Origin of the sequence: Flavobacterium sp. C3NV (assembly GCF_046825355.2) — a bacterium.
Classification (GTDB): Bacteria; Bacteroidota; Bacteroidia; order Flavobacteriales; family Flavobacteriaceae; genus Flavobacterium.
On the sequence record NZ_JBKQBJ020000017.1, the window covers coordinates 1 to 57,671 of the forward strand.

General features: G+C 31.2%; 59 protein-coding genes (1 of these 59 running past the window's edge). 1 reads left to right on the forward strand and 58 read right to left on the reverse strand.

The window, feature by feature from the left end:
• From ACIDC4_RS20315 to ACIDC4_RS20525, 43 genes are all read right to left on the reverse strand, one after another.
• Positions 1 to 324: acyltransferase family protein (locus tag ACIDC4_RS20315; protein WP_488381162.1), on the reverse strand; the 324-nt coding region annotated here is incomplete at its 3' end.
• Positions 321 to 1,268, reverse strand: coding sequence for a GDP-L-fucose synthase family protein (locus ACIDC4_RS20320; protein ID WP_412043743.1), 948 nt, complete (start codon positions 1,266 to 1,268; stop codon positions 321 to 323). The genes ACIDC4_RS20315 and ACIDC4_RS20320, both read right to left, overlap by 4 nt.
• Entirely contained in the window at positions 1,244 to 1,927 is a 684-nt protein-coding gene (locus ACIDC4_RS20325) for an FkbM family methyltransferase (protein ID WP_412043742.1), read from the reverse strand. The genes ACIDC4_RS20320 and ACIDC4_RS20325 overlap by 25 nt, the downstream gene beginning before the upstream one ends.
• Positions 1,911 to 2,909: a glycosyltransferase family 10 domain-containing protein gene (locus ACIDC4_RS20330; protein ID WP_412043741.1), complete on the reverse strand. Its 999-nt coding sequence runs from the start codon at positions 2,907 to 2,909 to the stop codon at positions 1,911 to 1,913. Before ACIDC4_RS20330 ends, ACIDC4_RS20325 begins: the two co-directional genes overlap by 17 nt.
• Before the next feature lie 3 nt (positions 2,910 to 2,912).
• Entirely contained in the window at positions 2,913 to 4,196 is a 1,284-nt protein-coding gene (locus tag ACIDC4_RS20335) for an ABC transporter ATP-binding protein (protein ID WP_412043740.1), read from the reverse strand.
• Between the two features lie 49 nt (positions 4,197 to 4,245).
• The gene (locus ACIDC4_RS20340) at positions 4,246 to 5,112 is read right to left on the reverse strand and encodes an ABC transporter permease (RefSeq protein ID WP_412043739.1); all 867 of its coding nucleotides are present in this window, start codon (positions 5,110 to 5,112) and stop codon (positions 4,246 to 4,248) included.
• A 164-nt stretch (positions 5,113 to 5,276) separates the two neighbouring features.
• Positions 5,277 to 7,244 (reverse strand): polysaccharide biosynthesis protein, encoded by a 1,968-nt coding sequence (locus ACIDC4_RS20345; protein ID WP_412043738.1) that lies wholly within the window; start codon positions 7,242 to 7,244, stop codon positions 5,277 to 5,279.
• An 84-nt stretch (positions 7,245 to 7,328) separates the two neighbouring features.
• Positions 7,329 to 8,213 carry a glucose-1-phosphate thymidylyltransferase RfbA gene (gene rfbA, locus ACIDC4_RS20350; RefSeq protein ID WP_412043737.1) on the reverse strand — a complete coding sequence of 295 codons (885 nt, stop codon included), beginning with the start codon at positions 8,211 to 8,213 and terminating at the stop codon, positions 7,329 to 7,331.
• 84 nt (positions 8,214 to 8,297) lie between these two features.
• Positions 8,298 to 9,143 carry a dTDP-4-dehydrorhamnose reductase gene (gene rfbD / locus ACIDC4_RS20355; protein ID WP_412043736.1) on the reverse strand — a complete coding sequence of 282 codons (846 nt, stop codon included), beginning with the start codon at positions 9,141 to 9,143 and terminating at the stop codon, positions 8,298 to 8,300.
• On the reverse strand, positions 9,143 to 9,691 hold the full coding sequence (rfbC, locus tag ACIDC4_RS20360) for a dTDP-4-dehydrorhamnose 3,5-epimerase (protein WP_412043735.1): 549 nt from the start codon (positions 9,689 to 9,691) through the stop codon (positions 9,143 to 9,145). Before rfbC ends, rfbD begins: the two co-directional genes overlap by 1 nt.
• Positions 9,692 to 9,709: 18 nt before the next feature.
• On the reverse strand, positions 9,710 to 10,846 hold the full coding sequence (locus ACIDC4_RS20365) for a DegT/DnrJ/EryC1/StrS family aminotransferase (RefSeq protein WP_412043795.1): 1,137 nt from the start codon (positions 10,844 to 10,846) through the stop codon (positions 9,710 to 9,712).
• Entirely contained in the window at positions 10,839 to 11,264 is a 426-nt protein-coding gene (locus ACIDC4_RS20370; RefSeq protein ID WP_412043734.1) for a WxcM-like domain-containing protein, read from the reverse strand. Before ACIDC4_RS20370 ends, ACIDC4_RS20365 begins: the two co-directional genes overlap by 8 nt.
• On the reverse strand, positions 11,261 to 12,226 hold the full coding sequence (locus ACIDC4_RS20375) for an MraY family glycosyltransferase (protein ID WP_412043733.1): 966 nt from the start codon (positions 12,224 to 12,226) through the stop codon (positions 11,261 to 11,263). Before ACIDC4_RS20375 ends, ACIDC4_RS20370 begins: the two co-directional genes overlap by 4 nt.
• Positions 12,226 to 13,128, reverse strand: coding sequence for an NAD-dependent epimerase/dehydratase family protein (locus tag ACIDC4_RS20380; protein WP_412043732.1), 903 nt, complete (start codon positions 13,126 to 13,128; stop codon positions 12,226 to 12,228). The genes ACIDC4_RS20375 and ACIDC4_RS20380 overlap by 1 nt, the downstream gene beginning before the upstream one ends.
• Positions 13,128 to 13,961, reverse strand: coding sequence for a glycosyltransferase (locus ACIDC4_RS20385; RefSeq protein WP_412043731.1), 834 nt, complete (start codon positions 13,959 to 13,961; stop codon positions 13,128 to 13,130). Before ACIDC4_RS20385 ends, ACIDC4_RS20380 begins: the two co-directional genes overlap by 1 nt.
• A gap of 30 nt (positions 13,962 to 13,991) precedes the next feature.
• Positions 13,992 to 15,110 (reverse strand): glycosyltransferase family 4 protein, encoded by a 1,119-nt coding sequence (locus ACIDC4_RS20390; RefSeq protein ID WP_412043730.1) that lies wholly within the window; start codon positions 15,108 to 15,110, stop codon positions 13,992 to 13,994.
• 3 nt (positions 15,111 to 15,113) lie between these two features.
• On the reverse strand, positions 15,114 to 16,136 hold the full coding sequence (locus tag ACIDC4_RS20395; RefSeq protein ID WP_412043729.1) for a glycosyltransferase family protein: 1,023 nt from the start codon (positions 16,134 to 16,136) through the stop codon (positions 15,114 to 15,116).
• Positions 16,133 to 17,278, reverse strand: coding sequence for an EpsG family protein (locus ACIDC4_RS20400; protein ID WP_412043728.1), 1,146 nt, complete (start codon positions 17,276 to 17,278; stop codon positions 16,133 to 16,135). Before ACIDC4_RS20400 ends, ACIDC4_RS20395 begins: the two co-directional genes overlap by 4 nt.
• A gap of 15 nt (positions 17,279 to 17,293) precedes the next feature.
• Positions 17,294 to 18,589, reverse strand: a complete 1,296-nt coding sequence (locus tag ACIDC4_RS20405) for a hypothetical protein (RefSeq protein WP_412043727.1) — start codon at positions 18,587 to 18,589, stop codon at positions 17,294 to 17,296.
• Positions 18,586 to 19,215, reverse strand: a complete 630-nt coding sequence (locus ACIDC4_RS20410; RefSeq protein ID WP_412043726.1) for a DapH/DapD/GlmU-related protein — start codon at positions 19,213 to 19,215, stop codon at positions 18,586 to 18,588. The genes ACIDC4_RS20405 and ACIDC4_RS20410 overlap by 4 nt, the downstream gene beginning before the upstream one ends.
• 9 nt (positions 19,216 to 19,224) lie before the next feature.
• Entirely contained in the window at positions 19,225 to 20,403 is a 1,179-nt protein-coding gene (locus tag ACIDC4_RS20415) for a glycosyltransferase family 4 protein (RefSeq protein WP_412043725.1), read from the reverse strand.
• Between the two features lies 1 nt (position 20,404).
• Entirely contained in the window at positions 20,405 to 21,424 is a 1,020-nt protein-coding gene (locus ACIDC4_RS20420) for a glycosyltransferase family 2 protein (RefSeq protein ID WP_412043724.1), read from the reverse strand.
• Complete coding sequence (gene wzx, locus ACIDC4_RS20425) at positions 21,408 to 22,838, reverse strand: O-unit flippase-like protein (RefSeq protein ID WP_412043723.1); 1,431 nt, start codon at positions 22,836 to 22,838, stop codon at positions 21,408 to 21,410. Before wzx ends, ACIDC4_RS20420 begins: the two co-directional genes overlap by 17 nt.
• Positions 22,839 to 23,018: 180 nt before the next feature.
• The gene (rfbH, locus tag ACIDC4_RS20430; protein WP_412043722.1) at positions 23,019 to 24,323 is read right to left on the reverse strand and encodes a lipopolysaccharide biosynthesis protein RfbH; all 1,305 of its coding nucleotides are present in this window, start codon (positions 24,321 to 24,323) and stop codon (positions 23,019 to 23,021) included.
• A gap of 41 nt (positions 24,324 to 24,364) precedes the next feature.
• Positions 24,365 to 25,720: a protoporphyrinogen/coproporphyrinogen oxidase gene (locus ACIDC4_RS20435; RefSeq protein WP_412043721.1), complete on the reverse strand. Its 1,356-nt coding sequence runs from the start codon at positions 25,718 to 25,720 to the stop codon at positions 24,365 to 24,367.
• Complete coding sequence (locus ACIDC4_RS20440; RefSeq protein WP_412043720.1) at positions 25,717 to 26,592, reverse strand: NAD-dependent epimerase/dehydratase family protein; 876 nt, start codon at positions 26,590 to 26,592, stop codon at positions 25,717 to 25,719. The genes ACIDC4_RS20435 and ACIDC4_RS20440 overlap by 4 nt, the downstream gene beginning before the upstream one ends.
• Positions 26,592 to 27,128 (reverse strand): dTDP-4-dehydrorhamnose 3,5-epimerase family protein, encoded by a 537-nt coding sequence (locus ACIDC4_RS20445; protein WP_412043719.1) that lies wholly within the window; start codon positions 27,126 to 27,128, stop codon positions 26,592 to 26,594. The genes ACIDC4_RS20440 and ACIDC4_RS20445 overlap by 1 nt, the downstream gene beginning before the upstream one ends.
• 9 nt (positions 27,129 to 27,137) lie before the next feature.
• Entirely contained in the window at positions 27,138 to 28,223 is a 1,086-nt protein-coding gene (gene rfbG, locus ACIDC4_RS20450) for a CDP-glucose 4,6-dehydratase (protein WP_412043718.1), read from the reverse strand.
• The gene (gene rfbF / locus ACIDC4_RS20455; protein ID WP_412043717.1) at positions 28,217 to 28,993 is read right to left on the reverse strand and encodes a glucose-1-phosphate cytidylyltransferase; all 777 of its coding nucleotides are present in this window, start codon (positions 28,991 to 28,993) and stop codon (positions 28,217 to 28,219) included. The genes rfbG and rfbF overlap by 7 nt, the downstream gene beginning before the upstream one ends.
• 25 nt (positions 28,994 to 29,018) lie before the next feature.
• The gene (locus ACIDC4_RS20460) at positions 29,019 to 30,047 is read right to left on the reverse strand and encodes an FAD-binding oxidoreductase (protein ID WP_412043716.1); all 1,029 of its coding nucleotides are present in this window, start codon (positions 30,045 to 30,047) and stop codon (positions 29,019 to 29,021) included.
• A 20-nt stretch (positions 30,048 to 30,067) separates the two neighbouring features.
• A complete protein-coding gene (locus ACIDC4_RS20465) occupies positions 30,068 to 31,135 on the reverse strand; it encodes a Wzz/FepE/Etk N-terminal domain-containing protein (RefSeq protein ID WP_412043715.1) in 1,068 nt (355 codons plus the stop codon).
• A gap of 4 nt (positions 31,136 to 31,139) precedes the next feature.
• Positions 31,140 to 33,578, reverse strand: coding sequence for an SLBB domain-containing protein (locus ACIDC4_RS20470; RefSeq protein WP_412043714.1), 2,439 nt, complete (start codon positions 33,576 to 33,578; stop codon positions 31,140 to 31,142).
• 51 nt (positions 33,579 to 33,629) lie between these two features.
• A complete protein-coding gene (gene rfbB / locus ACIDC4_RS20475; RefSeq protein ID WP_412043713.1) occupies positions 33,630 to 34,676 on the reverse strand; it encodes a dTDP-glucose 4,6-dehydratase in 1,047 nt (348 codons plus the stop codon).
• A 12-nt stretch (positions 34,677 to 34,688) separates the two neighbouring features.
• A complete protein-coding gene (locus ACIDC4_RS20480) occupies positions 34,689 to 35,690 on the reverse strand; it encodes a mannose-1-phosphate guanylyltransferase (protein WP_412043712.1) in 1,002 nt (333 codons plus the stop codon).
• A 3-nt stretch (positions 35,691 to 35,693) separates the two neighbouring features.
• Entirely contained in the window at positions 35,694 to 36,116 is a 423-nt protein-coding gene (locus ACIDC4_RS20485; RefSeq protein ID WP_412043711.1) for an adenylyltransferase/cytidyltransferase family protein, read from the reverse strand.
• 15 nt (positions 36,117 to 36,131) lie between these two features.
• The gene (locus ACIDC4_RS20490) at positions 36,132 to 37,445 is read right to left on the reverse strand and encodes a nucleotide sugar dehydrogenase (protein ID WP_412043710.1); all 1,314 of its coding nucleotides are present in this window, start codon (positions 37,443 to 37,445) and stop codon (positions 36,132 to 36,134) included.
• Positions 37,446 to 37,715: 270 nt separating this feature from the next.
• Complete coding sequence (locus ACIDC4_RS20495; RefSeq protein ID WP_230033088.1) at positions 37,716 to 38,183, reverse strand: UpxY family transcription antiterminator; 468 nt, start codon at positions 38,181 to 38,183, stop codon at positions 37,716 to 37,718.
• A gap of 82 nt (positions 38,184 to 38,265) precedes the next feature.
• Entirely contained in the window at positions 38,266 to 39,657 is a 1,392-nt protein-coding gene (locus tag ACIDC4_RS20500) for a UDP-glucose 6-dehydrogenase (protein ID WP_412043709.1), read from the reverse strand.
• A gap of 28 nt (positions 39,658 to 39,685) precedes the next feature.
• Positions 39,686 to 40,669 (reverse strand): SDR family oxidoreductase, encoded by a 984-nt coding sequence (locus ACIDC4_RS20505; protein ID WP_412043708.1) that lies wholly within the window; start codon positions 40,667 to 40,669, stop codon positions 39,686 to 39,688.
• 8 nt (positions 40,670 to 40,677) lie between these two features.
• Positions 40,678 to 43,125 carry a polysaccharide biosynthesis tyrosine autokinase gene (locus ACIDC4_RS20510; RefSeq protein WP_412043707.1) on the reverse strand — a complete coding sequence of 816 codons (2,448 nt, stop codon included), beginning with the start codon at positions 43,123 to 43,125 and terminating at the stop codon, positions 40,678 to 40,680.
• Between the two features lie 15 nt (positions 43,126 to 43,140).
• A complete protein-coding gene (locus tag ACIDC4_RS20515; RefSeq protein ID WP_412043706.1) occupies positions 43,141 to 43,932 on the reverse strand; it encodes a polysaccharide biosynthesis/export family protein in 792 nt (263 codons plus the stop codon).
• A 70-nt stretch (positions 43,933 to 44,002) separates the two neighbouring features.
• Positions 44,003 to 44,623 (reverse strand): recombination mediator RecR, encoded by a 621-nt coding sequence (gene recR, locus ACIDC4_RS20520; protein WP_078005993.1) that lies wholly within the window; start codon positions 44,621 to 44,623, stop codon positions 44,003 to 44,005.
• A 181-nt stretch (positions 44,624 to 44,804) separates the two neighbouring features.
• Positions 44,805 to 45,170, reverse strand: a complete 366-nt coding sequence (locus tag ACIDC4_RS20525; RefSeq protein WP_230040847.1) for a CoA-binding protein — start codon at positions 45,168 to 45,170, stop codon at positions 44,805 to 44,807.
• A gap of 151 nt (positions 45,171 to 45,321) precedes the next feature.
• Here ACIDC4_RS20525 and ACIDC4_RS20530 point away from each other — a divergent pair, with 151 nt between their 5' ends.
• Positions 45,322 to 45,951: a MarC family NAAT transporter gene (locus tag ACIDC4_RS20530; protein WP_230033103.1), complete on the forward strand. Its 630-nt coding sequence runs from the start codon at positions 45,322 to 45,324 to the stop codon at positions 45,949 to 45,951.
• A 93-nt stretch (positions 45,952 to 46,044) separates the two neighbouring features.
• On the opposite strand, the gene ctlX is transcribed toward ACIDC4_RS20530, so the two are convergent.
• The 15 genes from ctlX to rplO form a co-directional block, all read right to left on the reverse strand.
• Positions 46,045 to 46,980 carry a citrulline utilization hydrolase CtlX gene (gene ctlX / locus ACIDC4_RS20535; protein ID WP_412043705.1) on the reverse strand — a complete coding sequence of 312 codons (936 nt, stop codon included), beginning with the start codon at positions 46,978 to 46,980 and terminating at the stop codon, positions 46,045 to 46,047.
• Positions 46,981 to 47,038: 58 nt separating this feature from the next.
• Positions 47,039 to 47,407 carry a four helix bundle protein gene (locus tag ACIDC4_RS20540; RefSeq protein WP_065450863.1) on the reverse strand — a complete coding sequence of 123 codons (369 nt, stop codon included), beginning with the start codon at positions 47,405 to 47,407 and terminating at the stop codon, positions 47,039 to 47,041.
• Between the two features lie 65 nt (positions 47,408 to 47,472).
• Complete coding sequence (locus tag ACIDC4_RS20545; protein ID WP_412043704.1) at positions 47,473 to 48,387, reverse strand: dimethylarginine dimethylaminohydrolase family protein; 915 nt, start codon at positions 48,385 to 48,387, stop codon at positions 47,473 to 47,475.
• 65 nt (positions 48,388 to 48,452) lie between these two features.
• Complete coding sequence (locus ACIDC4_RS20550) at positions 48,453 to 49,730, reverse strand: citrate synthase (protein ID WP_065450861.1); 1,278 nt, start codon at positions 49,728 to 49,730, stop codon at positions 48,453 to 48,455.
• Between the two features lie 155 nt (positions 49,731 to 49,885).
• Positions 49,886 to 51,178, reverse strand: a complete 1,293-nt coding sequence (eno, locus tag ACIDC4_RS20555; RefSeq protein ID WP_412043703.1) for a phosphopyruvate hydratase — start codon at positions 51,176 to 51,178, stop codon at positions 49,886 to 49,888.
• A 102-nt stretch (positions 51,179 to 51,280) separates the two neighbouring features.
• The gene (carA, locus tag ACIDC4_RS20560; RefSeq protein WP_412043702.1) at positions 51,281 to 52,399 is read right to left on the reverse strand and encodes a glutamine-hydrolyzing carbamoyl-phosphate synthase small subunit; all 1,119 of its coding nucleotides are present in this window, start codon (positions 52,397 to 52,399) and stop codon (positions 51,281 to 51,283) included.
• Between the two features lie 248 nt (positions 52,400 to 52,647).
• Positions 52,648 to 53,139 carry a 50S ribosomal protein L17 gene (gene rplQ, locus ACIDC4_RS20565; protein WP_029272056.1) on the reverse strand — a complete coding sequence of 164 codons (492 nt, stop codon included), beginning with the start codon at positions 53,137 to 53,139 and terminating at the stop codon, positions 52,648 to 52,650.
• A 36-nt stretch (positions 53,140 to 53,175) separates the two neighbouring features.
• Positions 53,176 to 54,168 carry a DNA-directed RNA polymerase subunit alpha gene (locus ACIDC4_RS20570; protein ID WP_026109818.1) on the reverse strand — a complete coding sequence of 331 codons (993 nt, stop codon included), beginning with the start codon at positions 54,166 to 54,168 and terminating at the stop codon, positions 53,176 to 53,178.
• Positions 54,169 to 54,189: 21 nt separating this feature from the next.
• The gene (gene rpsD / locus ACIDC4_RS20575) at positions 54,190 to 54,795 is read right to left on the reverse strand and encodes a 30S ribosomal protein S4 (protein ID WP_026982953.1); all 606 of its coding nucleotides are present in this window, start codon (positions 54,793 to 54,795) and stop codon (positions 54,190 to 54,192) included.
• A gap of 95 nt (positions 54,796 to 54,890) precedes the next feature.
• Positions 54,891 to 55,274 (reverse strand): 30S ribosomal protein S11, encoded by a 384-nt coding sequence (gene rpsK / locus ACIDC4_RS20580; RefSeq protein ID WP_007803677.1) that lies wholly within the window; start codon positions 55,272 to 55,274, stop codon positions 54,891 to 54,893.
• Between the two features lie 8 nt (positions 55,275 to 55,282).
• The gene (gene rpsM / locus ACIDC4_RS20585) at positions 55,283 to 55,657 is read right to left on the reverse strand and encodes a 30S ribosomal protein S13 (protein ID WP_007803675.1); all 375 of its coding nucleotides are present in this window, start codon (positions 55,655 to 55,657) and stop codon (positions 55,283 to 55,285) included.
• Between the two features lie 2 nt (positions 55,658 to 55,659).
• A complete protein-coding gene (gene ykgO, locus ACIDC4_RS20590; protein ID WP_072945378.1) occupies positions 55,660 to 55,776 on the reverse strand; it encodes a type B 50S ribosomal protein L36 in 117 nt (38 codons plus the stop codon).
• A 12-nt stretch (positions 55,777 to 55,788) separates the two neighbouring features.
• On the reverse strand, positions 55,789 to 56,004 hold the full coding sequence (gene infA / locus ACIDC4_RS20595; RefSeq protein WP_007136545.1) for a translation initiation factor IF-1: 216 nt from the start codon (positions 56,002 to 56,004) through the stop codon (positions 55,789 to 55,791).
• Positions 56,005 to 56,011: 7 nt separating this feature from the next.
• Positions 56,012 to 57,358, reverse strand: coding sequence for a preprotein translocase subunit SecY (gene secY, locus ACIDC4_RS20600; protein WP_065450858.1), 1,347 nt, complete (start codon positions 57,356 to 57,358; stop codon positions 56,012 to 56,014).
• 13 nt (positions 57,359 to 57,371) lie between these two features.
• A protein-coding gene (rplO, locus tag ACIDC4_RS20605) for a 50S ribosomal protein L15 (RefSeq protein ID WP_017495009.1) crosses the window boundary here: on the reverse strand, positions 57,372 to 57,671 show its 3' portion. Its footprint extends 153 nt past the window's final position; the window shows 300 of its 453 coding nt (coding positions 154-453); its start codon lies off the right edge, out of view — the gene reads right to left on this strand; the stop codon is at positions 57,372 to 57,374.

Here is a 57,671-nt window from a genome sequence, read left to right on the forward strand (position 1 = left end):
TAAAATAAAAATAATCACAGGTAATAATCGGGAGTATCTTTTGTACATAAATTGTATAAAAGACATTTTATTATTCTGATTAGTTAAAGATTTGTAGATTAAAAAGGAACTAATTAAAAAAAAACAATCCACACCAATATGACCAGAATGTAAAAATTTAATAATTGGTTTAAAAACAGAATCTTGACTTAAAAAGTAATCTTTCTTTTGAAATTTTCCGAAAAAATGAACACCAAATACCAATAAAATAGCAAAACCTCTTAATCCTTCAATAAAAGAATACTTATTAGTATTGGTGTTTAATTTTAAGGCATTATTACTCATTTCGATTTTTTATAACTTTCGATTACCTCATCTACACCTATTTCTAATGATTTAGAAGGCTTAAATCCTTCGTTTAACATATTAGAAACGTCCATACATTTTTTAAGCATTCCGTTTGGTTTGGTATCATCCCACAAAATTTCTCCGGAATATCCCACTTTTAACGAAATTAATGCTGCTAATTCTTTTATACTAATATCCGTTCCTGGTCCAACATTTATAAAATCCGGAGAATTATAATTTTCGAAAAAATATAAAATTGCTTTCGAAAAATCTTCCACGTGCAAAAATTCTCTTCTTGCAATTCCAGTACCCCATAAACTAATAGAAGGTGCATTATTAGTTTTAGCATCAGTAAATCTTTTTACTAATGATGATAAAACATGTGCATGATTTAAATCAAAAGAATCGTTTGGTCCGTATAAATTACTCGGAATTAATGTAATTCCGTTAAAACCATATTGCTTATTGTAGCTTTCTAATAGTTTTATGCCTGCAATTTTTGCAATTGCATATCCTTCATTTGTAGGTTCTAACTTTCCGTTTAAAAGATATTCTTCTTTCATAGGTTGTGGCGAAGCTGCAGGATATATACAAGAACTCGCAATAAACACAAACTTTTTTACATTGTATTTATGTGCCGAATTTATAACATTGGATTGCATCATTAAATTATCATACAAGAAAATTGCAGGATTATCGATATTAGCCTTTATACCACCAACTTTTGCCGCAATATGAATTACATATTCTGGTTTTTCTCTTTTAAAAAAAGCATCAACTTCTTGCTGATTAACTAAATCTAAAGTTTTATGTTTTGTTGTTATTATATTAGAATAACCGTTTTCTTTAAAAAAATCTAAAGTTATATTACCCAACATTCCTGTATGACCTGTAATATAAATTTTGCTATTTTTATCTATATTCTTTCCCAATTCTCCCATACAAATTCATATTGATATGTTAATTTATGAGTTTTCGAAAGATTCTGCTGGATTTCATTCATTCTTTCTTTTGCATTCTCAATTAAAAAATCATGAAACTGAACCTGAATATTTTTGAAAACGTTAATAAGATTATTTGATATTAAAGATTCTAAAAGTTCATATTCACCGCCTTCAATATTAATTTTAATTAAATCAACATTTTTTATATTATAAGTATTCAAAAATTCTACAATTGATTTTAATTTAATTGTCTCTGTTTTTTCTCCTTTGAGATAAACAGATGATGAATTATCTGAAAGACTTATTTGCAAATCAGCATCTTTTCCAGCTAATCCGAAATTAAATGCATTTACTTTTTTGTTTTGAACAAATTTATTTTTTATGATTTCGAAAAAAACCTTAATTGGTTCAAAAACATAAATATTTGAATCGTATTTACATAATATACCTGCTGCAAATTCTCCTTTATATCCTCCAACATCGAAAACTACAGAATCTGAATTTAAGTCATAATTTAATCTTAGAGTATCGTCTCCATTTACTGCAAACCAAGGCTGAACTCTATTATGCTGTAGCAAATCATTAGGACTTAATGTCGCTTTTTTCTTCTCATAATTAATGAGAATTTTAATTGCTTTTTTAATTCTTGAAGTCATCAGGTTTAATTATATTTTTTAAATTCCGCTTTATTAATCTTATTTTAAGCTTTTTAATCACATTTTTTAATTTCAATTTAAATAAATGCTCTTCATTTCTTTTTAATTTAAAATTTTTCTTTTTTAAATTACTAGTATTCATTTTATCAAATATATTTACTAAAAAAGGAAAAAGATTATCTCTATGAAGGCTTTCAATCGATTCTTTCTTAAGCAAATCTAATCTTTTACCAAATTCATTTTGTTTGATTGCTTCCTCAATTATCTTTACACTTGATTCAAAATCATCTATGTTAATTCGGATAAAAGATTCTTTGTTAACTATACTTTCTAGATTTGGACAGCCATAATAAAATGGTAATGTGTGAGTATATAAGCAATCGAAGAATTTTTCGGTAACCCAATCGTCGCAATAATCATTTTCTATTGCTATTGAATATTTATAATTTGCTAAAACATCCCATTTATCTTCAAAATCTGCTATGCCTCTTCCATAAACATCCAGTTGATCTCCAAAATATTCTTTGAGTTTTTTAACAAAGTCTACTCTTTTCCTATGCCCTTCAGTAAAAGCTTTATTAGAAGAAATAACTGAAATTAATTTTGTTTTATCCGGCGTTTCCAAAGAATTTAATTCATCGAATGATTTCCCAACAAACCAAGGATTTGCATTATGTGAATAAATAATATTTTTATGCTTTAGTTCTTTTTGTACCGTAATGATTGCAGCAAATTGATCTAAGAATTTCTGAGTAAATCTGGGGCTTGTATTATAACATTCTCCTGGAATAAAAATTACATTTTCAGGACTACATTTTACAGCCTCAATTTGTAATTTGTAATCAGTATACACAATCCAAAAATCACATTCTTTTAGATTTTCATCTATAACAAACTTATAGTCTCCCCAAATCTGGGAGAAATTTGGAGTTTGCCTAAAAAGTGGCCAATCGTAATTGAATGTTAGTTTAACGATTTTCATTGCTTACAATTTTTTCCATTCCGGATTTAAAAAGAAAAGACCGGCTGCTCTTGGCAAACTTCTAATCGTATATTTACCCCCATCGATAATTTGAAAAGACAATGCATTTTCAATACTGTCAAATATCTGGTGTCCAGTAGTAGTATTACTTGTAAAACTAATTGTATAGATACCCGGAAAAAGTCTTATGTCTTTTATACTTACAACATATTCTTCGTGTATATTCGTATGAGTTAACTCAAAATTTGAATCTCTACCCATAATATGAAATATGGGCATTTCGTCTGAAGATTTTATCTGAATTCCTACTTCAGATTTTGCTTCGTTCGTGTTGTTTTTTAATCTGAATCTAATATTTAAATCATCTCCAATAGAAAATTCATGATTTAATGTATTGTTCTGATCTCTAATTTCCGCAGAGATAAATTCTACATTTCCGGAACCAATACGCTTTGTATCTGAATCAAAAATAACAGTATGTCCCCTAGAATTATCATTACTTGAATAAACATCTAATGCTTCATCTATATTGCCATTAAATTTAATTTTACCATTTTCTAGTACAATTCCTCTGGTGCACAAACTCTTTACAGCAGCCATATTATGACTTACAAACAAAACGGTTCTCCCCTGCCCTTTAGAAATATCCTGCATCTTCCCAATAGCTTTTTTTTGAAACTCTGCATCGCCAACAGCTAAAACCTCATCGATAACAAGTATTTCAGGTTCCAAAAATGCTGCTACAGCAAATGCCAAACGAACTGTCATTCCCGAACTATATCTTTTTACAGGAGTATCAATATAACGCTCACAACCAGAAAAATCAATAATTTCATCAAGTTTTAAGGCAATTTCTTTTTTGGTCATTCCTAGAATTGCTCCGTTCAGAAAAATATTTTCTCGTCCGGTCATTTCACCATTAAAACCCGTTCCTACTTCGAGAAGTGAAGCAATACGTCCGCGAGACTTTATACTTCCCGTAGTTGGAGCTGTAACTTTTGAAAGTATTTTTAATAAGGTCGATTTTCCTGCTCCATTTTTACCAATGATACCAAGAACTTCTCCTCGTTCAACTTCAAAATTGATATCCTGCAAAGCCCAAACATAATCTGAACTACCTTTTGTAGAACGATCATTTGTCTCACCTATTTTTAGATACGGATTTTCTTTTCCTCGAATCTTATGCCACCAGCGATTAATATCATGACTTAAGGTTCCTGTACCTACTTGACCTAAACGATATTGTTTAGAGATATTTTCGGCTTTTAATATTATATCTTTTTTCAATGGTAAATCTAAAATGGTAAATGAAATATACAGTTATAAATACTCAATTTTAAACAGTATCGATAAAGCTTTTTTCGGTTTTGTTGAAAACTAAAAGTCCGATAAAAAATACTGCAATAGTAACAGCCAAAGTATAGGATAATCCCAAAACTGAAACTTCTCCCACATCTAAAAGCATGTAACGGGCTGTTTCTATTATATATGCTAATGGATTATATTCTACAAGCCAACCATAACCAGGCAATTTATCTTTAATCAAACTCATAGGATACATTACCGCAGACAGGTACATTAATAATTGTATCCCAAAACCTATTAAATGACTAAAATCACGATATTTTGTGACCATTGCCGAAATTAGCATTCCTAATCCTAACCCTAAAAGTCCCATTATAACAATTAAGACAGGAAAAAATAAAATCAGGCCATTTAACCCCAAATTTGCTCCTTGAAAATAATAGAAAATGTAAAATCCGATAAAAATCAAAAATTGAATTCCGAATTTTACAAGATTCGAAATTACAACAGATAAAGGAGTAATTATTCTGGGAAAATATACTTTTCCAAATATGGCAGCATTCGCTTTAAACGTGTCTGAAGTTCCCGTTAAGCATGCTGTAAAATAATTCCAAACGGTTATTCCTGCCAAATTAAATAAAAATGGAGGAACAGTACCTGTATCAATACCGGCGACGTTATTGAATATTATAGTAAATGTTACAGAAGTAAATAAGGGCTGTATTAAGTACCAAAGTGGTCCAAGAACTGTTTGCTTGTAAACGGTAATAACATCTCGTTTTACAAAAAGCAGCAATAAATCTCTATATTGCCAAACTTCTTTCAGGTTTAGGGAGAAGAATTTATTTTTAGGTGTTATTTCAAACAACCAATCATTTGGGGTATTGTTGTCGTTCATTTTTATTTTAAACTAATTAACCGAAATAGTTCTTAAAAAGCAAGATTTATTTAATTAACAAGATTTTTATTCGCTTATAAATTATTATAAAAGCAAAAAGGCGTTTTATAAAAAAACACCTTTTTAATATCATTTGAATCCAAAATTCAACTTATCATAAGAAACTACTTATCTAAAACTTCAAAAGCAGAATTCATACTTTTAAATTCAGGAACAATTTTCTTCATTTTAGTTACAATATCATCATTATCGTAGAAATCAGCAATGCCTATAAGCTCGTCAATTTCAATATGCAAATTTTCATATTCGTCTTGTATTTCCTGAGCAATCATGATTTTATTATGATAGGTTGGTAAAGTCTTAGAAGTATCATTTAATAATTCTTCATACAATTTTTCGCCAGGCCTTAAACCAACAATTTTAATCTTAATCTCTTTATCCGGAATAAATCCTGCCAGTTTAATCATTTTTTTAGCAAGATCGATTATTTTTACGGGTTTACCCATGTCAAAAATATAAATCTCACCTCCGTTCCCCATAGCACCGGCTTCTAATACCAATTGGCATGCCTCGGGAATCGTCATAAAATAACGAATAATATCCTGATGCGTAATGGTAACTGGACCTCCCTCAGCAATTTGTTTTGTAAACAAAGGTACAACAGATCCGTTTGAGCCTAAAACATTTCCAAAACGAGTTGTAATAAACTTCGTTGCTCCATCAATATTTTCTCTTTGATTTTTCAAAAATAAAGATTGAACATATTTCTCTGCTATTCGTTTACTGGCTCCCATAACATTACTAGGATTTACTGCTTTATCAGTAGATACCATAACAAACTTCTTCACACGATATTTACAAGATAAATCTGCAAGATTCTTAGTTCCTTTAATATTCGTCTGAATAGCTTGGGATGGGTTTTCCTCCATCAAAGGAACATGTTTGTAAGCTGCCGCATGAAAAACAACATGTGGACTATAATTTTTGAAAACTTTTTCTAAAGCTTTTTTACTTCTAACGTCTGCAATTACTGCTACAATTTTGGCCTGCGATCCTAAAGAAAGAGTTTCTAAACATAAATTATGAAGAGGTGTTTCAGCGTGATCTAAAATAATAACCACCTTAGGATTAAATCCTAAAACCTGCCTTACTATTTCACTTCCAATTGATCCAGCCGCTCCACTAATAAGAATTGTTTTATCCTTTAATTGTTTTGAAATAGATTTACTATCCAGAACTATAGGTTTTCTTTCGAGTAAGTCTTCAATCTGAATGTTTTTTACTTTTTGGGAAATTTCTTTTTGATTTTCCCAATCCGAAATTAATGGTACAGTATATACTCTGTAATTGAATTCTAAACACTGATCTACTATAATCAATTGTTCTTCTTTAGACAAACTTTTATCCGCTATAATAACACCTTCTGCAGCTACAGAACGCATTAAAGCAGGTAGTTTTTTTCTTAAAATCAGAATTGGTAAATCCAGCATTCTCTTAGATGCATTCTGATTATTCTTATCTACAAAACCAACAATTTTAAATCGTGAAGGTGTTTCGAATTTCAATGCATTTGCAACCGATATAGCATTAGCATCAGTTCCATAAATTACCGTTCTAATTAACTTAGAATTGGTTTTTTCTGAAAAATACAACTCGAAGGTTTGTTTTACTACAACGCGATAAAGGAATAAACCACAAAATGATAAAACCAAATTTATGAAAAGTGCTGTATTTAAAAAAGCTTTATGTCCGGTATACAATTCAAAAACTAAATTGAAAAATAAAAAGAAAACCAAAACTGACATTTGAGAAAATAGCAGTTTGATAGCATCTATATAAGATGAGTGTCTAATAATCCCAGAATACGTTCTAAAAAGCCAAAAGAAAAATACATTAATAACAATTAAACTCGAGACAAAATAAAACTGATGTGAGGTAATAATATAACCCAATGCTGTTCCTTCAAACAACATATAAGTAAACGTAAACGAAAAGATCAATACCATTACATCTATAGCAATGATAATCCACCTTGGCAAATAGCTAAGATTGTTAATGCTACTTCTTAGATTTCTTGGTGAGAGAAAATTATGCAACAAAGAGGCTATTTTGGTTTGTTTATCTGTATCCAATTTGGTTTAGTTTAATTTTGTAAACTTTGTCTGTCTTACAAAAATACAAATTAAAGGTTTTAAAAAATTATTTATTAGTGCAAATTAGATTTTAACACCTTTTTTCTTTTGTTTTAAAAAATCTATTAAATAAGATCCATAACCCGATTTCACTAAAGGCAATGCAAGTTCTTCTAATTGAGTATCATTTATAAATCCTTGTCTCCAGGCAATTTCTTCAATACAACCCACTTTAAGCCCTTGCCTTTCTTCAAGAACCTGAACAAATTGTCCTGCCTGCATTAAACTATTAAAAGTTCCAGTATCCAGCCAGGCTGTACCTCTGCTTAAAATACCCACTTTTAAGGCTTCTCTTTCTAAATACACTTTATTAACATCGGTAATTTCATATTCACCGCGAGCGCTTGGCTTAATATTTTTTGCAATCTCTACAACCGAGTTATCGTAGAAATATAATCCCGGAACTGCAAAATTAGACTTTGGTTCTTCAGGTTTTTCTTCTATAGAAATAGCTTTAAAATTTTCATCAAACTCCACTACTCCATATCTTTCAGGATCTGAAACATGATAAGCAAAAACGACACCTCCATTTGGTTTTGTATTTGATTTTAAAAGTTCCTTCATATTAGATCCAAAAAAGATATTATCTCCTAGTATCAATGCTACATCATCATTACCAATAAATTCTTCTCCAATTACAAAAGCCTGAGCCAAACCGTTAGGAATCGCCTGTTCTGCATAACTAAATTTACAACCTAAACTAGAGCCATCCCCTAACAGTTTTTTGAAATTCGGTAAATCATGCGGAGTAGAAATAATTAATATTTCACTGATCCCTGACATCATTAAAGTAGACAACGGATAATAGATCATTGGTTTATCATATACCGGCATCATTTGTTTACTCATGGCAAGAGTCAATGGATGTAAACGTGTACCAGAACCTCCGGCTAAAATAATTCCTTTCATATATTTTGATTTTAGACTTTAGATTTAAATTATAGATTTCTTAATTATCGAAATGCTAAAATTAAATCTTAAAATCATCTTTACTTATACAAACATTTTTTTCAAACTCTCTTTATAATTTGGAATATCCAGATTATAAATGGTTTTAATTTTTTTCTTATCTAATAATGAAAATTCAGGGCGTTTTGCAGGAGTTGGATAGGATGCCGATGATATCCCGCCAACATTACAACTGTATCCTCCAAATTGCTTTATGCTCAACGCAAATTCATACCAACTTATTTCACCCTCATTAGAATAATTGTAAATCCCGGAAATCCATTCCGGAAATTCCAGAATATCAACCATAGCCTGAGCAAGATCAGCTGCATACGTTGGAGAGCCTATTTGATCGTTTACCACGTTAATGGCCTCTCTTTCCTGCATTAATCGTTGCATCGTTTTTACAAAATTATTTCCAAATTTACTGTAGACCCAGGAAGTTCTTATAATAATTGAATTTGGATTTTCTTTTAAACAAGCAATTTCACCGGCTCTTTTACTTGCTCCGTAAACATTGACAGGATTAGTATCCTCGTTTTCATTTAGGGCGATTGAAGAAGTCCCATCAAAAACATAATCTGTAGAAATATGGATTACTTTCACATTATTCTCTTGAGTATATTTTGCAATTAATTCTACCGCTCTATGATTTATTGTAAAAGCCAGTTCTTTTTCAGTTTCTGCTTTATCAACTGCTGTATAGGCACCACAATTAAAAATTACATCAGGTTGAATTTGATTGAGTTGAATTTCAAGAAGTTCTAAATCGTCTAAAGTAATTTGAGTCCTATCAGCGAAAACCCATTCATATTGAGCATAATTTGATGATAAAACAGCTAATTCAGAACCTAACTGTCCATTTGCCCCTGTTACAAGAATCTTCTTCATTAAAATAAGCTATTACAATTTTCAATAAAAGGAAGTATTTGATCTTTTTCAGAAACAATTGCATCTTTAAGATCCATTCCCCAATCGATATTCAAAGAGGGATCATCAAATTTAATTCCGCCTTCTGAGGCTTTATTATAAAATTGATCACATTTATACATTACAGATGCTGTTTCGCTAACGACCGAAAAACCATGAGCAAATCCCTGAGGTACTAATAATTGTTTTTTATTTTCTGCTGATAACAAAACACTAAATGCTTTTCCGTAAGTAGAAGAATCTTTTCTTAAATCAACAGCGACATCTATAATTTCTCCTTCTAAAACACGAACTAATTTTGTTTGTGCAAATGGCGGATTTTGGTAGTGCAAACCTCTTAAAGTTCCTTTTTTAGAAAAAGATTGATTGTCCTGAACAAACTCTATATTAATTCCTAAGTCTTCAAATTTAGTTTTACTGTAAGATTCAAAAAAATAGCCTCTTTCGTCTCCAAAAACAGTTGGTTCTACAATTACTAAATCTTTTATAAACGTTTCTTCAATTTTCATATTAAAATCAATTCTTATTTATTTTTTAAAGAAGTCAACTATAACTTCTCTAATTCTCTTTTTATCTTCTATTGATAAATTTGATCCCGAGGGTAAGCATAATCCTTTTTCAAATAAATTTTCAGCAATTCTATTACCGTAATATGGGTGTTTTTCGAAAATTGGCTGTAAATGCATGGGTTTCCAAAGTGGGCGACTTTCTATATTTGCCTCTTCAAACGCAAGTCTCAAATTTTCCTTATTTCTATTTTTATAAGGTTCAACCAAAATAGTAGTTAACCAATAGTTCGAAAAATAATTTTCATTAATACTCTCAAAAACATCCACTCCTTCAATATCCCTAAATATCTCCTTATAAAAACTATTGATCTTTCTTCTGGAATCTACATTTCTATCTAAAATTTTTATCTGCCCCAATCCCACTCCTGCGCAAATATTACTCATTCGGTAATTATAGCCTATCTGACTATGTTGGTAATGCACCGCGTCATCTTTAGATTGGGTTGCATAAAAAATGGCTTTCTCTTTTAATACTTTTGAATTAGTGATTAAAGCACCTCCACTTGATGTTGTAATTATTTTATTTCCATTGAATGAAAATATTCCAAAATCTCCAAAGCTCCCGCATTTTTTTCCTTTATAAGAGCTTCCTAAAGCTTCAGCACTATCTTCAATAATTGGAATATCATACTTATCAGCAATAGCATGAATTTCATCTACTTTATATGGATTTCCATAAAGATGTACTGCTATAATTGCTTTTGGCTTTTTGCCTATTTTAATTCTATCTTTAATTGCAATTTCTAAATTTTCGGGACAAATATTCCAGGTGTCCAATTCGCTGTCTACAAAAATTGGGATGGCGCCCTGATACAGAATCGGATTTGCCGAAGCCGAAAAAGTCATAGTTTGACAAATAATTTCATCTCCTTCCTTCACACCTAACAAAACTAATGCTAAATGAATAGCCGATGTACCTGAATTGAGTGCCGAGACAAATGATTTCTCATCTAGATAATTTTCTAAAGCACTTTCAAATTCATCAACATTTGGCCCTCCGGAAGTGATCCAATTTGTTTGTAAAGCCTTTTGAATATACTCTTGTTCAAAACCGCTTTGCTCAGATAAGGATAAATAAATTCGTTGATTATCCATTAATTTTCCAATAATCTGAAGGATAACGAACATCATCGTCACCAACATTTGCAAGCGGTAATGTTGAAAAAGAAATTAGTTTTGAATCTTTTTCTAAAGATTCTATAGCATTCGCATAACCTGCAGGAATATGCAATATTTTATTATCATTAGCAGAAACAAAAATAGTTTCTACGGTTAATTCTTTTGACGGAGTTTCCCAATTATCAATTTTTATAAAATGAATATTGAAAGAACCCGTTAAACAATAAAAGTTTTTAGTATCTAATTTGTGTCCTTGCCAGGCACGAATAGGATTTTCTTCAGAATTACTAATGATGTAGAATCTTTCGATATCCGTAAACTTAAAATCATTAACATACGAAATAGTTCCTCGATGGTCGGAGAAATTACCTCCCTGAATTATTTTTGGAATCATGCCTTTAATTTTAAATCGCTTTTATTTAACAAATAAAACTTAAGGGTATATATTAAGAGCAATGGTGATATCACAATTACAAATAGGATTACATCATTAACCTTTTGATATAAAAAGATAACTAAAGCTGAAACTGCACTTTGAACGATTGCGTAGTATAAAGAGACCAAGCGGTGTTGTATTTTATATTCATTACTTAAAACCTGATATAAGTGAAGACGATGTGCTTCAAAAATATTTTGTTTTAAGTACAATCGATGGATAATGGTACAAATAGCATCAACACCATAGATAGCTAAGAACAATAGCCATACAAGCGAATTGGTTACCAATATCAATTTCAAAGTCAAATAAATAACCCAAAAGGCGATAGCGATACTGCCAATATCTCCGGCAAAACATTTTGCCTTTTTTCTATAATTAAAAAATAAGAAAACTAAACTAGCAATCATCGCATACTTTATAAAAACAGCATCAAAGAAAAATTGAATGTTTTTGTTCACGTATAATAATGCACTCATAACAACCAAAGTATACAATCCTGTAATACCATTGATCCCATCCATAAAGTTATAAGCATTTATCAATCCTATTGCCAGGATATAGGCAATAGCAACTCCATAAAAAGGCATCAGGTTAAATACTCCTAAATCATAAAAAATCAAGGTAATGGCTAAAAAGTGAACTGAAATCCTAATTTTGTTAGACAAACTCTGAATATCATCCCAAAAACTAACTAAACTAACCAAAGTAATCCCGGTAAAGAAAAAATAATTCGTCTGAATATTTTGTAAAAAATAAATTAAAGCAGCGAACCAAAAAATAATCCCTCCTCCTCTTAAAGTGATTTCAGTATGAGAACTTCTTAGATTGGGTTTGTCAATGATATTATAACGATTGGCTACTTTAAAATAAAGTAACATCAAAATCATTAAAATTATTCCTAGTATTGTGTATTGCATTATTTTTTGCTGAAACTTTTTATTGTTTGTTCTAATCCTTGTTGTGCAGTATTAGGTAGTTTATCAACTCCTATTGCATTTTTAATGTTTTGATTTGAAACTCTATAATTTTCAGTTAGCTTTTGTATTGTCTCAGAATTTAAAGGGAATTTTACTAAATCGCCAAACTTCGCAATTCCATTTATGATAGATTTAGGAATAGCAAGCGATAGATTTTTTTTATTTAATGTTTCTGATATTATTTGAACTAATTCGTTTGTTGATAAAACCTCATCATCGGCAAAATTATAAACTCCGGAAGCTATATTTTTATTTTCAAGAATTTTTAGAATCATGAAATTAAAATTGTCAATTCCTAAGAAAGATCTCTCATTCTGAAATGCAGCTAGAGGATAAGGAATTCTTTTTTTTACTACATTATAGAGCAAATTTAGATTTCCTTTATTTCCAGGACCATGTATCATGCATGGCCGGATAATAAAAACTCTTTTTTCTTTTGATATTTCTTTCCCTAAAATATATTCTTCTGCCTGCCGTTTTGCAATACCATAATGAGTTTGGGGATTTGGGAGATCTTCTTCTGTCAACACTCCATCTATTTTATCCGCGACAGCTTTTACTGTACTCATAAAAATAAAAACATCCGCTTTAGAAACTATAAAGGCGTCAAACAATTGCTTTGTTAATTCAAAATTAGATTCATAATATTCCTGAGGATTTGAGACTTTTTTTAAATCGTGGGCTTTTCCTGCCAAGTGAATTATAATATCATCTGTTATATTAAAAATTTGATCATGTACATACCGCACACTCAAAGTCCTGACTTTATATGATCTTTTCAAATATTTCTCTAGATTTGTCCCTACGAATCCAGTAGCTCCAGTAATTGCTATCTTTTTCATTATCTTGAGAATTTAAAATAAATATAGCTATACAATTTAAATGGCAAAACTCGTAATGGTATTTTAAAAAGCAAAACTTTAATATATTCAAAATAATTAAAGAATCCTAATTTTAAGAACTTCCTATAAAGTTTGATTTCATTAATAGCATAATTTAAGCCCCATCTTCGCTTAATAGCATCGGATAGGTTTTCTCCAAGTCTAAAAAATAATACATTCTCTTTAACATTACCAAACATAAATCCAGCTAAGTAGGCCCTAACAAAAAAATCATAATCTTCTGGAAAGATATTAACATCATATCCTTTTAAAAAATCAAAAGCTTCTTTTTTAAACACAATAGTTGGATGTGAAAAAGGGCTTCTAAATTTCATAAATTTCACAATTTCTTGATGGAATAGAGGCACTTCTCTAATAGATACAACATCTTTAATATCTTTCGAAAATTCAACTATTTGCCCTCCAACAATATCTAAACTATTATTTATTAAATAATTTATCTGTATTTCAAATCGATTCTTAAAACAAATATCGTCAGAATCCATTCTTGCAACAATTGGATTTCTAACTACCCGCATTCCTTCATTCAAAGCATTAGCCAAACCTCCATTTTTAGGTAAGGATACTACAGTAAAAATATGTGGATACTTAATTTCATAATCATTAATAACATTATTCAATCCTTCTGTCAATTCACCATCCTTAACAAGTACGATCTCATTTGGAATCAATGTTTGATTAATAATTGATTCTATAGATCTTCTCAGGAAATCTGGTTTTTCTTTATAATACACAGACATTAACACTGAAAATTCAAAAACTTTTTTTGACATTTATTTAAATTAAAATTGGAAACTTAACAATCAAGAATAAAAAGTAATAATCTCAACAAATTTATTTATTTGAATTTGAGGATTAAATTTCCCAATTTGATATTTAATATTAGCTCTAAAGTCATCAGAATTAGTAATCAATTTCTTTAAATTATCAGCTAAAAGTACAGTATCATTTGGATCTTGAACAATTCCAGCGTCTCCAACGACTTCTGGTAAAGACGAAATATTAGAGACAATTGATATTTTATCAAAATACATCGCTTCTAAAGGCGGAATTCCAAAACCTTCATATTTACTTAAGTAAATCATACCTGTACAATTCTCAATTACTTTATTTTTGTCAACATCGCTAAGATAACCCATTAGTTCAACCTTTTCTTCTAATCCTAAATCCTTTATCAAGGAAATTATTGTATTATAGTTCCATCCGAACTGCCCAACTATTTTATATTTATAAAAATCAAACTCTTTGTTTTTATTCAAAAAATTATTAAAACCAATAATCATATTTTCAATATTTTTACCCGGTTCAATAGTGCAAACTGTTACAAAGTAGGGCTCCGAAATAGATTCAGAAGAAAACTTAAACTCTGGAATAAAATTATAAATGACTTTAATTTTTGATGATTCTATATTTGTAATTTCAACAATATCAAGTTTAGAAAACTCAGAAACAGTGATAATTAGATCACTATTCTGTGCCGCCTTTTTAGATAATCCTTTTATATATAGACTACGTAAAAAAGAGTATTTATTATCGACTCTAAAAGGTATCATATCATGTATACTCGAAATCAAAACATTTTTTTTATTTAAAAGTTTTGCCCAAAGTGGAATCGATGGTGTTGGAGAAAAAACAACATTTTTCCCCTTCATTAAATAAAAAGGAAGAACAAACTGTTCAAATAAAATTCTAAATGCGAAATTATGTAAAAATGAAAATTTAACAACTCTTATTTTAACATTGACATTAATGTCAAATAAAGTCAAACAGTCAACATTTGTATTTGACAATAAAATTATCTCATCAAATTTATTCCACTTTTCGTCACCAAAATCAATATTACTAATTATCCTTTTAAAAAAATAACCTACACCAGCTAGTTTGTTTGAGTTAAAATTAATCAAATTAATATACAGTCTCATAATCTAATTCCCGTTAGTTTTATCAAAATAGATCTCAAAATGTTTTCTTGAAATTTCTTCCCACGAAAACAAACCCATTAATTCTGATACATTTTTATCTGTACAAATATTTCCATCCAACAACTGCACAATTATATTTTTAGCTTCTTCTTCATTATTTACAAGATGACAATACTTATTAAAAAAATCATTAATTGCCTTATCATCAGAATATGTTGTAATAATGATACAGCCATTTAAAGCTGCTGCCATTAGTGAGCCTCTTCTTGATGAAACACCATCCGGAAAAGGAAGATATACAATTTTACAATCTGATAAATTATCTGCTGTTTCTTCTACAGATCCATTTAATAAATAATCTATACAATTAGATTCATTTTGCAATTCATATAAATAAGACTGGTATCTTTCTAGATTTTGACCAATTATAGCACATTCTTTTATGCCACAAAATTGATTAGCTACAGCGATAAAAGATTCTATCCCTTTTATAGGACGTATATGTCCGAAATAAGCCAAATCAATTTTCCTTTCTGAAATTTTTTTTGCGTAATTTTTAGACTTTGGAATATTACTTCCAATATTAATTACAAATGTTTTTTTTCTATTTAAAATTGGTGTTTTTTTAAGATAAGTATATTCAGTCTCGTTTGTAACTATTATTTTATTACTAAAGAAAAGCAATAACATTGTAAATATTTTTGCTTTAAAAGTTCTATTTGACAATTCATGAATAGTAATAATTATTTTTTTCTTAGGCAAAAAAAACATTAATAACAATGGTAAAAAGCTATATCCATATCCTTCCGTAGGATACTGAAAATGTAGTAAATCAGCTTTTTTAGATTTAATATCTTTTAGGTAAGAAAACAAGTTACTAACATTCCAATTTTTTTTGTAAAACAATTGAAAAAAATCATTGTCTTTTTTAAGAGCATTAAATAATCTCTCCGAATAATCTCCAACTCCACAAACATCTGGTGGATAAGATCCCGTAATAAATAATATTTTTTTTTTTATTATCATTGACTTGTGTAAAGTTTGTAAGGTATATATAATTCAGGATAAGCATTTAAAGAACTCAGCAACTGGAAGAAACCATAAAGCAGTAAAACTCCAAGAAAAATTAATTTTGTTTTCACATCTGCATAACTCCAAAAACGACCTATTAAAGCAATTTCTATAAAAGTAAAATAAGTTGAAATCATCTGAAATATTGGAGAACCGTTAAATAATAGATATATAGCAAATCCAACTATGTAAATATTCAAAAAATAATCTGACAGATAATCTAAAACACCTTTATTCTTTTTTACAACATACAAATAAAAAGCTATAAAAATACTTCTTTTAATAACAGATAAAGTCATCAAAATAATTGGATTAGTATTTTCTGAAACTATTTCTTCATTATTTGAAGAATAAAATAGCATTTTATCAACAAAAGGATTAGTACTGAATGCAGATAAAGCTTCACCTAAAAAACCAACTAACTTAAAAGGTAGTTGAGAAATTCCAACAACTAGGCATAATAGCAGGATTTTAAAAATTTTTTTAGTTGAGAACCGTTGTCTAGGAATGAACCACGTAACTATAAGTATAATTGAAGTTCGATGAAATAAAAAAGCTAATGATTGCCAGAGTGCATACTTTTTATACTTAATTTGATTTACAAAATAAAATACAAATAGTGCTGAACCTAAAGATATAATTCTTCTATTACTTCCCATGAACTGGGCAACAAAAAATGCATTATAAAAAACAAAAATAGAAATATTGGGATTTGGAGAATATTTTTTTAAAAACCAAAAAACAATTCCAAGTGCAATTATACTATCAATCAACAAAAATATAGTATAATTATCTGTAAATATCTTTACAGCTGCATTAAGAATAACATATCCTAAATCAAATGAAAAAACATTTAAAAGAAAAAACCAATTTAATTCTAAATCGTCAAATAGCTCCTTATAAGAAAACCAATCAGTACCTGTCTCCCATCTTAACCCAGTAAAAAACATCAGAAAAAAAACTGAAATAAATGCCAAAACATTTCTATAAGGCTTTACGTCATTTGTTATTTCCAAAACAGCTAAAACAAAAAAGAAAAGATAAAAAAATAAATAAATTTTACCTTCAGAAAAAAGATTGATAATTAATTCTATCATTAAACCCTTTTAATACTAAATGTTTTTTTTATCAAAATCTGAAGATAGCAAATGAATTTGTGATTCAAAACGACCAAAAGGTCGCATTAATCGAATCAAAAGAAGATATTTTTCAAATCCTATCAATCTATAAATAAACCTTGTAGCAATATTAAACATTTTTAGTTTTCTACCTACCCCTTGCAAATTGTCTTTTGTAGCTTTATCCAAATTAATACTTGATGATTTTGTCATACCTTTTGCTTTTAGTTTTTGGTATAATGAATCGCTAGCAATCGAAAAAGGATTATCGAACAATAGTCCTTTTTCGACTAAAGAACGATAAATGCGACGATGAAAACCCTTAATCGCATTTCCATTTTCAAATGTCGCAAAAGAATATTTCTCTTGAATGTACTTATCAAATATTTCTCTATTTTTATAAATTGCATTGGCATAAACATCAGTCAGGAGTTTTATGTCATCATAATCTTTTATGTTAGATATGTTGTTCTGAACTACATTTCCTTTTTTCATCTCGTTATAATTGTAGCCTGAATAATGAACAAAGATAACAGGATCACTAACTTTTTTAGAATTAGCTTCTCGATTACGCACTTTCAAGTTTTCATTTTCCCTATAAACTTCACGCTCGAAAAAATTCCATGGTGCAATATTCATTCCCAAATGACGAGAAATATATAATTCACTACTATCAAAATAACATGGCAAAAAATCCATCCATTTTTGATCTGTATAATATGTTTCATACGAATCAAAATAACATTTATCCAACAAACGTTCGTGCCACCACGAAATCATTTTATTTGCAGAAATGCTTCTTTTTATTCCACAGAAACCAAGATTAAAAACTCCTGTACTCATTAATCCACTTTCAGAACGTTCTCCTTGAAAAACATCTTGAATAGCCGTTATATGAGGTGTTAGAACTATAGAATGGTTTTCCAACATTTGATAAATTGGATCGAGACTGCTGTATATATAAATATCGGGGTCAAGATATATAATTTTTTCGTATTTCGTTTTTTCTAAAAAAAACGAAAATGAAGCAGGTTTAATAGACGTGCAAAATTCAGTTAAATCATACTTAAAACTCATATCTACCCATTGCTTGGTAGAAATGTTTAGTTCTTGTTTAGCTATTAAAATATTAGATGGTAATTTTTTTATATCAAAATCATCCAAAAAAAAATCTGCCACGATAATAAAAAAATCTGTATCTGGACTTTTATCCTTCAAGGATTGTTCTAGTATTTGGGCTAACCCTATATAATTTTTTGCTACTATAGTAAAAACAACGTTTTTATTCATAATGTTCTTATTACTCTTGCTGGATTTCCTCCAACAACTGAATTTTTTGGAATATTTTTTGTTATCACTGAATTTGCTCCGATGACACTATTTTCTCCTATGGTTACATTTGGTAAAATAGCTACACCCTCACCAATCCAAACATTTTTCTCTATTTTTACTGTTCCTTTACAATATAATTTTCTCTCTGCTGGAGGTAAATTGATTGCTTCTGATGTTATTTCACCATGATAATGGTCGGTAATAAATACTTTACTCGCGATTAAAACACCGTCTTCAATAATGATTTCATTTACAGCTCCAATATGACAATCAGAATTTATACTAACATTATCTCCTATTATAATTTTTGGAAAAAATTTAATACCTAAATGTTCATCATATGCTTCTAAACGTAATTTTAAATCACAATTAAAATTTTCTCCAATCGTAATGTATTTTGCTCCGTGAACGTATAAAGGATATTTTATAGTAAAATTTTCTCCAGTACTTTGAAATTCATAAGCCTTCCACATCGAATATAATTGATTGAATCTTAACCTGAAAAAAACAAAAATTCTTGGAGAAAATAATATATAAAAGATAAACATTATTTTTTGAAATATTTTTTTAACAACTCTCTTCATGTTAAAACTTTAATTGTTTTTACTATCCCCTATTTCCTTTATTCTATCTCCAATAATGGTAATCTGATTTCTCCAATTAAACTTTGATTCAGATAAACTAATTGCCTTTTTATAATTATTCTCCAAATCAACTTTTAATTCAAAAACCTCTTTCAAAGCCTCCTTTAGAGCATCAACATCCCCAATCCCAATAATTTTACCTAAATTTCCATTAGCTGAAATATCTTTTGTACTACTCACTTTTGTGCTAATAATATAATTTCCAAAAGCTAAGGCTTCTGAAAAAACCATCGGCATACCTTCTTTTGGAGATGTTAAAAGAAATACTTTAGCTTTATTATATATCTCCCACAATTGTTTTCGATCAAATATGGCTCCTGTAAGTATTACCTTTCCACGTTTATCTGGGTTCCTTAGTAAAAAACTCTCATATACTGCTATAAAACTATCCTCCACAGGCCCTACCAACATGAATTTCCATTTTCCAATATTGACACCATCAATTGAAGCCAACATCATTTCATTATTTTTATCAATATGGCCAATTCTTCCAACAGTAATTATTAGATTCTCTTTTTCAGAAAAATTGCGTCTAACTATATTGGTTTCTTCAAAAAGTTCAACATCAAAGCCATTTGACATTAAAACAGTGGCTTTTTTTAAATGATTCCCCCAATTTCCCTCAATAATTCCATTATAGTTTTCCTCAGTTTCTACCGATAATATATCTACGGATTTATGGAGCCACACTTTAATACTATTTTTAAGACCTACCGATTTTTTACTAAAATCAGTATAACCTAAATCAGCTTTAATATAACATATCCCTTTAGGGTTTAATAATTTATATAATTTAGCAAAAATTAAATTTCTATGATTTAGCCAAAATAATGATAATACATCAATACTTTTTGCATTTCTTATCAACCACCATGCCATTTCTTTTTCACTCCACAAAGTCGAATAATAGTTACTAAGCGAACGTATTGGTACGAGTTTTACACCACGGTACTCTCCAAAAAACATCTCATTTTCTTTACTCTTTGGATAAACAATTTCACCTTGAAAGTTCAAATAATCGCTTAAATATTTTGGAACAAGAAACATATCTTTTCCTGAGAACATAATATTAAAATAAAATAGACTTACTAATCTTTTCTTTTCATTCTTAGTATTTATATTAGTCATATTAAACCTTTTTAAGTATTTCTTTAGGCAATGTTAATAAATGACATTCCAATAAAAAAACTATTTTCCAAAGAAGTTTTTTATCAAAATTCACATTAAAAAAATTGCGATTAAAGCCAATGTAAATATTTATTAATTCAAAAACAGAAACATTTCTAGTTGCCATAGAATAATGTGAAGTTAGAGCTGCATTGTTCATGTTTTTTTTAAATCCAATGGTTGAATTATTAAGAACTAAAAAATAAATTTTTTTTAAAATAAATCTCTTTTCTTGTTTTGTTAAATTGAGCTTATATAAATGTTGTATATAGGTGTTAAAATATCCAGAATAGTTTTTAGGATGAAAATAAACATTTTCTCCTGTACTAAAACTACTTGTATTGTTCTTAATATATTCCATGGTTGCTGTGTGCATCAAAGGAATCCATATAAGCTTTGATCTACCAAACATAGATAATTCTGCTCTAAGAATTTCCAAAAGGTACGGAAAAGAGCCATAATTTTCAATACCCTTTTCTAAAATTTTATGATCTTTCAAAACACTATTTTTTGCAAACCACCCAGTTGGGTGATTAAATTTATAAGAAAATTTTAAAACAGATTGAAATCCCTTCTCAAATATATTTTCATTTAAAGAATTATTTAAATTCAACATAGCTTGTCCAAATACAAGATCTTCATCCTTACTAAGATGTTCAATAAACAATGAAATATTGAAATGATCAATCCTATCTCTATCAGCGCATAGCATCACAAATTCACCACGCCCATATGTTAAAGACTTTACTAAATTTACAGCACCCCCGACATTCTTATCGTTAAGAACATACTTCAAACGATTGTCCGAAATTTCTCCTATAAAATTACTTGTATTATCAGTCGAACAGTTATCAACAACCACAACTTCAATATCATCTTTTTCATACATAAGTATTCCTTTTACAAGCTCCAATAGTTTCGCATCTCTATTGTATGTAGGAATACATATACTTAAAAAAACATTATTATTTTTGTCTATCATATTTTATTATCAAATATTTTTTATAAATTTCATTAAAACCTATATGTATATATTTTTTTAGGTTTATATTAAAATCTTCAAAAACAACCAATGGCCATTTCCAATTATTATAACAAAGTTGCACAACTCCTTGAACAATAATAATACCCAAAAGTTGTAAAGAGGTAAACTTTAAGACCAACATAGTTCCCAAAATAATAAAAAAACCTGAAGTCAGTGTAGCAGGTATAAAAGGAATTTTGTTACCTGTAGTTATAAAACCTGCAAAAATTAAATGATTTAACTCTAACAACATAACAATAGAATAAACAATCATAATTTCAAGAGTAGGCAATCCTGTATGTGAACCTATTAACGCTAATATATCTGTACCAAATAACAATATTCCTATGGCACCTGAAATGAAAATAATATAAAAAACCCATACACTCAAGATAAATTCTTTCAAAAGAGTTTCTTTATCATTTGATAATCTCAAAAAAGAAAATCGAGGTTGGTAAACAGTAGTAAAAACCATCGACACTGAAATCACAACTCCAAAAAGCTGTATCATTAAACCATAAGATGCAATTTTATCGAGCGAAAGAAACATCCCAGCCAAAAATATTCCGCATTTACTAGTAGCATAGGACCCCATAGATGCTATACCAAGTTTTTTTGCATTGTACCAAACAATAGAAAACTGATCTAAAACATCAACTCTTTCAATCTTTTGATTTGAAATAGCACTAATCATTTCGTCAGTAAAAAAATACTTATATGATAAATAACGCCCTAAAATAGGAGAAATAAAATTAGAAATAACAACTCCTAACAGACCCATACCAAAAAAGAGAAACAAAAAAGTAAGAAAGACTTGCAATATTCTTGAATACACTATGGCCTTTTGGGACTCCTTTATCATTCCCTTTCCTATCAACAATGAAGTATAATAAGAATAATAAACACTCAAAAACACAGAAAAACAATAAATAACCCAAATTAGAGCTGAATTCTTAATGCCTGAAAAACCATCAGTAACTTTGTAAATATATAATGTACCTAAAGTCAACATAAATACTAAGATTACAAATGCCAAACGGGCAAAAACATATCTAGTAGTTTTGATCATTATAGCCAACAGTTTATAATTTAATCCTTTATTATTTTTATAACTATCACTATCAAATCCCTCTTTTTGTAACTTTTGAGCACCTCCAAAAATATAAGAAATATTACGGCCAAATTGCGCCGAAAATCCAAAATCAAATAGTGTGATTAAAGAACCTACACTAAGAATCAAATAATTCATACCAATCTCATTAACACTTAACATTCTAAGAATCATTGGTAAAGTGATAATTCCAGAAGTAATAGAAAAAAACTGTGTAAAAAAACTCCAATATATATCTTTCTTCGAAACTTTTATTGACATTATAATTATTATAATTTATTATATTTATTTACCACAATCCTACTTTAACACTTATTTAATTAACATTGTCTAAAAAAATCATATTCTTTAAATTTACTTAAAGTGTTGTGACACTATTTATCGTAACAATTCAAAACATCAGCGATTCACAAATTTTAGACATCTACTTAATTAACAAAATTAATCATTCAAATATTCTCTAATCACATCAGCTATATAATCATAATGAGTTTCATTTAAACCTGGCCAAACACCTAACCAAAAAGACTGATTCATTATAATATCTGTATTTGTCAAATCTCCTACTACGCGATGTTCAATATTTGCATAAGCTGGCTGTCTCAATAAATTACCTCCAAATAACAAGCGTGTTCCAATTTTCTTTTCTTCAAGATGCTGAACTAACATATGTCTATCTGCCGCATCACCTTCTCTAAGAGTAAGCAAGAAACCAAACCATGAAGGATCAGAATTTGGAGTTGGTTCAGGAAGTATAAATACTTCTTCAAATTCTTTCATTCGTTCATATAGGGCTGCATAATTTTCTCTTCTACGTTCAACAAAATGATCAATCATTTTTATTTGTGAAACTCCAAAAGCTGCCTGCATATCTGTCACTTTCAAATTAAAACCAATATGAGAGTAAGTATATTTATGATCGTATCCAAAAGGCAAAGTACCTAACTGTTGATCAAAACGACATCCACACGTATTATCTTTTCCTGGTTCACAATAACAGTCTCTACCCCAGTCTCTAAAACTTTCTGCCAATTTTGACAATACAGGATTATTTATTAGTACTGCTCCTCCTTCTCCCATTGTAATATGGTGTGCTGGATAAAATGAAAAAGTAGCAATATCTCCAAATGTCCCTGTTTTTTTACCATTATATGTAGCTCCAAGTGAATCACAATCATCTTCGACTACCCATAAATTGTGCTTTTTTGCCACTCGCATAACCTCATCCAAATCAAACGGATTACCTAAAGAGTGGGCAATCATTATAGCTTTCGTTTTAGGGCTTACTGCTGCCTCTATCATATCAGCCTTTACATTATGTGTTGCAATATCAATATCTATAAATACAGGAATAGCTCCAAATTGGATAATCGGATTAATTGTAGTAGGAAAACCTGCTGCAACCGTAATTACTTCATCACCTGGCTTGATAGCACGGGCTCCTAATTTTGGAGATGTTAAAGCATAAAATGCAACTAAATTTGCAGAAGATCCTGAATTAACAAGCAAGGATCTGTGTGCGCCAAAATATTTAGCAAAATCATCTTCAAATTGATTCGCAAAACGACCAGCTGTTAACCATCCATCCATTGCTGCATCGACTCCATTTAAAATATCTTCAGCACTTATTATTTTTCCAGTTACAGGAATATAATCAACTCCTGGTTTTATTTCTTTCCCTATATTTTTTCCAATAAATGGTAGTAATTGGCTTTTAAGTGTATCATCAATATTTTTATATTCCATTTCTTTCCGTTTTTATAATATTCTTTTTTATTTTATAAATTTTAATTTATGTTTTCTGCAATATATTTCCCTCTGAGTATGCAATCGTCCGTCCAATAATATTTCCATTGCCCAAATCTCCCTGCTAAAATAATATCCCCAAATTTATTTATCATTACCTCCTTTTTACTCCAATCTGTAGCTGGAGTTAAATCATCATTTTCTCGTAATAGCCCAAAATCTGTTAGATAATCAAGGATTGTATTTAATGACTTTTGCCTTTTATGGTCAAAAATAACATTTGCATATTTAATATAGTTGGTATTAACCTCTTCTATATAGCTTTCATTTTTAATAAGTCCCATCTCGATAAGTTCCTCTGCTACTTTTTTACTAATTTGTTCAATTGTTTCTTCTTGTTCTTTATATTTTGAAAAATAAACTTCAACCTGAACTCCACATTTTCCTTGAATTCCATTAGCAGGGGATAATAATTCTGTAAAATTGATTCGAGTAGCATATTTATCATCATCATAAACATACAACCAATGAGAATCAATTGTTGCCGGATGATTAACCACAAAATTTAACAACAAAAGTTCTGAACATGCTAAATCTTTGGCTGCATCTTGTACCTCCTCAGTAGTATCAAGAAATTTTACAAATTCCGGCAAAGGTAGTGTATTAATGAGTTTTGTATACTTTTGCTCGGTGCCATCAGTAAAATAAACTGTTTTTGACTCTAAGTTTATTCTCTTAACGCATTTGTTAAATTGAATATTCATGTCCTTTCTCAAAAGGTTCGTATAACTATAATATCCTCCTGTTTTTGGATATCGAACACTTGTTATATAATGTGTCGATTCGTCAAGCGGACCTTCAAAGCCTTTTTTAACTGTTTCCACATCAGGGAAAAAAACTCTGTCTCCTACCCAATCTGTAGACAGTTGTTCAGGATCTAATGTCCAGTATTTCTTTGTATAACTTTTTACAAATTCATTAGAAAACTCATCACCAAAAGCCAATTTAATCCACTCATCATAATTAGCCGGCTGAACATGATTATCAATATTTTTTCTTGTTTCCAAAAAATCAGAGAGACATTTTGATCTTGTAGGTTCCGGAACCGCATATAAATTAGACTGAGCTGGGTGCGCTACCCAATGCCCTTTATAATAATTAGTTGGAAAAACAGGATATTCTAAAAATTCTCCTTCTACACTTAAATCGAATAAATCTTTGACATATTGCTGCTTGGTAAAAGAAACATGCGGACCTTCATCCCATGTAAAACCATTTATTTTGTGCGAGTAAATATGACCTCCTGAATAACTGTTTTTTTCAACCACCAGACAATTATGTTTCAAGTGATAAGAACAGCTTATACCGGCTAAGCCAGCACCTAAAATCAATATCATACCTCTTTACCTTTATATTTTAACACTAAACCAGCTTCAATAGTAATTTTAGGTTGCCAATTTAATTTTTCTTTTAATTTACCAATAGGTGCACATGCGTGGTTAGTATCTCTCGCTCTGGGAGGATGAGCTCCCCAATCTGCGTTGATTTTTCTTTCTGTAATCTGCTCAATCTTAGCGGCAATCTCTCTCAAATTATAGGATTTTCCGGTACCTAAATACAATTCTTCTTCATCAAAAAGTGCAAAATTATTACTCAGATAAACAAAAAAATCAACAACATCATTAATATGAATAAAGTCTAAAGACTGAAATCCATCAGACATTTTTACAGGTTCTTTAGCATCTACTGCATCAAATAAAATATCCATTATTTTTTTCTGACTATCAATCCCACCATAAATAGAAAATGGCGTCACATTCACCACTTTAAATTTACTGATCTCGGAATAATATTTAAGTATAGGCCTAAATGCTGATTTAGTCGCAGAATAGAGGTAGGTGGGATTGATTACTCCGTCATTAAAATGAAATTCCGAGAAACTACCTATATTTATAAAACACTTTAATTGAACAGTTTTTAATGCGTTTAATAATTTTGTTCCAAAAGTAATATTTGAACTTATTAGCTTCTCTATGTCTTCAATTTCTGCTCTTGAAGTAAGGTATGATGCTAAATGAATCACTACATCCGGCTTTGCCGAAACGATATTTTTCTCCAAATCTGAATCATCCTTTATAACAATAACTTCTTTTGGTAAATCTGAAGTATTTCGGGTAATCGCAAATAATTTATAATTTGTCTGTTCTAAAAATGCAGAAATCAAATTTTTTCCAACATATCCGGTAGCTCCGGTTATAATTATATTCATTAGAAATACTTTTTATTGGCATCAAAATCTTCAAAATAAATATCACGTGAAGAAATTATAGGGTCCAGAATAGGCAAATTAAATCCAAAAGAATTCCATTTTACCCCACCTTCATTTTGTTTATTTTGTACCGTTGTTGTATGATATTCCACAATTGTATCGTTTTCTAAAGACAGGAAACCATGAGCAAATCCTTTTCCTATATAAATTCCTTTTCTATTTATATCAGACAGCTGAATTGTATAATACTTACCATATGTATCAGAACTATGTCTTAAATCAAGAACGACATCCAAAATTGATCCCTTAACAACATAAACCAATTTTTCATGATCATTTGGGCTATATTGAAAATGCATTCCTCTAAAAACATTTTTATGCGAAACTGAATAAAAACTTTCAGTAAAATTCCATTCTAAATTATTATCTATAAAAGTATCTTTATGGATCGTCTTAACAAATTCACCTCTTTCGTCCTTAAATGAATTGTAATTCATCACAAACAGATCATTAAAAGCAGTAGATTCAATATTCATAATAATTATTTATTGTAAAAAAGATTTTATCTGTAAATCTGTAAACTCTTTAATATTATTTCCTTTAAAGAATTCACTATACCAATCCATAGTCATACTGACTGCCTGTTTCGCATTCATTTTTGGGTGCCAATTTAATTCAGTAATAGCTTTACTAATATCAAGTTTCAATAATCCTGCTTCATGAGGTTGCCCTTCTGTCTGTTCAACTATATATTCACCTTTCCCCCAGCTTTCAATTGCCAATTGCAGCATTTCTTCAACTGGTAAAGCATCTGATAATTGTGGTCCGAAATTATATGCTGTGCTATATTTTGTTGGGGCTGAATATAATTTTTGTCCCAATATCAAATATCCTAACACTGGTTCTAAAACATGTTGCCAAGGTCTAACAGATTGAGGATTTCTAATTGTTACCGGCTTTTCAACAGAAAATGCTTTTGCAATATCAGGAATCAAACGATCTTTAGACCAGTCACCTCCACCAATTACATTACCGGCTCTGGCTACTGCAAGAGCTTTTTTATGTTGATTATAATTTTTTACATTGAAAAATGAATTTCGATAAGAGTCGATTACTAATTCAGCGCAGGCTTTACTGGCACTGTAAGGATCGTAACCTCCTAATCTGTCATTTTCTCTGTAAGGATAAATCCATTCGTTATTATGATAAACCTTATCGGTAGTGATTAAAATAACACTACAAGGGTTTTCAAGTAAATTTGCTGCATCCAAAACATTTGCTGTACCAATTACATTTACTTCAAAAGTCTCTGAAGGAATTTCATAAGACAAGCGTACTAAAGGCTGTGCAGCCAAATGAAAAACAAAATCAGGTTTAAAAGATATTAACTCAGCTTCTAAACATTTTTTATTTCTTAAATCGGCGATTATCGAAGTACAGATCGAGGTTCCGTCAATCAAATGAAACAAATCATTTTGAGTTTGTGTTGCCAATGCATAGCCTTTTACCTCAGCTCCCAATAAAGATAAAGTTTTTAACATCCAAGCACCTTTAAAACCAGTATGCCCCGTTAAGAAAACTTTCTTACCTTTATATGTCTTTTTTAATTTTTCAAATAATGTGTCTACCATGTTTTCCATTTTGCATTGCCTGAACTCCACATCGCTTCCAATTCATGTCTATCTCTTAAAGCATCCATACATTTCCAAAAACCGTTATGTTTATATGCTGCTAATTGTAGATCCTTCGCTATTGCTCCTAAGGGTTCTTTTTCCCATTGAACATCTTCAACGTCATCCTCAAGATATTTAAAAATTCCAGGTTCTAGAACAAAAAATCCACCATTAATCCACATTCCATCTCCAGCTGGTTTTTCAATAAAACTATCAACTTCACCATCATTCCCAATTTCCAAATTTCCAAAACGACCAGGCACCTGAACACTCGTTAAAGTAGCTAATCTCCCATGTGATTTATGAAATTTCAATAATTCTGATAAATTTACATCTGCAACTCCATCTCCATAAGTGAGCATAAAGGTTTCATCTTTAACGTATTTTTCAATACGTTTTAATCTTCCTGCTGTATTAGTATGCAAACCAGTATCTATCAATGTAACTTTAAAAGATTCAGTTTCTGAATAATGAACATTAATGTTATTATTAGCCAGTTCAATTGTAACATCAGAATTATGCAAATAATAATTATAAAAATATTCTTTTATATAAGTTGCCTTATATCCAAGACAAATAACAAATTCATTATAACCATGTTGCTCGTACATTTTCAAAATATGCCACAAAATGGGTTTACCTCCAATTTCCACCATTGGTTTAGGCCTAGCCTCAGTTTCTTCCATAAGACGAGTTCCAAAACCACCTGCAAAAATTACTACTTTCATTATTTATTTTGTTATTAAATTGTTATTATATCTCAATATAAACATTATTTGTTAACGGATAGCTACAACACAATAAATATTCATTATCATTTAAATCAGTCCTTGGCTTACTTAATCCAATCATTTTCATTTCTCCTGATTTAAGAGTTGCCTTACAAGTACTACAGTTACCGGTTTGACAGGAATAAGGTAATTCGATACCAATTTCTAATACTTCCTCTAGTACAGACTTACCTTTATTAATAGCTACTTTATTTTCAATACCTTGAAATTTTAGTACGATATCTTGATTACAGATTTCTTTAAAATCTTCGGGGTTTTTAACAATTTCAAAGTCTTCGGAAAACAAATTGCTCAAATTCCCTGAAATACTAAGTAATGAATCTTTGATTATTTCTTTTAATCCAATGGGTCCACAAATATAATGTCTTATTGGTTCATTTATCTTTTCCACCAATTCACTTATAAAAATAGAATTAATCCTTCCATGAAAATTATGCGAATCTTTATTAAAAAACTCTTCTTTTGAGTAAAAATAATAAATTTTAAAACGCTCAAAATAAGTTTGTTTAAGCTTTTCCAGTTCATCATAAAAAATTACTGACGCTGTAGATTTATTTCCATAAACTAAATGAACACTAACTAATGGCTCCGTAGTTAATAAAAATTTTATCATAGAAAAAAGAGGTGTAATACCACTTCCAACTCCCCAAAAAACAACTGATTTTAGTGACTCATCTTCTTCAAATATAAAATCCCCTAATGGCTCTTGCACTTCAATTACATCATCAACTTTTACATTGTCATTAATATAATTAGAAACAACCCCTCCTTGCACACGTTTTACAGTAACATTAAGTGTTGAATCAATTGTTGGAGTTGATGAAAAAGAATAAGGCCGAACATACCTTCTACCATTAATTCTAAATTGTAATGTTAAATATTGACCCGATAGATATTTAATTTTTTTTAACCCCGGTTGCTTAAAACATAATGTAATAGTATCATCAGTTTCTTTTATAATTTCCTGAACTTTTAAAGTATAATTTTTCATGTTTTTTTATAACAAAAACTTTAATTAACTAAATTTTTCAAAATTCTTCTAAAGATTAAATAAAAAATCATCATAAAGCCTCCTAAAAAGCCTCCTATAATAATTCCTTTTGCTTTTCCAAACCTTTCTTTTGCTAATGGTAAAATAGGGCTATCAATAACCTGAATTAAAGGAGTTTCTTTACGCAAAGTAACTTTTGCTAGTTCAGCCTGTTTTACTAATTCAGTAAGAATAGCAGTATTAGCCTGAACGTCTACCTGTCTGCGTGCAGAAGGGGCACGACGAACATTAAGTGCAGGGTTTAAATTAAAAGTATTATCATTAGCAACGGCAACTCCTGTTATTGCTCCATTTAATTCCTTGCGTATCGAATCTGTTTGACGTTCTAATATAAGCATATTATCACGAGATTTTTTGCTTTTCGTGTTAATATAAAAAACAGATACTTCTTTAGCTAATGCTTCACAAAAATATTTTGAGAATAATTCATTCGGTGACCTAACGTCAATATTAATAATTGCAACCTTTTTATCTTTCTGACCAACTGCCAAACCATTCTTTGATAAACCTTCGTATAACTTACCCAAAATACTATCTTGCGTTCTTGTAAAATATTTACGATTAGAATTTGGTAAAAACTCAATCTTAGATAATTTAGGATTTTTAGCCCAACTTTCTCTCCATTCATTGTTTTGAATATACATTTCGGCCAAAGAGATAATTTTTCCATTATATGTAATCGGAGACAATAATGTTTTCTCTACCATTGCTCTTGATTTAAATAATTCAGTGAGGTTTGAACCAGTAAAAATTCCACCACCACTACCTCCTAAATCCAATCCAAACGAACTTGCCAGACCTAAAGCGCCACCAAGCCCTCCACCTTTTTCATCTTCTAATGCAAAAGATAAAGTTGCTGTATAAATGGGCTTCTTAATAAAAGAATAAGTTAATCCTAAACTAGCTCCAATAATTCCTGCTAAAAAAATTATTTTCCATTTAGAAATTAAATATAAATTCCATTCTTTTCCTTTCTTTATTAATTCTTTTAAGGAAATCTCGTTATTTTTAACAGGTATATTATCCATTAATTTATTTAAAAGCTGTAACAATTAACAATGCTAAACTCGCAAAGGCAGTACCAAGACCAGCCCATTCTCCAGCACTCATTTTTTTCTTTTCAGGTTTTTCAGGAACTACAATTTGTGAGTCTGGCTCTACTCGAGGATAAGATTTAAAAAATAAAAAAGAACTTGTCACTGCAGCTTTTCCATTTGGATAAATAATATAAGCTTTTCTTTTCCATCCCTTACTATCTACACCACCTACTGAATTGATATAATACTTAAATCCTTTTCCACTTCGATATGGTATTTCGGAAGTCAACAATACATTCCCTGTTACTTTTACCCCTTCATTATAAACAGCTACTTCTATCTCATCTCCAGGGAATAATGTCACATTTGAATAATGATTTTTATCCTTTACAATTTTTTCCCAATTTACAGGAATAGTCACATATTTTAAATCTTCACTTAGCTTTTTACTTAATTTTTCTTTAATAGTATCACTTTTTGATAAATTCAGATCAATGCGCTCTAATTGTTCAATTTGTTCTTTTTTAATAGGTCTTTTAATCTTCATTCCATCTAAATTGGCAATAGATGTTAGTCCTCCAGCTCTCATAACAACGTTATAGACTGTCTCTTTTTTATTCGCTAAAACATACTTACCAGGATAACTTACAGCACCAACAACTGAAACCATTTCCGGCTTTTCGTAAACTGCCATTCTTCGAATATTAATAACGTCAAAAGGCTTTAAAACAAAATTTTTAATTTGTTCATTATTGTTCGCTGTAATTTCAAGTTCTACTAATTCGATACGTTTAGGATCGGCATCATCAATTTCATCAGACTTTACCATTCTTGCAATCTCCACTCTTTTAGATGCTGAACCTGTAAGACCACCAACCTGAACAACCAAATCATTTAATGTCAAATTTTCAAAATATTCATATTCTCCTGGATTTTTAACCTCTCCATCAATCGTAACCTTATATTCTTCTCTAAAATCCAAAATAGAATATACGGTTACAATATCTTCTCTTTTTAATGCTATATCTGAATTTAAGTCTCCTGATAAGGCCGCCGCTAAATCAACATTAACAATTTCTGTAGTTAAATCCGTTTTTAAACGAATAATCCTTGCTCTTTTTGTATAGGCATCTTCTTTAAGACCTTCTGCTCTTGCAATAAGATCCGAAATTCGCATTCCTTCATTATAAGAGTAATAATCCGGTCTAAAAACTGCACCCTCGATTTTAATACGGTTCTCAAATCGGTTTAAAATTTTAGTAATCCTAAACACATCACCAGATTGTGGCAAATAAGAATTGTATTCGCTTTCATTTATATCATGCACTTTGAATTCTTTTCCTGTCTTCTGCATTACATTTACTGAAGCTGTATAAGCAAATTCATTAAAACCAGATGCAAAATTCAATAAATCAGAGAATTTTTCACCTTTTTTCATCTCGAAAATCCCTGGCCGTTTTACCTCACCCTCAACTGTAACTCTCTGGCTATAAGCTGGAATTCGAATTACATCATTATCTTTCAAACTCACATTATCAGATTGGTCTCCTTTAACCAAAAACTTATAGATGTCTACATTTTTGTAGACTTTATTATTTCTAATTAATTCTATATTTCTATAACTTCCATTCTTTCCTGGTCCTCCCGCTAAATGTAAAGCATTATACACTGTTGCCAAAGAAGAAATAGAATAATTACCTGGCTGTTTTCCTCCTACAATAGTAATTTTAATAGTACGAATTCTACTTAAGCTTACACTAACTTGTGATTGCCCGGAACTTACTGTACTATAAACCCTTGCAATAGATGCTTTTATTTTTTGAGTAGCTGCTTCGATTGACATTCCCGAAACCGAAATTTGACCAACGTAATCTATCGTTATCTTTCCTTCTACGCTGACTGGGATACTGGCATTATATTCCTGAACACCATAAACACTTACCTGTAATTCGTCTCCTGGTCCCAGAACGTAATTCATAGGAGTTGCTAATTTTAAATCAGGTTCAAAATTTAAAGTAGGATTATCAAATAATTCAGAGCCGAAAATTAAAGCATTTACAGAATCCTTTATTTTCTCGTTTTTAATTGTCTCCTGTTTTCTTCCAAACTCAGAATCCTTATCTACTATTTTAGGTTTATTATTTTTATCATTAACATCTCCTTTAGCATTTTTCTTATCAAATTCGTTAAGTTTAATTCTCAATTTATTAAATTCAGCTTGACTCATCCCTTTTGATAAAGCCATTGACTCTACACTATCAATTGTTGCATTGTTACTTTTTAACTGAGCACTAATTTTAGCTAAATCATCATCAGACAAATAATCAACTTTAACAGTGCTTAAATCCTTTGATTTAAGTATGTCCTGAGCATTTGCATTAAATGCTAACAATAAAATAAAAAGCAGCGTAAGAACGTATGTTATTTTTTTCATGTGAAATTATAATTTAACCTACAGTTTAGTTTAAATAAAATTACTTAAAGTTTATGAATATTGTTTTTGATAATACTCTTTATACGAACCAGAAGTGACATTTTGTAACCACTCTTCGTTATTGAGATACCAATTGATAGTTTTTTCTAAGCCTTCTTCAAAAGTAACAGAAGGTTTCCAACCCAATTCTTTATTAATTTTCGAAGCATCAATAGCATATCGCAAATCATGTCCTGGTCGGTCTTTTACGTAAGTAATCAATTCCTGAGATGTTCCTGCAGACCTACCTAATTTCTCATCCATAATTTGGCATAATAATTTTACCAAATCAATATTTTTCCATTCATTAAAACCTCCAATATTATAGGTTTCATGATTTTTTCCTTTATGAAAAACTAAATCTATAGCAATCGCATGATCTTCAACAAAAAGCCAATCACGAGTATAATTCCCATCTCCGTAAACAGGTAATGGCTTATTATTTATAATGTTATTTATAAAAAGTGGAATTAATTTTTCAGGGAAATGATAGGATCCATAATTATTAGAACAATTTGTTAAAACATAAGGTAATCCATAAGTTTCTCCATAAGCTCTTACAAAATGATCTGAACTTGCCTTAGAAGCTGAATACGGCGAATTAGGATCATAAGAAGTAGTTTCTGTAAAAAGTCCCTCCGCTCCAAGAGAACCATAAACTTCGTCGGTACTAATATGATAGAAACGTTTCCCCTCAAAATTATCTTTCCATTGATTTTTGGCTGCATTTAATAAATTCATAGTTCCAATAACATTTGTTTTTACGAATGCTAAAGGATCTTCAATAGAACGATCGACATGTGACTCTGCTGCCAAATGCAAAATACCATCAAAATTATGTAATGAAAAAAGTTCATTTATAAAATTCTCGTCTACTATATCTCCTTTTACAAAAATATAGTTAGGCTGGTTTTCAATATCCTTAATATTTTCCAGATTACCCGCATAAGTTAATGCATCTAAATTGAAGATTTGGTATTCAGGATATTTATTTACAAAACGCCTTACTACGTGTGAACCAATAAAACCAGCACCACCGGTTATAAGAATTTTTTTCATTTTAAATTTCAATTAATTTAATAGATCTGAATTTATTTTTTCTAACTCACTGTAGATATCCTTAACATCTTGTGAGTTTTCTTTTTGTAAAATTAAATTTGCTGTATCAGTATACACAAAAATAGTATTTTTTAATCCCAAAAAAGTAGTATGCTTACCAGAACCAATTACCATATTTCCATTTTTATCAACAGGATGATTTTTTGATACTAAATAATCATAAACCGATTCAAATGATCCTAAGTCTGACCACGAAAAAGCAGCAGGTACTACTTTTATTTTTTTACTGCGCTCCATAACAGCATAATCAATGCTGATTGATGGAATTTCTAATGATAGATCCAAATCTAAAAAACCATTTTTACTTGCTTCCCAGACAGCTTTAGATTTCTCATAAACATCCGGCTGAAATTGCTTTAGTTCCTCTAAAAGAACACTAGCTTTGAAACAAAACATTCCGCTATTCCATAAAAAATTCCCTTTTGCAATAAATTCTTTTGCTGTAGTTTGATTTGGTTTTTCACGAAATGAAATTACGTTATCTCCTTTTGACTCGATATAACCATATCCAGTTTCTGGTTTGGTAGGAATAATTCCGAAAGTCACAATAAAACCATCCTGAGCTTTTGAAACAGCCTCATTAATTGCTTTATTATAATCCTCTATTTTATCAATAATGTGATCTGAAGGTGTTACAATTAATATATCATCAGGATTTGAAGCAAATGCCGCAAAAGCTATGGCAGCAGCAGTATTTCTAGGTGTTGCTTCCACTATGTTTACATAAGAAGTTTTGGTTTTATCCATAACTTTTCCGCTCAAGTGATGATTATCTACATTACCTACTACCATTACCTTATTTGCTAAATGACTGTTACGATCAACAGTTATCTCAAATAAAGATTTATTTTCAAATATCTCTAAATATTGTTTAGGTTGGCTTTTTCTTGAAAGCGGCCATAATCTACTACCTACTCCACCAGTTAAAATAACGTGAGTTATTGACACTCCCATATATTATATTTTTTTTAATTGTTTTTCAGCAACCTCTTTTCTAAGGTTACTACTCGAAAATCGATGATCTCTAACATTAAAGTATAATGTTATTCCTTTCTGCTCACAATAATCACGTCCCGTAAAATTTTTCTCGCGATATTCATTACCAATAATACGTACATCTATTTTAAAAGAGCGCAAAATATCTTCCAGATCTTGCTCGGTGGCATAAGGAACAATTTCATCTACAAATTTGCAGCCTTTTAATTGTATATATCTTTCTACTACTGTCTGCGAAGGACTATTTTTTTCAGGACGATCAAGTGTTGGGTCTGTCTGCAAACCTACTATCAAATAATCGCATTCCCTTTTTGCTTCTTCCAACATTTTAATATGTCCGGCATGTAATAAATCAAAAGCACTAAAAGTTATTCCTACTTTCATAATTTAATTTAAAAATTAAAGTCTATTATCAGCTATACTACCCAAAACTCCTTTAACATCGTATAATAAACTATTTTCTTTTTGCAACTCTGAGAAATTTAATTCTAAAAATTCTTTGTGAGAAACTCCGAGCACAATTGCGTCAAATGTATCATTTGGCAAAGTGTCAATTGTTACTAAATTATATTCTTTTTTTACATCATTCGCATTAGCCAATGGATCAAATATTGTCACTAAGATTCCGTATTCTTTTAATGCCTTTACAACATCTACAATTTTTGTATTACGAACATCTGGGCAATTTTCTTTAAAAGTAATTCCAAGCATCAAAAGACTTGCTCCATTAACCGAAATTCCTTTTTTGATCATCAACTTCACTATTTGTGAAGCAACATACTCTCCCATGCTATCGTTCAAACGTCGACCTGCTAAAATTATTTCGGGATGATATCCAAATTCCTGAGCTCTTTGTGCTAAATAATAGGGATCAACACCAATACAGTGTCCTCCTACTAATCCTGGTTTAAATGGTAAAAAATTCCATTTTGTTGATGCGGCAGCTAATACTTCCTGCGTATCAATATTCATTAAATTGAATATTTTAGCCAGTTCATTTACAAAAGCGATATTAATGTCTCTTTGTGAATTCTCAATAACTTTAGCCGCTTCTGCCACTTTTATACTTGGTGCCAAATGTGTTCCAGCAGTAATTACGGACTTATATAAATTGTCAACTTTAAAACCAATTTCAGGTGTTGAACCTGAAGTAACTTTTAGTATTTTTTCGACTGTATGCTCCTTGTCTCCGGGATTTATTCTTTCTGGTGAATATCCGGCATAGAAGTCTTCATTAAATTTTAATCCTGAAACTTTTTCTAAAACAGGAACACATTGCTCTTCAGTAACACCTGGATAAACTGTTGACTCGTAAATTACGATATCTCCTTTTTTTAATATTTTACCAACAGACTCACTCGATTTATATAATGGAGTCAAGTCTGGTCGATTATTTTTATCTACTGGCGTAGGAACTGTAACTATAAAATAATTACAATCTGCAATATCGTTTAAAGAAGTCGTGCAATACAATCCGGCTTCAGAAGTGGAATTATCTACTAAAACATTCTGCAATGTAGCATCATCAACTTCTAATGTTGTATCTGTACCCGATTTTAAAGAAGCTACTCGTGCTTCATTAATATCAAAACCTATAACTGAATATTTAGTAGCAAATAATCGAGCCAAAGGCAGGCCAACATAACCTAAACCAATAATGGCGATTTTTATGTTTTCGTTCAATTTGTAATCTTTTTTATCTATTTCAGTCATAACAATTCACGGCTTCGCCACTCTGAGTCACAAAGATTGGACACAGATACTCTAAAATCATTTTCGGCAAATATAGCACATTAAGTCAATTTATTCAATACGGTTTCCCGTAATACAGAAAAAACTAACAAATAAATAGCAACACTAAGCACCAACACACTATCTATCAGTATGTAAAAATTTACCTTATAAAAAAAACAGAAAATAAAATCTCTATTTGGAGAAATTTTACCTTCTGTTTATTACCAATAGTTACACAATATAACTATATTATTTATATTTTATTTTAAGGACACACCCTAAAGATTCCAAAACTAACGTATAATAAGTATTTGAGATTTCCTGAACTATTGCATCCTGATTACTAAAAGCTCCTGATTCTAATTTTATACGATCACCAACCTGAATCGAAGATACTGAAACATCACTTAAGTTAGGAGATGCCAAACTTGTTTTTATGATATTAATTTCTTCATCACGAACAATCGCTGGTTTTCCTAACCAAAACAAATACCGAACTACACCAGAGATCTGAAAAACGGAATTGCGATCGCCATCTTCTAACTGAACAAAAACATAGGAGTTAAAAAGCGGCACCTCAATCTTCTTCTTTCTATCTGTCCATTGTTTGATTTGAATTATTAATGGACAATAACATTCAATTCCAATTTCATTGAGTTTTTCTGCAACTTTTTTTTCCCATTTGGGTTTTGTATACACTACATACCAATTCTTCATTTTTCTTTTTATTGAAATAAAACCTTAAACCAATCTTCCCTTATTCATTTCATATTAAATTTCACCTCAATATCTTTTGCAATTAAGAACCTATTCCTTTATAAATGAAGCCTATTGATTCCAATTCTTTTGCATCCAGAATATTTCTTCCATCAAAAAGAAATGCCGGTTTGTGCATCGAATCGTAAATTTTTTGCCAATCGTAAGTAGTAAACTCATCCCATTCTGTTAGAATCGCAATGGCGTGGGCATCTTTGCATGCTTCATAAGCATTATCAAATATTGATAAGGCTTTGCTATTTGCTTCATCACTTCTGGTTTCTAAATAATCTAAATCGCTAAGCATCTTATTTCTCGAAACCTTTGGATCATAAACAGAGATTTTTGCCTGCTCATTGATAAGATCATCAGCAACATAAATTGCAGCAGATTCTCTGGTGTCATTGGTATCTTTCTTGAAAGCCCATCCCAAAAATGTAATTTTCTTATCCGCAACCGTATTGTATAAGGTCTGAACTATTTTATTCGAAAATCTTCTTTTTTGATGATCATTCATTATAATTACCTGCTCCCAATAATCAGCCACCTCATTTAATCCATAAGATTTTGCAATGTAAACTAAATTCAAAATGTCTTTTTGAAAGCAAGAACCTCCAAAACCGACTGATGCTTTTAGAAATTTCGGCCCAATTCTGCTATCCATCCCAATTGCTTTTGCCACTTCGCTGACATCAGCACCGGTTTTTTCGCATAGTTCAGACATGGCATTGATAGATGAAATACGTTGTGCCAAAAATGCATTTGCCGTTAGTTTAGACAATTCTGATGACCAAACATTTGTCGTTAGGATTTTATCTTTGCTGACCCAATTTGCATAAACATCAACTAAAGCATTAATGGCTTCTTCACCTTCCGGTGTTGCATCTCCACCAATTAAAATTCTATCCGGATGTAATAAATCAGTTACAGCAGTTCCTTCAGCCAAAAATTCAGGATTTGATAAGATTTGGAACTGAACTCCATTTCCGGTATTGTCTAAGATACTTTTTATAGCCTCAGCCGTACGTACTGGTAAAGTTGATTTTTCGACAACAATTTTATTCTGCTTCGCTACTTTGGCAATTTGTCTTGCACAAAGTTCGATATATTTTAAATCGGCAGCCATGCCTTTTCCTTTTCCGTAGGTTTTTGTTGGCGTATTTACAGATATAAAAATTACCTGAGCTTCATCAATAGCTTTTTCTACTTCTGTTGAAAAGAAAAGATTTCTTCCTCTTGCTTCAGCAACTATTTCTGAAAGTCCCGGTTCGTAAATCGGAATATTATCTGTATTTGGATCGTTCCAGTCTTTAATTCTTTGTTCATTCAAATCAACAACTGTGACTTGAATATTCGGGCATTTTTGAGCAATTACTGCCATTGTCGGACCTCCAACATAACCTGCACCAATGCAACAAATTTTTGTAATTTTCATTTAATTTACTATTATCTTGATCCTTATTTTATTTTAAATTATTCCAATACCAGCTTACAGCCTCTTTTAATCCATCTTGCAATGAATATTTAGGATCATATCCTAAAACTGTTTTTGCTTTATCGATACTTGCCAGTGAATGCGGAATATCTCCTGCTCTATTTTCTCCATAAACAATTTCTACATCAGCAATTTTAGCATCAAATTCTGATAGATATTTTTTTAAGTATCCTACCAGATCGTTTAATGTATTGCGATCACCAAATGCGGTATTATAAACTGTATTTATAGCTTCCGGATTTTGACTCGTCATTGCCAATTCATTCATTTGAATTACATTTTCGATATAAGTAAAATCACGGGAATAATTTCCGTCTCCATTAATAACGGGACTTTCATAATTCATTAACTGATTAACAAACTTTGGAATCACAGCGGCATATGCTCCATTTGGATCTTGCTTTCTTCCAAAAACATTAAAATAACGCAAACCTATCGTTTCTAAACCGTAAGTTCTACTGAAAATTTCAGCATACAATTCGTTTACATATTTTGTAATTGCATATGGTGATAAAGGTCTACCAATAACATCTTCTACTTTTGGCAATCCCTGAGAATCTCCATAGGTTGAAGAACTTGCTGCGTATACGAATCTTTTAACTTTTGCATCACGAGCAGCTACTAACATGTTTAGAAAACCGGAAACATTAACATCATTTGTCGTAATGGGATCATTTATAGATCTTGGAACAGAACCTAAAGCGGCCTGATGCAAAACATAATCAACTCCATCGACGGCCAAAATACAATCGGCAATATTTCGAACATCTCCTTCTATTAATTTATAATTTGGATTCTCTATAAAATCTTTCAAATTATGACGGTGCCCTGTAGAAAAATTATCCAGACAAACTACTTTATGTCCCAATCCTAAAAAATACTCGGACAAATTGGAACCAATAAAGCCCGCTCCACCTGTAATTAAAATTGTATGTTGAGTTGATATTTTCATATGACCAATTATTTTTTTCTGAATTTATTCAAAATTTCTTTCCAGAAACTTAATTTATTTCCTTCATCATGATAACCGTTTGAGTAAGCTCCATAACCATACCCATATCCATAAGCCGTGCCATATTTCGCTTTATTCTCATAACCATTTAAAATAATACTCGCGTTTGCAAGCTCGCCGCGCTGCACCCTGGTATTTAGCAACGTTATCATGTCTTTTTTAGTATAATTTTGTCTCACTATATAAAGCGTAACATCTGCAAATTGTGCTAACTCTAATGCATCTGACACTAACCCAACCGGAGGCGTGTCCAGAATAATATAATCGTATTGCTGTTTCAGCTCCAAAATCAAGTCCCGCATTGCATCGCTCAAAATTAACTCTGACGGATTTGGCGGAATTGGACCAGAAAGAATAACATCAAGATTCGGAATTTGTGTAGGGTTTATAATCTCAGCTAAACTATTTTGTTTTATTAAATAATTTACAACCCCTATTTGATTTTTCAAATTAAACTCATCTGCCAATCTTGGTTTTCTTAAATCCAAACCAATGATTACTGTTTTCTTTTCGCTTAAAGCGAAAACTGTAGCGATGTTTATCGAACAAAAGGTTTTTCCCTCACCACTTATAGACGAAGTGATCATCAATGTTTTTGAACCGCTTACTTGTTGTTTTTTATATAAAAACTGCAACGAAGAACGAATCGTTCTAAAGGCTTCTGAAAGTGCTGATTTTGGTTTATCGAAAACCGCTAAATTCAGAGAATCTTTATTAACCCCAATCACTCCAATTAATGGTATTTGAGTTAATTTGCTAATATCTTCAGTATTCTGGATCGAATTATTAACAAAGAAAATTCCGAAAATGAATAATAAAGGTATTAAGGTTCCTAAGAATAAAGCTAAAATATAATTTACAGAAGTTTTAGGACCTATTAATCCTCCGCCAATATCTTTTGCGGGATCGATAAAATGAAGATCTGATAAATTTGATGCTTTTACAATCTCAGCCTCATTTCTTTTCTTCAAAAATTCATTATAAATATTATCACTTAAATCATATTTTCTCTGGATCTTCAATAATTCCTGCTGTTGTTCCGGAAGTCTTTTTACAGTACTTTCGGCCTGACCAATTTTAGAATTTACCATTGCTAAATCTGTCAATAAAGATCCTTTTGCAGAAGCTATATTTTCCAGCAAAACATTTTTTACAGCCTGCATTTGGTTGTCAAAATCTTTAAATATCTTGTCGCTTTTTACCGCATAAGCCATTTCTGATCTTTGCGTAGAAAGGGCAATAAGTTTTGAGACGTTTACAACAACATTTGGGTCTTCGATTCCTGCAACAGATGGCGCAGGCAATCTCGAATAATCAACGCTATTATTTAAGTAGGATTTTAAAGAATTGTAATAGGCAATTTTTCTTGTAACCTGATCTCTTTCGACATCAAAATCCATGATTTTATCTGAAACCTTTTCTCCTCCGCCTTCTATTTCATAAATATTTTTATCTTTTCTAAAGGTTTTGAGTTCACTCCCCGTTTCTTTCAATTGCGACTCCATTGCAACAAGAGTACTATCAATAAATCGTATGGTATTGTTTGCAAACTGATTCTTCCCGTCAAGCTGAAGTTTGATTAACATTTTTACCGTAGCATTCAAATACTCCACCATTCGTGCTTTGTTTGTTCCCTGCATTGATAATGTCAATATCGACCCGCCTTTATCATCAGAACTAACATTTACTCCTCTATAGCCTGATACAGTACCATCAAAATCATTGAATTTTACAAAATATTCGTTCCCTGTGTACATACCGGGATTATCATTGATTTGAAGTTTCCAGTTTAAAAAAGGTAACGAAACTTGTTCTCCAACCTTATATTTTTTTACAAATTCTGTAGGCTGAACCGCAGTATTGCTATAAGTATTATTAGAATAGGTTATTAATGAAACCGAATTATTCTCGAAAGGGATGCGAATTTCATATTCATTGGCACTCAAGAATTTAATACTGATCAAGGTGTTTGCCAATTGACCTTTTGACTTGTCTATATTGACATAAAAAGGAACAGCACCGTAAGAATCGACCAAATTGTATTTTCCTTGTGTAAGGTAATCGATATAAAATTGCAATTTATCTACAACCAATTCGTTATGAGATCGTGATTGTATTATAGTCGAAATTCCGTTTACCTGATCTGAAACCCCTCCCCAATTAAAAACTAAACTGGTATTTGATGTAAAAAATGGATTTCTTTCTTCTTTAATAGAAACCATGGTTTGCATGGCGTAAATTTTTTCTTTTCGAATATTTACCTGATATGCAATTGTAAAAGCAATGATCAAACTAGCTAAAAACCATTTCCAATAACTTAAAATCTTCAACAAGAATCCTTTAAAATCAAAATTTGAATGATTCTCAAAAATGGAAAAATCTTTTATATCTAACATTTTTTGAATTTAAGTTTAGTTTTTAAGCAATAGAAAAACTGTCGTGGCCAATGACAAAACAGTAATAATTGTAGTTATGGATTCTATACCTGTTTTTCCTGTTCCCCAACTTTTTTGTTTAAGTGGTTTTACATAAACATAATCATTTGGTTGTAAATAAAAATAAGGTGATTTTATTACATTAACATCTGTTAAATCAATATCATGCATTTGTACGCCGGTTGGAGTCTGACGAATGATCGTTACTGCTTTTCTATTCCCGGTTATGGTTATATCTCCTGCATTTGCAATAGCTTCCATGATATTTACATGTTCCTGAAACAATGTTTTTGTACCCGTACTTCCTACTTCGCCATTTATTGTATATCTAAAACCTGCTAATTTTACGGTAACAAAAATATTAGCTTCTTTTTTAAAATATTCTTCCAGTAATTTTTTTTCAATTGTAACCCGAACTTCTTCAAGAGTATATCCTATAACATTAATTTCTCCTAAAATAGGCATTCTAATATTACCGTGATCATCAACTGTAAATCCGTTAAAATATAACGTCGATTCAGATTTTCCTGCTCCCGAAGAAACTTCTGTTGTATTAAAAATTGAAACTAATTTAGGGTCTATCGCTTTTATATCGACACTTAAAATGTCATTTACCTGTAATCTGTAAGGTTTAGATTCTACTGCAGCAATATTATTTTGCTCTGCTGAAGTATTTTTATCCTGTAAATAGGTTAAATCTTTTACTGGAATACAGGATGTAAACAACACACTAATTAGCAGTAGTATATAAAAGCCGTTTTTTGTCATTATTGAAATTTTATCGCAAATATAGCTTTTCCTTTAATCTTCAGAAAATCTAACCTTTATTTGGGTTTATTTAATTGTTTTTGAAAGTTTTTTCGAACGGAACGCGATGTAGAATACTTCTTCCGAGGGTAATTTCATCTGCATATTCTAATTCATCGCCTACTGATATACCTCTGGCAATTGTAGAAATTATAATTTCTGATTCAGCAATTTGTTTATAGATATAAAAATTGGTTGTATCACCTTCCATAGTTGAGCTTAGGGCAAAAATAATTTCGATTACTTTTCCCGCTTTTACTTTTTCGACCAAACTCGAAATGTTTAACTGACTTGGACCAACACCTTCTATCGGAGAAATTTTGCCGCCTAAAACATGATAAATTCCTTTGTACTGACCGGTATTTTCGATCGCCATAACATCACGAATATCTTCGACTACGCAAATAGTCTGATGATTTCGCGCGAGATTTGCACAGATTTCGCAAACTTTTGTGTCTGAAATATTATGACAGCTTTCGCAAAATTTAATATCCTCACGCATATTTAATAATGCCTGAGATAAAAAGCCCGTTTGCTCTTTTGGCTGTTTTAATAAATGAAGCACCAAGCGCAATGCCGTACGTTTACCAATTCCTGGCAATTGTGACATTTCGTTGACCGCTTTTTCTATTAATTTTGATGAAAATTCCATGACGACAAAAGTAATATTTTTAATGGTTTAGTAGACTTGGCGACAACTAAATTCAATATGATCAAGAATACTAATTATAATTACAAAAGTTCTTTCTAGCCCAGATGATAACGGCATCCTTTTGTGGTGGGGTTCACCACAAAAGATATAGTGGACAGCTGGAAATAGCTCCTAAAAAAAATTAATATTGATTCGTAGCTAATAAAACCAAAGTACAAGCAACTTCTGCCTTAATATTATTCAATTCTAATAATTGATATAATTCGGGATTTTCGGTTCCCGGATTAAAAACTACACGCTTTGGCTGTGCTTCAATTATATAATTATAGTAATCACGCTGACGCGCAGGATTTAGATATAAGGTCACTGTGTCTATATTTTTTACCGGAATTGCTTTGGTTTGAATTTTTACACCTGCAACTTCTCCTGTGTTTTGACCAATTGCTAATACAGTATGTCCTTTTTCGACTAACATATTTATGGCTCTAAAAGCGTAACGATCTGGTTTAGTGGTTGCACCCAGAACTAAAGTTTTTTTATTTTTCATCATTTTTAAATATTTTACAAAAGTAATCAAAAAGAATGAGCTTATTTTAGGTTATTGATTTAGAAATAATAACATTCGCGACAATATCCTAACAAGAATTTGCTTTCAGATATCAAAAAATAACTATTTTTACTTCATTAACTCAAACTACATGGATTTATTCATTTATTTATTTGCGGCACTTTTTTCGGTCTTAAACCCAATTGGTACCGTGCCAATTTTTGTTGGACTTACACAGCATGATTCTCAGGAAGAACGTTCCCGAATTTCGCTTTGGACCGCTATAAACGTTTTTATCATTTTGATCGTTTCGTTTTTTATTGGTCAATATGTTCTAAGCTTTTTTGGAATTAGCATTGACGCGCTTCGAATTGCAGGCGGAATTGTAATTGTAAACTCTGGGTTTTCATTACTTTCCGGAAAAATCAATAAAAAACGAGGAATCAATAAAAAGGTTGAAACGGATGCGCAACAACGTAATGACATCGCACTAACTCCATTAGCAATACCAATGCTAGCCGGACCGGGATCAATTTCGTTACTTATTGCTTTTTATCAGGAACATCACGGAATAGAAGAAATCATTATATCTTCTCTAGCCATTTTGGCTATTGCAGTTGCCATTTTTGCCATTTTGAAAAGCGCACATTATTTAGCCCGAATATTAGGTGCTTCAGGAATTGTGGCTATTTCCAGAATTGTTGGTTTTATAGTAATTTCTATCGGAATTCAATATATCGTAAGTTCGATTATCAATATAGTCAAAGGGAATTTGATGTAACTTATTCAATATTTCAAATAAAAAAATCCAAATTCCAACTGAAATATTCAGCTTTTGGAATTTGGATTTTTTTTTATTTAAAGCTACTAAAGCTTAATTTCTTGGCAAAAACACTTCTGCCATCATGCATCTTGCACTTCCGCCTCCGCAAGCCTCAATCGTATCCAGGCTTGAACTTAAAATTTCAGCATGATTTTCTAATTGAGTAATTTGTTTTGGAGTTAAACTTTGATGTGCCGATGCGCTCATAACGATATATTTCTTATCATTTGTACCTATAACTTCGAGCATATTACCGGCAAAGTTATTTACCTGAGCCTCGGTAATCAGAATAATTTCTTTTTTGTCCGCTTTTAGGTTTTCAAGAACCATTTTACGTTCTTTTTTATCATCAATGCAATCTGCACAGATAACCGCAAAAGTTTCTCCTAAACACATCATTACATTAGTATGATAGATTAGTTTACGTTCTCCTTCAACTGTCTGAAAAGCTTCAAAAATAACTGGAGCATAATCAAAATCTTCACAAAATTCGATAAACAATTCTTCATCAGCTCGAGGAGACAGTGCACAATATGCTTTTGCATTTGCTCGGTCTAAAAGTAAACTTCCTGTTCCTTCCAAGAAAAAGCCATCTTCTTCTGCAGATGTATAATCCATTATATTAGCAATTTCGAATCCTTTGTCTTCAAGAGTATCCAAAATATCTTCTCGACGTTCCTGACGACGATTTTCTGCAAACATTGGATAAAGTGCTACATCTCCATTTTCGTGAAAAGAAACCCAATTGTTTGGAAAAATACTATCCGGTGTATCTGTTTCCAAATTATCATCAATAACCGTAACATCAACCCCAACGGCTCTTAACTTTTCTACAAAAACATCAAATTCTCGCTGCGCTTTCGCATTTACTGTACTTGGCAAAAGTCCGTCTAATACTTTTTGATAATAATTATTTACAGCTGTTTGCTCATTCATTCTGAAAGCAACTGGCCGAATCATTACAATTGCATTTGTCGTTTGTTTCATTTTTATTTTTGTTATGGGTTGTAGGTTATGAGTTTTGAGTTTCTAAACGATAAGGTACTTAACTTTTCCACTTCTCTTCAACATATTTAATAAAATTAAATATTCTCCCTCCCAACCCTTCATAATTATTAATTAACTGATCCATACTACTAAATGTATTAGGATAAAGTTTCGCTATTTTTTCTAAATGCCCAATAGTTTCAAGACAACTTGAATGTGAATAAATTAAAAATTTAATAAAATCCGCTTTATATCTTCTTCTCCCATAACCTTCAACTATATTAGAAACTATAGAATCTGAAGATCTACGAATCTGACTTCCTAACTCATACAATTCATACTTAGGAAGTTTTAGCGACGAAGGATGAACTATATAAAACAGCTCCAGTCCAATTTTGTAGACATCTAAATCTTTATAACTTTTCATAAAAAAAACTTATTGAATCTCATTCCCACACTCATAACTCACACCTCACAACACAAAACTCAAAACTAGTCTCTAATTAAAGGTAATGTCGAACATCTTAACAAACCTTCTTGTTTTGCAATTTCAGCATACGGAATTTCTTCTACTGTAAAACCTTTAGCACGTAGCCAATTGTTCAATCTTGTGAAATTTTTCTCTGAAACGACTACATTTTCAGCGATAGAAAATACATTCGAAAACATATTGTACATTTCGTTTCTTTCGATATGAAATAAGTTTTCTTTTCCAAAAAGATTCACTAAATACATATAATCAGCTTCTTCACGGAAACCTCTTTTATAAATAATTCCTTTATCTTTTCCAACAGGTTGAAAACAGCAATCTAAATGCAGAGCATTATCGCGCGCTTCGATTTTAGATTTCACCAAATCAAACTCTTTTACAATTTTATTTGGGAATAATTCCTTAATGAATTTTACACCTTGCATATTGGTTCTTGCCGTAATGTAATCTTTATAATCACTTCCTTTATAAGTTCCTATAAAAATGTGATCATTCCAAAGCATTACATCACCACCTTCTATATGAACTTCTTCTGGCGGACGAACTACTTTTAGAGGATCTATCTGATCAATTATATATTGAATTGCATCTAACTCGCGTTCTCTATCAGGAAGGATATTTGATTTTACAAAAGTATCATCTATTACAAAACCTATATCTCTTGCAAAAATCTGATTGTAGTTTTCAATCATTTCAGGACGATAAACTTTTACATCGTATTTTTGAAAAACGGCATTAAAAGCATCCATTTCAGCAACCATATCTTTTTCGATAGGATATGTCCCTGCTTTAATATGTTCCAATGATTTAGGATCATAGGCTTCATCTAAAGATGGAGTCGGCCCATTATGAACAGCAGAACCCAAGACTACAGCACGCAATCTTGACGTTTCGTTCTTTATATTTAATTGCAACATAACTTTATTATATTTTGGCCAAAGATAAAAAAAGCTTCACAGTTAAGTGAAGCTTTAAAATATTTTTATTTGTTCGACTTAAAGTCTCTCAACGGGTGCCCAGTATAAATTTGTCTTGGTCGGCCAATTGGTTCTTTATTTTCACGCATTTCTTTCCATTGTGCAATCCACCCTGGTAATCTACCAATAGCAAACATTACTGTAAACATATCTGTAGGAATACCTAATGCTCTGTAAATAATTCCAGAATAGAAATCTACGTTTGGATATAAGTTTCTTGATTTGAAGTATTCATCTTCTAAAGCTGCTGTTTCTAATTTTTTAGCAATCTCTAAAATAGGATCTTCAACTCCTAAAGTTTCTAAAACTTCTTTAGCTGCTTTTTTGATGATTTTAGCTCTTGGATCAAAGTTTTTGTAAACTCTGTGACCAAATCCCATTAAACGGAAAGGATCATTTTTATCTTTCGCTTTCGCTAAAAATTTATCAGTATCACCACCGTCTTTATTAATTTCTTCCAGCATTTCAAGTACTGCCTGATTTGCACCTCCGTGAAGTGGTCCCCAAAGTGCAGAAACTCCTGCAGAAATAGAAGCAAATAAACCAGCATGAGATGAACCAACCATTCTTACTGTAGAAGTAGAACAGTTTTGCTCGTGATCTGCATGAAGAATAAACAATTTATCTAATGCAGCTACAATAACCGGATTAGCCGAGTAAGGGCTTGTAGGCAATTTAAACATTAATTGCATAAAATTATCTACATAACCTTGCGTATTGTCATAATAATTTAATGGATAACCCATAGTTTTTCTATAAGTCCACGTTGCAATTACAAGAAATTTACCCATTGTTTTACAAATGGCTTCGTACATCTCTTTTTCATTTTCAACGTTTACCGCTTTTGGATTAAATGCTGTTAAAGCACTCGTCAAAGCTGATAACACTCCCATTGGGTGCGCTGTTTTAGGGAATCCGTCAATGATATTTTTCATCTCTTCGTTTACCAAAGTATGTTTTCTAATACCATTTTCAAACTGCTCTAATTGTTGAGCTGTTGGCAATTCACCAAAAATTAAAAGATAAGATACTTCTAAGAAATTAGCTTTTTCAGCTAAATCTTCGATTGAATATCCTCTGTAACGTAAAATTCCTAATTCTCCGTCTAAGAAGGTGATTTCACTTTTGCAAGAACCAGAATTTTTATATCCAGGATCCAAAGTAATAATACCAGTTAAATCACGTAATTTGTTAATATCGATAGCTGATTCATTTTCGCTCCCTGTAATTACCGGAAGTTCAATTTTTTGACCATCTACTTCTAATGTAGCTATTTTTGACATAATATATCGGAAATAAATCTTTAAAATAATAATTTATCAAATCTAAGGAATTTAAGACTAATTAAAAAAAGAATCCTGCTATGAATTTGTTAAAACTCCAAAAAAAAACCATTCGCGTAAACGAATGGTTTAAATTTAATATATAACTCTTACAATTATTTGATCTTGAAAGCGTTTAATCCAGGGAAATAAGCAGTACTTCCTAACTCTTCTTCGATTCTTAATAATTGATTGTATTTTGCCATACGATCAGAACGAGAAGCAGAACCTGTCTTAATTTGACCACAGTTTAAAGCTACAGCTAAATCAGCAATTGTATTATCTTCAGTTTCTCCTGAACGGTGAGACATTACTGAAGTATACCCTGCATTTTTAGCCATATTTACAGCTGCAATAGTTTCAGTTAAAGTACCAATTTGGTTTACTTTTACTAAGATTGAATTTGCAATTCCTTTTTCGATTCCAGTTGAAAGACGCTCAACATTAGTAACGAACAAATCATCACCTACCAATTGAACTTTGTGTCCAATTTTTTCAGTTAAATATTTCCATCCATCCCAGTCATCTTCGTACATACCATCTTCGATAGAAATAATTGGATATTTAGCAGCAAGTTCAGCTAAATAATCAGCTTGCTCTTCAGAAGTTCTGATTTTTCCAGTTTCTCCTTCAAATTTAGTATAATCGTATTTACCGTTTACATAAAACTCAGAAGCAGCACAGTCAAGAGCAATCATAATTTCGTCTCCAAAAGTATATCCAGCTTTTTCAACAGCTAATTTGATAGTATCTAAAGCATCCTCAGTACCACCAGCCAAGTTTGGAGCAAAACCACCTTCGTCACCTACAGCAGTACTTAATCCTCTGTCATGTAATACTTTTTTCAAACTGTGAAAAATTTCAGTTCCCATTTGCATGGAATGAGAGAAAGAAGTTGCTTTTACAGGGAAGATCATAAACTCCTGAAATGCGATAGGCGCATCAGAGTGTGAACCTCCGTTGATGATATTCATCATTGGTACAGGTAGTGTATTAGCAGAAACTCCACCTACGTATCTGTATAATGGCAATCCAAGTTCGTTAGCAGCAGCTTTTGCAGCAGCCAAAGAAACTCCTAAAATTGCATTAGCACCCAATTTAGATTTGTTTGGAGTTCCGTCTAAATCGATCATTAACTGATCAATTGTATTTTGTTCGAAAACAGAAGTACCAACTAATTCTTCAGCAATAACAGTATTTACATTATTCACTGCATTTAAAACTCCTTTTCCCAGGAATGCTTTTCCTCCATCACGTAATTCAACAGCCTCATGTTCTCCAGTTGAAGCTCCAGATGGAACAGCAGCTCTTCCTAAAACTCCATTTTCAGTAACTACATCAACTTCAATAGTTGGATTACCTCTAGAATCAAAAATTTGTCTTGCGTGAACTTTTATTATAATACTCATTATTTTTGTTTTTTATTAATAAATTATAAATATTTTCCGAAATTATAAAAATATTCAATATTAAATACCACATTTAACAATTAAATATCTTTATTTTATTAACTACATCGTTTTAGCAGAAGCCCCTTTTATATTCTCAACAAACTGATCGAATAAATAAGAAGAATCATGTGGTCCGGGACTAGCTTCAGGATGATATTGTACTGAAAAACAATTCTTATTCTTCATACGCATACCTGCAACAGTTCCGTCATTTAAATGTAGATGTGTAATCTCTAAATCAGGATGATTATCTAACGCTTCTTTGTTTACAGCAAAACCGTGATTTTGAGAAGTGATCTCACCTTTACCCGTAATAATATTTTTTACCGGATGATTTATTCCTCGGTGACCATTAAACATTTTATAAGTCTGAACACCATTTGCCAAAGCAATTACTTGATGCCCTAAACAAATTCCGAATAAAGGATTATCATTAGCTAAAATTTCCTTTGCCACTTCAATTGCACCAAAAAGCGGATCAGGATCTCCAGGACCATTTGACAAGAAGTATCCATCCGGATTAAATTCAGCTAAATCTTTATAAGTAGAGTTGTATGGGAAAACTTTAATATAACAATCTCTCTTCGCAAGGTTTCTTAAGATATTCTTTTTGATACCAAGATCTAAAGCTGAAATTTTATAAGTAGCATTTTCATCACCAAAAAAATAAGGCTCAGTAGTTGAAACTTTTGATGCCAACTCTAAACCTTCCATGTTTGGCACATTTGCCAATTCTTTTTTAAGATCTTCAACCGAAGTACCGTCTGTACAAATAACAGCATTCATCGCACCGTTATCACGAATGTAGCTCACTAGTGCTCTGGTATCAACATCAGAAATACAGATTAGATTTTGTTTAATAAAATAATCTTCTAAACTCCCCGAAGAATCCTCTCTCGAGTAGTTAAAACTAAAGTTTTTACAAACTAATCCGGCAATTTTAATACTATCAGATTCAACTTCTAAATCATTAACACCATAATTTCCAATGTGAGGATTAGTAGCCACCATAATTTGACCAAAATACGAAGGATCAGTAAAAATTTCCTGATATCCGGTCATTCCAGTATTAAAACAAACTTCACCAAAAGTTTTACCGCTAATTCCGATAGATTTTCCGTGAAAAATAGTTCCATCACTTAGTAATAAAATGGCGCTTTGTCGTGTAGTGTATTTCATTATTTAATTTGTATTGTTTTTAATCGTCTTATAAAACCCGCTAAGCTTGTTTTAATTGTAACTAGATATTTTGCAAATTTACTTCTTTAAAACAGTGCTTCCAAGATTTTTTAAAAAATTCATTGATAAAATTAAAACCTAAGTTTAAAAATAAGTTACATTTCAAACTATTTTAAAAAAAATCAAAAAAAAAGGATAAACTAAAAATTAGCTTATCCTTGATTTCTATAGAATCATTACTTTCATAATTATTCAGAAGCTTCAGTAGTCGATTCTGATTCAGCAGCTGGAGCTTCCGGAGTAGTCTCCTCAGCTTTTTTTGCTTTACCACCACGACGGCTTTTAGCTTTTTTAACTTCTTTTTTACCACCATTGTAAAGTTCATTGAAATCTACAAGTTCGATCATTGCCATATCAGCATTATCTCCCAAACGATTTCCAACTTTAATGATACGAGTGTATCCACCTGGACGGTCTCCAACTTTAGCAGCTACGTCTCTGAACAAGTCAGTTACCGCATATTTACTACGTAAGTAAGCAAAAACAATACGACGGTTGTGAGTCGTATCTTCTTTTGATTTTGTGATTAAAGGCTCAACGAATTGTTTAAGCGCTTTAGCCTTAGCAACAGTAGTGTTAATACGTTTGTGCTCAATAAGAGAACAAGCCATATTAGCTAACATAGCTTTTCTATGTCCAGTCTGTCTGCTTAAGTGATTGAATTTTTTTCCGTGTCTCATTGCTATTTTAAATTTAATCCGCCGCGGCGGATTGAATTATTCTTTATCTAATTTGTATTTAGCTAAGTCCATTCCGAAAGTTAAATTCTTAACAGCTACAAGTTCATCTAGCTCAGTTAAAGATTTTTTACCAAAATTACGGAATTTCATTAGGTCATTTTTATTGAACGATACTAAATCACCAAGTGTATCAACTTCAGCCGCTTTCAAGCAATTTAATGCTCTCACAGATAAATCCATATCAACAAGCTTAGTTTTAAGCAATTGTCTCATATGCAATGACTCTTCATCATACGATTCTGTTTGTGCAATTTCGTCAGCCTCGAGTGTAATTCTTTCGTCAGAAAATAACATGAAGTGGTGAATTAAAACTTTAGCAGCTTCAGTAAGAGCATCTTTTGGATTAATAGAACCATCAGTTTTAATTTCAAAAACTAATTTTTCGTAATCTGTTTTTTGCTCAACACGGAAGTTTTCAATTGCATATTTTACATTTTTTACCGGAGTAAAAATAGAGTCTGTAAAAATGGTACCAATTGCAGCGTTCTGTTTTTTGTTCTCCTCAGCAGGAACATATCCTCTACCTTTTTCGATTGTTAAATCGAAGTTCAATTTGATTTTAGAATCTAAATTACAGATAACAAGGTCTGGATTCAGCACTTGGAAACCTGAAATAAATTTTTGAAAATCACCTGCTGTTAGTTGATCTTTACCAGAAACAGAAATTGTAACTGCTTCATTATCGATATCTTCAATTTGACGTTTGAAACGCACTTGTTTTAGATTAAGGATAATTTCGGTAACATCTTCAACAACACCTGAAATAGTAGAAAACTCATGATCTACACCTTCGATACGAACAGATGTAATTGCATAACCTTCTAATGCTGAAAGCAAAACTCTTCTAAGTGCATTACCAACTGTCAATCCATAACCAGGTTCTAAAGGTCTAAATTCGAATTTACCTTCAAAATCGGTTGAATCGATCATGATAACTTTATCGGGCTTTTGAAAATTAAATATTGCCATAAATTTCGACTAAGTCAATTATTATTTGTTGTACAACTCTACGATTAATTGTTCTTTAATGTTTTCTGGAATTTGAAGTCTTGCAGGTACAGAAACGAAAGTTCCTTCTTTAAGATCATTGTTCCAGGTAATCCATTCATAAACATGACTTGAATTTGATAAAGAACGTTCGATAGCTTCTAAAGATTTAGATTTTTCACGAACTGCAACTTTATCACCAGGCTTAAGGTGGTAAGAAGCGATATTTACAACTTCACCATTTACAGTAACGTGTCTGTGAGAAACTAATTGTCTAGCACCTCTTCTAGAAGGAGCGATACCCATTCTAAAAACAACGTTATCTAATCTTGCTTCACATAATTGTAAAAGAACTTCACCAGTAACACCTTTAGTAGCTGATGCTTTTTTGAATAAATTTCTGAATTGTTTTTCTAAAATTCCGTAAGAATATTTAGCTTTTTGCTTTTCCATTAACTGAACAGCGTACTCAGATTTTTTTCCTCTTTTTTTAGCCATCCCGTGTTGTCCAGGTGGGTAATTTCTTTTTTCGAAAGATTTATCATCTCCGAAGATTGCTTCGCCAAATTTACGAGCAATTCTAGTTTTTGGACCAGTATATCTTGCCATTTCTAAAAAATTAAATTTAAGGTAGAGATTATGAATTCAGGTCAAATCCTTCGATAATCTATATTCTACCTTGTTTATACTATGAATAAATAAAATTAAACTCTACGTCTTTTTGGAGGACGACATCCGTTGTGAGGCATTGGAGTAACATCGATAATCTCTGTAACTTCAATTCCACCGTTATGAATAGAACGAATAGCAGACTCACGTCCGTTTCCTGGTCCTTTTACATAAACTTTTACTTTTTTAAGTCCAGCCTCAAGAGCTACTTTACTACAATCTTCTGCTGCCATTTGGGCTGCGTATGGAGTATTCTTTTTAGAACCTCTGAAACCCATTTTACCAGCTGAAGACCAAGAAATAACTTCACCTTTTTTGTTTGTCAAAGAAATGATGATGTTATTGAAGGTAGCAGAAATATGAGCTTCTCCCGTTGATTCAACGATAACTTTACGTTTTTTTGCAGTTGCTTTAGCCATATTACTTATTATTTAGTTGCTTTTTTCTTGTTAGCAACAGTTTTTCTTTTACCTTTTCTTGTTCTAGAGTTGTTTTTAGTTCTTTGTCCTCTTAACGGAAGACCAGATCTATGACGGATACCTCTATAACAACCAATATCCATTAAACGTTTGATGTTTAAAGAAACTTCAGAACGTAATTCTCCTTCAATTTTGTAAAATGAAACTGCATCACGAATCGCTCCGATCTCGTCATCATTCCAATCTTGAACTTTTTTATCTTGGCTAACTTGAGCTTTTTCTAAAATCTCAATAGCTCTACTTCTTCCTAATCCAAAGATATAGGTAAGTGCTATAACACCTCTTTTATTTTTTGGGATATCTACCCCTGCTATTCTTGCCATAATTATCCTTGTCTTTGTTTAAATCTAGGATTCTTTTTGTTTATTACGTACAATCTCCCTTTTCTACGCACAATGATGCACTCGGGACTTCTCTTTTTTACTGATGCTCTAACTTTCATAGTGAATATCCTTTAATATCGATAAGTAATTCTTGCTTTTGACAAATCATAAGGACTCATTTCTAGTTTCACTTTATCACCAGGTAATAACTTGATGTAATGCATACGCATTTTACCAGAAATATGAGCAATTACGATATGTCCATTTTCTAACTCTACACGGAACATCGCATTTGATAATGCTTCGATGATTGATCCGTCTTGTTCTATTGCTGATTGTTTTGCCATATAAAAATTAAGCTACTGCTTTTCTATTTTTACCAGTCTTCATTAAACCATCATAATGTTTGTTTAACAAGTATGAATTGATTTGTTGAATAGTATCTATTGCAACTCCAACCATAATTATTAACGAGGTACCTCCAAAAAACATTGCCCAAGATTGTTGTACATCCATAATACTTACAACAATAGCTGGGAACACAGCAATCAAAGCAAGGAATAAAGATCCTGGGAAAGTTATTAAAGACATCACTTTGTCAAGAAATTCTGAAGTTTCAGCTCCTGGACGAACGCCCGGGATAAAACCACCACTTCTTTTCAAATCATCAGCCATTTTGTTAGTAGGAACTGTAATTGCAGTATAGAAAAATGTAAATACAATAATTAAAGTTGCAAATACAAAATTATACCAAAATCCGAACATATTACTAAACGCGCCAACAATAGATTGTGATGTGTCTGATTTAGACAATCCAGCTACAGCTGCAGGTATAAACATAATTGCCTGAGCAAAAATGATTGGCATAACCCCAGAAGCATTAAGCTTAAGAGGAATCCATTGTCTATTACCACCTGCCAAATCTTGCTCGTAATCCCCACTTGTTGTACGACGAGCGTACTGAACAGGAATTCTACGTACTGCCATTGTAAGCAATACACAAGAAATGATTACTAATAACCAAACAATAATTTCAATAACTAACAACATTGGACCACCATTGTTATTGGTAACTCTGGTTGTAAATTCTTGTATAAAAGCTTGCGGTAAACGCGCTAAAATACCAACCATAATCAATAATGAAATTCCATTTCCAATACCTTTATCAGTAATTTTTTCCCCAAGCCACATAGCAAAAATTGTACCTGTAACCAAGATAATAACAGACGAAAACAAAAATTCAGGTGAATTAAAGCCTAGTAAGAATGCACTTCCAGGTAACGTTCTGTATAAATTATAGATATAAGTTGGACCTTGAACCAGTGTAATAGCTATAGTCAACCAACGAGTGATTTGATTAATCTTCTTTCTACCACTCTCTCCATCGTTTTGAAGTTTTTGCAAATAAGGAATAGCAATTCCCATTAACTGAACAACAATAGATGCAGAAATATAAGGCATAATTCCTAAAGCAAAAACTGAAGCTTTAGAGAAAGCACCTCCTGTAAACATGTCTAGGATAGATCCTAAACCATTTTTAGTTTGTCCCGCTAAACCTGTTAATTGAGTTGCGTCAATTCCAGGTAGCGTTACGTGTGCACCAAAACGATATACTAAAAGCAATCCTAATGTAATTAAGATTCTGTTTTTCAGTTCTTCGATTTTCCAAACATTACTTATTGATTCAATAAATTTCTTCATCTTAGTAGATAAGTTATATAGTTACAGCTTCTCCTCCAGCAGCTTCAATAGCAGCTTTTGCAGTAGCAGTAAATTTGTGGGCAGTTACTTTTAATTTTGCTTTCAATTCTCCTCTACCTAAAATCTTAACGATTTCATTTTTGGTAGCAAGACGATTTGCTACGAAATCTGTCATTGAAACAGAATCAGTAATCACACCATTGTCTACTAATAATTGAAGCGTATCTAAATTAACACCTTCGTATTCTTTACGATTGATGTTTGTGAAACCAAACTTAGGTACACGTCTTTGAAGTGGCATTTGCCCTCCTTC

What these genes read in the sequence shown, in the direction of transcription:
- ACIDC4_RS20320 (WP_412043743.1), bottom strand. Translation starts at nt 1,268, where the DNA reads ATGGGAGAATTGGGAAAGAATATAGATAAAAATAGCAAAATTTATATT.
- ACIDC4_RS20325 (WP_412043742.1), bottom strand. Translation starts at nt 1,927, where the DNA reads ATGACTTCAAGAATTAAAAAAGCAATTAAAATTCTCATTAATTATGAG.
- ACIDC4_RS20330 (WP_412043741.1), bottom strand. Translation starts at nt 2,909, where the DNA reads ATGAAAATCGTTAAACTAACATTCAATTACGATTGGCCACTTTTTAGG.
- ACIDC4_RS20340 (WP_412043739.1), bottom strand. Translation starts at nt 5,112, where the DNA reads ATGAACGACAACAATACCCCAAATGATTGGTTGTTTGAAATAACACCT.
- rfbA (WP_412043737.1), bottom strand. Translation starts at nt 8,213, where the DNA reads ATGAAAGGAATTATTTTAGCCGGAGGTTCTGGTACACGTTTACATCCA.
- rfbD (WP_412043736.1), bottom strand. Translation starts at nt 9,143, where the DNA reads ATGAAGAAGATTCTTGTAACAGGGGCAAATGGACAGTTAGGTTCTGAA.
- rfbC (WP_412043735.1), bottom strand. Translation starts at nt 9,691, where the DNA reads ATGAAAATTGAAGAAACGTTTATAAAAGATTTAGTAATTGTAGAACCA.
- ACIDC4_RS20365 (WP_412043795.1), bottom strand. Translation starts at nt 10,846, where the DNA reads ATGGATAATCAACGAATTTATTTATCCTTATCTGAGCAAAGCGGTTTT.
- ACIDC4_RS20370 (WP_412043734.1), bottom strand. Translation starts at nt 11,264, where the DNA reads ATGATTCCAAAAATAATTCAGGGAGGTAATTTCTCCGACCATCGAGGA.
- ACIDC4_RS20375 (WP_412043733.1), bottom strand. Translation starts at nt 12,226, where the DNA reads ATGCAATACACAATACTAGGAATAATTTTAATGATTTTGATGTTACTT.
- ACIDC4_RS20380 (WP_412043732.1), bottom strand. Translation starts at nt 13,128, where the DNA reads ATGAAAAAGATAGCAATTACTGGAGCTACTGGATTCGTAGGGACAAAT.
- ACIDC4_RS20385 (WP_412043731.1), bottom strand. Translation starts at nt 13,961, where the DNA reads ATGTCAAAAAAAGTTTTTGAATTTTCAGTGTTAATGTCTGTGTATTAT.
- ACIDC4_RS20390 (WP_412043730.1), bottom strand. Translation starts at nt 15,110, where the DNA reads ATGAGACTGTATATTAATTTGATTAATTTTAACTCAAACAAACTAGCT.
- ACIDC4_RS20395 (WP_412043729.1), bottom strand. Translation starts at nt 16,136, where the DNA reads ATGATAATAAAAAAAAAAATATTATTTATTACGGGATCTTATCCACCA.
- ACIDC4_RS20400 (WP_412043728.1), bottom strand. Translation starts at nt 17,278, where the DNA reads ATGATAGAATTAATTATCAATCTTTTTTCTGAAGGTAAAATTTATTTA.
- ACIDC4_RS20405 (WP_412043727.1), bottom strand. Translation starts at nt 18,589, where the DNA reads ATGAATAAAAACGTTGTTTTTACTATAGTAGCAAAAAATTATATAGGG.
- ACIDC4_RS20410 (WP_412043726.1), bottom strand. Translation starts at nt 19,215, where the DNA reads ATGAAGAGAGTTGTTAAAAAAATATTTCAAAAAATAATGTTTATCTTT.
- ACIDC4_RS20415 (WP_412043725.1), bottom strand. Translation starts at nt 20,403, where the DNA reads ATGACTAATATAAATACTAAGAATGAAAAGAAAAGATTAGTAAGTCTA.
- ACIDC4_RS20420 (WP_412043724.1), bottom strand. Translation starts at nt 21,424, where the DNA reads ATGATAGACAAAAATAATAATGTTTTTTTAAGTATATGTATTCCTACA.
- wzx (WP_412043723.1), bottom strand. Translation starts at nt 22,838, where the DNA reads ATGTCAATAAAAGTTTCGAAGAAAGATATATATTGGAGTTTTTTTACA.
- rfbH (WP_412043722.1), bottom strand. Translation starts at nt 24,323, where the DNA reads ATGGAATATAAAAATATTGATGATACACTTAAAAGCCAATTACTACCA.
- ACIDC4_RS20435 (WP_412043721.1), bottom strand. Translation starts at nt 25,720, where the DNA reads ATGATATTGATTTTAGGTGCTGGCTTAGCCGGTATAAGCTGTTCTTAT.
- ACIDC4_RS20440 (WP_412043720.1), bottom strand. Translation starts at nt 26,592, where the DNA reads ATGAATATAATTATAACCGGAGCTACCGGATATGTTGGAAAAAATTTG.
- ACIDC4_RS20445 (WP_412043719.1), bottom strand. Translation starts at nt 27,128, where the DNA reads ATGAATATTGAATCTACTGCTTTTAATGATCTGTTTGTGATGAATTAC.
- rfbG (WP_412043718.1), bottom strand. Translation starts at nt 28,223, where the DNA reads ATGGTAGACACATTATTTGAAAAATTAAAAAAGACATATAAAGGTAAG.
- rfbF (WP_412043717.1), bottom strand. Translation starts at nt 28,993, where the DNA reads ATGAAAGTAGTAATTTTTGCAGGTGGTTTTGGAACTCGTCTTATGGAA.
- ACIDC4_RS20460 (WP_412043716.1), bottom strand. Translation starts at nt 30,047, where the DNA reads ATGAAAAATTATACTTTAAAAGTTCAGGAAATTATAAAAGAAACTGAT.
- ACIDC4_RS20465 (WP_412043715.1), bottom strand. Translation starts at nt 31,135, where the DNA reads ATGGATAATATACCTGTTAAAAATAACGAGATTTCCTTAAAAGAATTA.
- ACIDC4_RS20470 (WP_412043714.1), bottom strand. Translation starts at nt 33,578, where the DNA reads ATGAAAAAAATAACATACGTTCTTACGCTGCTTTTTATTTTATTGTTA.
- rfbB (WP_412043713.1), bottom strand. Translation starts at nt 34,676, where the DNA reads ATGAAAAAAATTCTTATAACCGGTGGTGCTGGTTTTATTGGTTCACAC.
- ACIDC4_RS20480 (WP_412043712.1), bottom strand. Translation starts at nt 35,690, where the DNA reads ATGGGAGTGTCAATAACTCACGTTATTTTAACTGGTGGAGTAGGTAGT.
- ACIDC4_RS20485 (WP_412043711.1), bottom strand. Translation starts at nt 36,116, where the DNA reads ATGAAAGTAGGAATAACTTTTAGTGCTTTTGATTTATTACATGCCGGA.
- ACIDC4_RS20490 (WP_412043710.1), bottom strand. Translation starts at nt 37,445, where the DNA reads ATGACTGAAATAGATAAAAAAGATTACAAATTGAACGAAAACATAAAA.
- ACIDC4_RS20495 (WP_230033088.1), bottom strand. Translation starts at nt 38,183, where the DNA reads ATGAAGAATTGGTATGTAGTGTATACAAAACCCAAATGGGAAAAAAAA.
- ACIDC4_RS20500 (WP_412043709.1), bottom strand. Translation starts at nt 39,657, where the DNA reads ATGAAAATTACAAAAATTTGTTGCATTGGTGCAGGTTATGTTGGAGGT.
- ACIDC4_RS20505 (WP_412043708.1), bottom strand. Translation starts at nt 40,669, where the DNA reads ATGAAAATATCAACTCAACATACAATTTTAATTACAGGTGGAGCGGGC.
- ACIDC4_RS20510 (WP_412043707.1), bottom strand. Translation starts at nt 43,125, where the DNA reads ATGTTAGATATAAAAGATTTTTCCATTTTTGAGAATCATTCAAATTTT.
- ACIDC4_RS20515 (WP_412043706.1), bottom strand. Translation starts at nt 43,932, where the DNA reads ATGACAAAAAACGGCTTTTATATACTACTGCTAATTAGTGTGTTGTTT.
- recR (WP_078005993.1), bottom strand. Translation starts at nt 44,623, where the DNA reads ATGGAATTTTCATCAAAATTAATAGAAAAAGCGGTCAACGAAATGTCA.
- ACIDC4_RS20525 (WP_230040847.1), bottom strand. Translation starts at nt 45,170, where the DNA reads ATGAAAAATAAAAAAACTTTAGTTCTGGGTGCAACCACTAAACCAGAT.
- ACIDC4_RS20530 (WP_230033103.1), top strand. Translation starts at nt 45,322, where the DNA reads ATGGATTTATTCATTTATTTATTTGCGGCACTTTTTTCGGTCTTAAAC.
- ctlX (WP_412043705.1), bottom strand. Translation starts at nt 46,980, where the DNA reads ATGAAACAAACGACAAATGCAATTGTAATGATTCGGCCAGTTGCTTTC.
- ACIDC4_RS20540 (WP_065450863.1), bottom strand. Translation starts at nt 47,407, where the DNA reads ATGAAAAGTTATAAAGATTTAGATGTCTACAAAATTGGACTGGAGCTG.
- ACIDC4_RS20545 (WP_412043704.1), bottom strand. Translation starts at nt 48,387, where the DNA reads ATGTTGCAATTAAATATAAAGAACGAAACGTCAAGATTGCGTGCTGTA.
- ACIDC4_RS20550 (WP_065450861.1), bottom strand. Translation starts at nt 49,730, where the DNA reads ATGTCAAAAATAGCTACATTAGAAGTAGATGGTCAAAAAATTGAACTT.
- eno (WP_412043703.1), bottom strand. Translation starts at nt 51,178, where the DNA reads ATGAGTATTATAATAAAAGTTCACGCAAGACAAATTTTTGATTCTAGA.
- carA (WP_412043702.1), bottom strand. Translation starts at nt 52,399, where the DNA reads ATGAAATACACTACACGACAAAGCGCCATTTTATTACTAAGTGATGGA.
- rplQ (WP_029272056.1), bottom strand. Translation starts at nt 53,139, where the DNA reads ATGAGACACGGAAAAAAATTCAATCACTTAAGCAGACAGACTGGACAT.
- ACIDC4_RS20570 (WP_026109818.1), bottom strand. Translation starts at nt 54,168, where the DNA reads ATGGCAATATTTAATTTTCAAAAGCCCGATAAAGTTATCATGATCGAT.
- rpsD (WP_026982953.1), bottom strand. Translation starts at nt 54,795, where the DNA reads ATGGCAAGATATACTGGTCCAAAAACTAGAATTGCTCGTAAATTTGGC.
- rpsK (WP_007803677.1), bottom strand. Translation starts at nt 55,274, where the DNA reads ATGGCTAAAGCAACTGCAAAAAAACGTAAAGTTATCGTTGAATCAACG.
- rpsM (WP_007803675.1), bottom strand. Translation starts at nt 55,657, where the DNA reads ATGGCAAGAATAGCAGGGGTAGATATCCCAAAAAATAAAAGAGGTGTT.
- ykgO (WP_072945378.1), bottom strand. Translation starts at nt 55,776, where the DNA reads ATGAAAGTTAGAGCATCAGTAAAAAAGAGAAGTCCCGAGTGCATCATT.
- infA (WP_007136545.1), bottom strand. Translation starts at nt 56,004, where the DNA reads ATGGCAAAACAATCAGCAATAGAACAAGACGGATCAATCATCGAAGCA.
- secY (WP_065450858.1), bottom strand. Translation starts at nt 57,358, where the DNA reads ATGAAGAAATTTATTGAATCAATAAGTAATGTTTGGAAAATCGAAGAA.